This window comes from Streptomyces sp. NPDC101219 (assembly GCF_044767675.1).
Taxonomy (GTDB): domain Bacteria; phylum Actinomycetota; class Actinomycetes; order Streptomycetales; family Streptomycetaceae; genus Streptomyces.
The window spans coordinates 36298-93300 of the sequence record NZ_JBIWOK010000018.1 but is presented as its reverse complement, the minus strand read 5'-3'; the positions used below and the strand labels follow the sequence as shown (position 1 = coordinate 93300).

48 protein-coding genes, 1 tRNA gene, 2 pseudogenes and 1 riboswitch (1 of these 52 only partly in view) are annotated in these 57003 nt (G+C 74.5%); of the genes and pseudogenes, 28 read left to right on the top strand and 23 right to left on the bottom strand.

Annotated elements, in window-relative coordinates; genetic code table 11:
• Positions 1–282 carry the beginning of a MaoC/PaaZ C-terminal domain-containing protein gene (locus tag ACIRPP_RS28275; protein ID WP_403648455.1) on the bottom strand. Its footprint begins 603 nt before the window's first position, so the window shows 282 of its 885 coding nt (coding positions 1–282); it begins with the start codon at positions 280–282; its stop codon lies off the left edge, out of view.
• Between the two features lie 261 nt (positions 283–543).
• Here ACIRPP_RS28275 and ACIRPP_RS28270 point away from each other — a divergent pair.
• A pseudogene (locus ACIRPP_RS28270) lies at positions 544–963 on the top strand (response regulator); the annotation flags it as partial.
• A 294-nt stretch (positions 964–1257) separates the two neighbouring features.
• On the opposite strand, the gene ACIRPP_RS28265 reads toward ACIRPP_RS28270, so the two are convergent.
• The 3 genes from ACIRPP_RS28265 to ACIRPP_RS28255 form a co-directional block, all read right to left on the bottom strand.
• Complete coding sequence (locus ACIRPP_RS28265) at positions 1258–2025, bottom strand: SAM-dependent methyltransferase (RefSeq protein ID WP_403648453.1); 768 nt, start codon at positions 2023–2025, stop codon at positions 1258–1260.
• Between the two features lie 493 nt (positions 2026–2518).
• The gene (locus ACIRPP_RS28260; protein WP_403648450.1) at positions 2519–3958 is read right to left on the bottom strand and encodes an MFS transporter; all 1440 of its coding nucleotides are present in this window, start codon (positions 3956–3958) and stop codon (positions 2519–2521) included.
• A gap of 348 nt (positions 3959–4306) precedes the next feature.
• Positions 4307–5044 carry a hypothetical protein gene (locus ACIRPP_RS28255; RefSeq protein ID WP_403648447.1) on the bottom strand — a complete coding sequence of 246 codons (738 nt, stop codon included), beginning with the start codon at positions 5042–5044 and terminating at the stop codon, positions 4307–4309.
• Positions 5045–5451: 407 nt separating this feature from the next.
• Between ACIRPP_RS28255 and ACIRPP_RS28250 the strand changes: the two genes are divergently transcribed.
• The 4 genes from ACIRPP_RS28250 (at position 5452) to ACIRPP_RS28235 (ending at position 9454) form a co-directional block, all read left to right on the top strand.
• Complete coding sequence (locus tag ACIRPP_RS28250) at positions 5452–6102, top strand: class I SAM-dependent methyltransferase (RefSeq protein WP_403648445.1); 651 nt, start codon at positions 5452–5454, stop codon at positions 6100–6102.
• A gap of 226 nt (positions 6103–6328) precedes the next feature.
• Positions 6329–7318 (top strand): N-acetylmuramoyl-L-alanine amidase, encoded by a 990-nt coding sequence (locus ACIRPP_RS28245; protein ID WP_403648443.1) that lies wholly within the window; start codon positions 6329–6331, stop codon positions 7316–7318.
• Between the two features lie 158 nt (positions 7319–7476).
• On the top strand, positions 7477–8295 hold the full coding sequence (locus tag ACIRPP_RS28240; protein ID WP_403648576.1) for a hypothetical protein: 819 nt from the start codon (positions 7477–7479) through the stop codon (positions 8293–8295).
• 142 nt (positions 8296–8437) lie between these two features.
• Positions 8438–9454 (top strand): LLM class F420-dependent oxidoreductase, encoded by a 1017-nt coding sequence (locus ACIRPP_RS28235; RefSeq protein ID WP_403648439.1) that lies wholly within the window; start codon positions 8438–8440, stop codon positions 9452–9454.
• Between the two features lie 81 nt (positions 9455–9535).
• On the opposite strand, the gene ACIRPP_RS28230 is transcribed toward ACIRPP_RS28235, so the two are convergent.
• Genes ACIRPP_RS28230 through ACIRPP_RS28220 form a run of 3 tightly spaced genes read right to left on the bottom strand, consistent with a single transcriptional unit; the run spans position 9536 to position 14859 of the window.
• Positions 9536–12364 carry a multicopper oxidase domain-containing protein gene (locus ACIRPP_RS28230; RefSeq protein ID WP_403648437.1) on the bottom strand — a complete coding sequence of 943 codons (2829 nt, stop codon included), beginning with the start codon at positions 12362–12364 and terminating at the stop codon, positions 9536–9538.
• Positions 12365–12370: 6 nt separating this feature from the next.
• On the bottom strand, positions 12371–13597 hold the full coding sequence (locus ACIRPP_RS28225; RefSeq protein WP_403648434.1) for a hypothetical protein: 1227 nt from the start codon (positions 13595–13597) through the stop codon (positions 12371–12373).
• Entirely contained in the window at positions 13594–14859 is a 1266-nt protein-coding gene (locus ACIRPP_RS28220) for a helix-turn-helix transcriptional regulator (RefSeq protein WP_403648432.1), read from the bottom strand. The genes ACIRPP_RS28225 and ACIRPP_RS28220 overlap by 4 nt, the downstream gene beginning before the upstream one ends.
• Before the next feature lie 73 nt (positions 14860–14932).
• Here ACIRPP_RS28220 and ACIRPP_RS28215 point away from each other — a divergent pair, with 73 nt between their 5' ends.
• Positions 14933–15748 (top strand): DUF2249 domain-containing protein, encoded by an 816-nt coding sequence (locus ACIRPP_RS28215; RefSeq protein WP_403648429.1) that lies wholly within the window; start codon positions 14933–14935, stop codon positions 15746–15748.
• A 149-nt stretch (positions 15749–15897) separates the two neighbouring features.
• A complete protein-coding gene (locus ACIRPP_RS28210) occupies positions 15898–16191 on the top strand; it encodes a hypothetical protein (RefSeq protein ID WP_192232827.1) in 294 nt (97 codons plus the stop codon).
• 88 nt (positions 16192–16279) lie between these two features.
• On the opposite strand, the gene ACIRPP_RS28205 is transcribed toward ACIRPP_RS28210, so the two are convergent.
• The 3 genes from ACIRPP_RS28205 to ACIRPP_RS28195 are packed head-to-tail and all read right to left on the bottom strand — an operon-like array spanning position 16280 to position 19592.
• The gene (locus ACIRPP_RS28205) at positions 16280–17356 is read right to left on the bottom strand and encodes a prenyltransferase (protein WP_403648425.1); all 1077 of its coding nucleotides are present in this window, start codon (positions 17354–17356) and stop codon (positions 16280–16282) included.
• Positions 17353–18159, bottom strand: coding sequence for a methyltransferase domain-containing protein (locus ACIRPP_RS28200; protein ID WP_403648423.1), 807 nt, complete (start codon positions 18157–18159; stop codon positions 17353–17355). The genes ACIRPP_RS28205 and ACIRPP_RS28200 overlap by 4 nt, the downstream gene beginning before the upstream one ends.
• Positions 18153–19592 (bottom strand): glycosyltransferase family 4 protein, encoded by a 1440-nt coding sequence (locus tag ACIRPP_RS28195; protein WP_403648420.1) that lies wholly within the window; start codon positions 19590–19592, stop codon positions 18153–18155. The genes ACIRPP_RS28200 and ACIRPP_RS28195 overlap by 7 nt, the downstream gene beginning before the upstream one ends.
• A 207-nt stretch (positions 19593–19799) precedes the next feature.
• Here ACIRPP_RS28195 and ACIRPP_RS28190 point away from each other — a divergent pair, with 207 nt between their 5' ends.
• Complete coding sequence (locus tag ACIRPP_RS28190; protein ID WP_192232831.1) at positions 19800–20501, top strand: TetR family transcriptional regulator; 702 nt, start codon at positions 19800–19802, stop codon at positions 20499–20501.
• Positions 20502–20650: 149 nt separating this feature from the next.
• Here ACIRPP_RS28190 and ACIRPP_RS28185 read toward each other — a convergent pair whose 3' ends face one another.
• Positions 20651–20884, bottom strand: a complete 234-nt coding sequence (locus ACIRPP_RS28185; RefSeq protein WP_403648418.1) for a ferredoxin — start codon at positions 20882–20884, stop codon at positions 20651–20653.
• Between the two features lie 5 nt (positions 20885–20889).
• The gene (locus ACIRPP_RS28180; RefSeq protein ID WP_403648416.1) at positions 20890–22347 is read right to left on the bottom strand and encodes an aldehyde dehydrogenase; all 1458 of its coding nucleotides are present in this window, start codon (positions 22345–22347) and stop codon (positions 20890–20892) included.
• 318 nt (positions 22348–22665) lie between these two features.
• Here ACIRPP_RS28180 and ACIRPP_RS28175 point away from each other — a divergent pair, with 318 nt between their 5' ends.
• The 8 genes from ACIRPP_RS28175 (at position 22666) to ACIRPP_RS28140 (ending at position 32259) form a co-directional block, all read left to right on the top strand.
• Positions 22666–23697 carry an MBL fold metallo-hydrolase gene (locus ACIRPP_RS28175; protein ID WP_403648413.1) on the top strand — a complete coding sequence of 344 codons (1032 nt, stop codon included), beginning with the start codon at positions 22666–22668 and terminating at the stop codon, positions 23695–23697.
• A 227-nt stretch (positions 23698–23924) separates the two neighbouring features.
• Positions 23925–23997: riboswitch (cobalamin riboswitch) on the top strand.
• A 129-nt stretch (positions 23998–24126) separates the two neighbouring features.
• Entirely contained in the window at positions 24127–25365 is a 1239-nt protein-coding gene (locus tag ACIRPP_RS28170) for a prenyltransferase/squalene oxidase repeat-containing protein (protein ID WP_403648410.1), read from the top strand.
• Positions 25362–26075 (top strand): SCO2322 family protein, encoded by a 714-nt coding sequence (locus tag ACIRPP_RS28165; protein WP_403648407.1) that lies wholly within the window; start codon positions 25362–25364, stop codon positions 26073–26075. The genes ACIRPP_RS28170 and ACIRPP_RS28165 overlap by 4 nt, the downstream gene beginning before the upstream one ends.
• 79 nt (positions 26076–26154) lie before the next feature.
• Positions 26155–27276 (top strand): energy-coupling factor transporter transmembrane component T, encoded by a 1122-nt coding sequence (locus ACIRPP_RS28160; protein ID WP_403648573.1) that lies wholly within the window; start codon positions 26155–26157, stop codon positions 27274–27276.
• Positions 27273–28949 (top strand): ABC transporter ATP-binding protein, encoded by a 1677-nt coding sequence (locus ACIRPP_RS28155; RefSeq protein ID WP_403648405.1) that lies wholly within the window; start codon positions 27273–27275, stop codon positions 28947–28949. The genes ACIRPP_RS28160 and ACIRPP_RS28155 overlap by 4 nt, the downstream gene beginning before the upstream one ends.
• A complete protein-coding gene (locus tag ACIRPP_RS28150; protein WP_403648403.1) occupies positions 28946–29845 on the top strand; it encodes an ECF transporter S component in 900 nt (299 codons plus the stop codon). Before ACIRPP_RS28155 ends, ACIRPP_RS28150 begins: the two co-directional genes overlap by 4 nt.
• Before the next feature lie 278 nt (positions 29846–30123).
• Positions 30124–30540, top strand: coding sequence for a transglycosylase SLT domain-containing protein (locus tag ACIRPP_RS28145; protein ID WP_403648400.1), 417 nt, complete (start codon positions 30124–30126; stop codon positions 30538–30540).
• Between the two features lie 207 nt (positions 30541–30747).
• Positions 30748–32259, top strand: coding sequence for a DUF4246 domain-containing protein (locus ACIRPP_RS28140; protein WP_403648398.1), 1512 nt, complete (start codon positions 30748–30750; stop codon positions 32257–32259).
• A 34-nt stretch (positions 32260–32293) separates the two neighbouring features.
• Here the strand turns inward: ACIRPP_RS28140 and ACIRPP_RS28135 are convergent, their stop codons facing one another.
• Positions 32294–33532, bottom strand: coding sequence for a cytochrome P450 (locus ACIRPP_RS28135; protein ID WP_403648395.1), 1239 nt, complete (start codon positions 33530–33532; stop codon positions 32294–32296).
• Between the two features lie 272 nt (positions 33533–33804).
• Here ACIRPP_RS28135 and ACIRPP_RS28130 point away from each other — a divergent pair, with 272 nt between their 5' ends.
• Both ACIRPP_RS28130 and ACIRPP_RS28125 read left to right on the top strand, forming a co-directional pair.
• A complete protein-coding gene (locus tag ACIRPP_RS28130; RefSeq protein ID WP_403648393.1) occupies positions 33805–34974 on the top strand; it encodes a steroid 3-ketoacyl-CoA thiolase in 1170 nt (389 codons plus the stop codon).
• A gap of 154 nt (positions 34975–35128) precedes the next feature.
• Positions 35129–36766 carry a hypothetical protein gene (locus tag ACIRPP_RS28125; protein WP_403648390.1) on the top strand — a complete coding sequence of 546 codons (1638 nt, stop codon included), beginning with the start codon at positions 35129–35131 and terminating at the stop codon, positions 36764–36766.
• Here ACIRPP_RS28125 and ACIRPP_RS28120 read toward each other — a convergent pair.
• Positions 36720–38768, bottom strand: a complete 2049-nt coding sequence (locus ACIRPP_RS28120; protein WP_403648387.1) for a bifunctional glycosyltransferase 87/phosphatase PAP2 family protein — start codon at positions 38766–38768, stop codon at positions 36720–36722. The two genes, ACIRPP_RS28125 and ACIRPP_RS28120, sit on opposite strands and share 47 nt — an antisense overlap.
• Positions 38769–39150: 382 nt before the next feature.
• Here ACIRPP_RS28120 and ACIRPP_RS28115 point away from each other — a divergent pair, with 382 nt between their 5' ends.
• Positions 39151–39831: an O-methyltransferase gene (locus tag ACIRPP_RS28115; RefSeq protein ID WP_403648384.1), complete on the top strand. Its 681-nt coding sequence runs from the start codon at positions 39151–39153 to the stop codon at positions 39829–39831.
• Between the two features lie 57 nt (positions 39832–39888).
• Here ACIRPP_RS28115 and ACIRPP_RS28110 read toward each other — a convergent pair whose 3' ends face one another.
• The gene (locus tag ACIRPP_RS28110; protein ID WP_403648381.1) at positions 39889–40281 is read right to left on the bottom strand and encodes a hypothetical protein; all 393 of its coding nucleotides are present in this window, start codon (positions 40279–40281) and stop codon (positions 39889–39891) included.
• A 143-nt stretch (positions 40282–40424) separates the two neighbouring features.
• Here ACIRPP_RS28110 and ACIRPP_RS28105 point away from each other — a divergent pair, with 143 nt between their 5' ends.
• Complete coding sequence (locus ACIRPP_RS28105) at positions 40425–40847, top strand: DUF1992 domain-containing protein (RefSeq protein ID WP_403648379.1); 423 nt, start codon at positions 40425–40427, stop codon at positions 40845–40847.
• Here the strand turns inward: ACIRPP_RS28105 and ACIRPP_RS28100 are convergent.
• Positions 40836–41546, bottom strand: a complete 711-nt coding sequence (locus tag ACIRPP_RS28100; protein WP_403648377.1) for a hypothetical protein — start codon at positions 41544–41546, stop codon at positions 40836–40838. The genes ACIRPP_RS28105 and ACIRPP_RS28100 overlap by 12 nt on opposite strands.
• A gap of 3 nt (positions 41547–41549) precedes the next feature.
• Positions 41550–42221, bottom strand: a complete 672-nt coding sequence (locus tag ACIRPP_RS28095) for a hypothetical protein (protein ID WP_403648374.1) — start codon at positions 42219–42221, stop codon at positions 41550–41552.
• A 167-nt stretch (positions 42222–42388) separates the two neighbouring features.
• On the opposite strand from ACIRPP_RS28095, the pseudogene ACIRPP_RS28090 reads away from it, so the two are divergent.
• A pseudogene (locus ACIRPP_RS28090) lies at positions 42389–42886 on the top strand (GNAT family N-acetyltransferase).
• 33 nt (positions 42887–42919) lie between these two features.
• Here the strand turns inward: ACIRPP_RS28090 and ACIRPP_RS28085 are convergent.
• On the bottom strand, positions 42920–45115 hold the full coding sequence (locus ACIRPP_RS28085; protein ID WP_403648570.1) for a DHA2 family efflux MFS transporter permease subunit: 2196 nt from the start codon (positions 45113–45115) through the stop codon (positions 42920–42922).
• Between the two features lie 242 nt (positions 45116–45357).
• Between ACIRPP_RS28085 and ACIRPP_RS28080 the strand changes: the two genes are divergently transcribed.
• Positions 45358–46533 carry a peptidoglycan-binding protein gene (locus ACIRPP_RS28080; protein ID WP_403648372.1) on the top strand — a complete coding sequence of 392 codons (1176 nt, stop codon included), beginning with the start codon at positions 45358–45360 and terminating at the stop codon, positions 46531–46533.
• 557 nt (positions 46534–47090) lie between these two features.
• Here ACIRPP_RS28080 and ACIRPP_RS28075 read toward each other — a convergent pair.
• Both ACIRPP_RS28075 and ACIRPP_RS28070 read right to left on the bottom strand, forming a co-directional pair.
• The gene (locus ACIRPP_RS28075; protein ID WP_403648369.1) at positions 47091–47777 is read right to left on the bottom strand and encodes an HAD-IA family hydrolase; all 687 of its coding nucleotides are present in this window, start codon (positions 47775–47777) and stop codon (positions 47091–47093) included.
• Between the two features lie 246 nt (positions 47778–48023).
• The gene (locus ACIRPP_RS28070; RefSeq protein ID WP_164349698.1) at positions 48024–48605 is read right to left on the bottom strand and encodes a TMEM165/GDT1 family protein; all 582 of its coding nucleotides are present in this window, start codon (positions 48603–48605) and stop codon (positions 48024–48026) included.
• Positions 48606–49006: 401 nt separating this feature from the next.
• On the opposite strand from ACIRPP_RS28070, the gene ACIRPP_RS28065 reads away from it, so the two are divergent.
• The 3 genes from ACIRPP_RS28065 to ACIRPP_RS28055 all read left to right on the top strand — a co-directional run bounded on the left by ACIRPP_RS28065 (position 49007) and on the right by ACIRPP_RS28055 (position 52193).
• Positions 49007–49651, top strand: a complete 645-nt coding sequence (locus ACIRPP_RS28065) for an HNH endonuclease family protein (RefSeq protein ID WP_403648366.1) — start codon at positions 49007–49009, stop codon at positions 49649–49651.
• 69 nt (positions 49652–49720) lie between these two features.
• Entirely contained in the window at positions 49721–51367 is a 1647-nt protein-coding gene (locus tag ACIRPP_RS28060; RefSeq protein WP_403648364.1) for an alkaline phosphatase D family protein, read from the top strand.
• A gap of 223 nt (positions 51368–51590) precedes the next feature.
• On the top strand, positions 51591–52193 hold the full coding sequence (locus ACIRPP_RS28055; protein ID WP_403648361.1) for a DedA family protein: 603 nt from the start codon (positions 51591–51593) through the stop codon (positions 52191–52193).
• 81 nt (positions 52194–52274) lie between these two features.
• On the opposite strand, the gene ACIRPP_RS28050 is transcribed toward ACIRPP_RS28055, so the two are convergent.
• Both ACIRPP_RS28050 and ACIRPP_RS28045 read right to left on the bottom strand, forming a co-directional pair.
• A complete protein-coding gene (locus ACIRPP_RS28050; protein WP_403648358.1) occupies positions 52275–52508 on the bottom strand; it encodes a DUF2277 domain-containing protein in 234 nt (77 codons plus the stop codon).
• An 83-nt stretch (positions 52509–52591) separates the two neighbouring features.
• Positions 52592–53188, bottom strand: a complete 597-nt coding sequence (locus tag ACIRPP_RS28045; RefSeq protein ID WP_403648355.1) for a GNAT family N-acetyltransferase — start codon at positions 53186–53188, stop codon at positions 52592–52594.
• Positions 53189–53310: 122 nt separating this feature from the next.
• Here ACIRPP_RS28045 and ACIRPP_RS28040 point away from each other — a divergent pair, with 122 nt between their 5' ends.
• On the top strand, positions 53311–53673 hold the full coding sequence (locus tag ACIRPP_RS28040) for a hypothetical protein (protein WP_403648352.1): 363 nt from the start codon (positions 53311–53313) through the stop codon (positions 53671–53673).
• Between the two features lie 48 nt (positions 53674–53721).
• Here the strand turns inward: ACIRPP_RS28040 and ACIRPP_RS28035 are convergent.
• Positions 53722–53793: transfer RNA gene (locus ACIRPP_RS28035), tRNA-Val, on the bottom strand.
• Positions 53794–53979: 186 nt separating this feature from the next.
• On the opposite strand from ACIRPP_RS28035, the gene ACIRPP_RS28030 reads away from it, so the two are divergent.
• A complete protein-coding gene (locus ACIRPP_RS28030) occupies positions 53980–54816 on the top strand; it encodes a DUF4097 family beta strand repeat-containing protein (protein WP_403648349.1) in 837 nt (278 codons plus the stop codon).
• A gap of 221 nt (positions 54817–55037) precedes the next feature.
• A complete protein-coding gene (locus ACIRPP_RS28025; protein WP_403648346.1) occupies positions 55038–56339 on the top strand; it encodes a hypothetical protein in 1302 nt (433 codons plus the stop codon).
• The last annotated feature ends 664 nt before the right edge of the window (positions 56340–57003 follow it).

The window sequence follows — 57003 nt, the reverse complement described above, 5'->3', positions numbered from 1 at the left end:
CAGCGTCAGCGACTGCCCGCCGTGCAGCACCCGGGCGAGGTCGACCTCCACGCCCGGCATGGACAGCCCGCCGATCACGCCGGGCGAGCCGGCGCCCGCGACGGTGGCGAAGCTGGGCAGGACGTGCAGCCGGGATTCGAGGGTGTAGCGCAGTTCGCCGGGGTCGGTGGCGGGCACGCCCGCGCCGATGCCGAGGTGGTAGAGCAGTACGTCCTTGGCGCCCCAGGAGATCTCGCCGGTCCGGGGCTCGGCCGCGAGCGCCTTGGCTGCGTCGATGGGCATGGGACTCCTGATCGCCGGGTCGAAGACCCCGGTACGGCTGTCCGCACCGTCGGCCGCACCGGGGTCGTCACGGGCCGCGGAACCCGCCACTTCTAGAACGCGTTCCAGTGCGACGCTCCCCTGTATAGCCGAGCCTCCAGCACATGGGAAGTCTCCTGACGGAGCGTCAGCCGAGGGAGTGCTCCCGCCGTCCGGCAGTCCGCCCCCGGCCTCCCGGGGTCTCTCCGGCCGGTTGCGCTCTACGCTGCTGCCGTGGACGAGATGCCCCGGAATCACCGACCCGCGAAGTCCGTCCGGGTTCTGCTGGCGGAGGACCCGCGACGGGCGCGCGGGGCGCTCGCCTTACTGCTCGGCATGGAACCCGACATCGAGGTCGTGGCGCAGGTGGGCGCGGGCGACGGGATCGCGGACGCGGCGCTGGTCCACCGCCCGGACGTGGTCCTGCTCGACCTCGACCTGCCGGACGGCTCCTGCTGGACCGCCGCCGCCGAACTGCGCCGCCAGGTCCCCGACTGCCGGGTCCTCGTCCTCGCCACGTCCGGCCGCCCCGGACACCTGCGCCGCGCCCTGGACGCCGGTGCGGCCGGCTTCCTCGTCAAGGACGGCCCGGTGGACGACCTCACCTCGGCGATCCGCCGGGTCCTGACGGGCGAGACGGTGATCGACCCGGCGCTCGGGTCCGGCTAGGGCCTCTCGTTCGGATCACGCCGGGCTCGCGGGCCCCGGCACCGCCCCTCGCCGCGTTGTCGTCGGTTGTCAGGGCTCCGCCCTGCCGCCCTCCTCCGCCTTGCGACGCTCCCCACTGCCTGACGGCGTGGGAGGTACCCCCATCACCGGACCCCGCTCCCTGATCCGGCCTGATCCGAACGAAAGACCCCAGGGGCACGGGGACGGCCCTGACTGGGCGTGGGTGTGCCGGCTGTCGATACGGGGGCTTGCCCGCCGAGCCGGGCCGGCCGCGGCCCCGGCGCACCGTCAGTCCGCCCGCCGGAACAGGCCCGCCCACAGGAAGTCCTTGCCGAAGACCGGCGCGTCGTCGGGTTCTTCGCGCATCCGGCGCAGTTCGACCTCCGTGAGACCGGAGAAGACGCGGCGCAGCGACGTGTCCGTGTAGGCGAGCCCGCCCCGGAGACCGTCCCCGGTGTAGAAGGCCGCGTCGGGCAGCTCCGAGCCCATGCCTCCGGCGGCGAAGCAGGTGAGCGCGAACCGGCCGCCGGGCGCGAGGACCCGGTCCAGCAGCGTCAGGTAGGTGAGCCGGCGGTGCGGCGGCAGGTGGTGGAAGCAGCCGGAGTCGTACACGAGGTCGTAGGGGCCGGTCAGTGCGGCCGCGTCGCTCCCGGGACCGGTGGGGCGGACGCCGGTCAGGGTGAACGCGTCCCCGCGGTGGAAGCGGAGACGGCTCGTCCACCCGGATTGCTCCGCCCGTTCACGGGCCCAGGCGAGGGCTGTCGGGGAGAGGTCGACCGCGTCCACGTCGAAGCCGTGGGCCGCCAGGTACAGCGCGTTGCGGCCGGGTCCGCAGCCCAGCTCCAGCGCCCGGCCGCCGGGGAGAAGCCCTCGCTCGACATAGGACACGAGGTTCGCGTCGGGTTTCGCCGCGAAGAACGGCACCGGGCGGGAGCGGTCGGCGTAGAAGCCGTCCCACCAGTCGGCGCCCCGGTCCGTCCACCGGTCGGCCTCCGGTGCGAACAGTCCGTCCATCAGGTCCAGTACGTCGTCCACGGTGCGTATGCTCCGGTCCATCCGGCCCCCTTCCAGGCCCGGTAATCGTACCGTTTCACCGCGTAAATGGGCAGGTCAGAGGGGGTGTGGACGTCCGCCCCGGGGGGCGCGGGCGGGCTGCTGCGCGGCTGTCGGCGGGGCTCGCAGGCCCGTCCCCCGTCCCGGCGGGAAAACGCCTCCCGGGCACCCTGGAGAGCCGTCACCGGGCCTCTCACGGCGGACCGGGCCACGGTTTCCCGGGCGGCCCACGGTTTCCGGGCGGCCCACGGCTTCCCGGGCAGCCCATGGTTTCCGGCCGAACGGGACGCCCCAGGGTCTTTCGTCCGGATCAGGCCGGATCAGGCCGGATCAGGGAGCGGGGTCCGGTGAGGGGGGTACCTCCCACGCCGTTCGGGCAGTGGGGGAGCGTCGCAAGGCGGAGGAGGGCGGCAGGGCGGAGCCCTGACAACCGACGACAACGCGGCGAGGCGCGGTGCCGGGGCCCGCGAGCCCGGCATGAGCCGAACGGGAGACCCTAGTGCTGGTCCGCCGTCCTGCGCGGCAGCCACAGCCACATCAGCACGGCGCCGGCGACGAGGACCGCCGTGCCGGTGCGGAAGGCGAGGGCGTAGCCCTCCGTCAGGGCCTGCGGGCTGCTGCTGCCGCCCGTGCGGGACGCGGCGATCGTCGACATGACCGCCAGGCCCAGGGAACCGCCCATCGTGCGGGAGGTGTTGATCATCCCGGAGACCAGCCCGGCCTCCTCGGGGGCGGCACCGCCGGTGGCGACGGCGGCGAGCGGGGTCCCGGCGAGGCCCGCGCCCAGCATCATCAGGATGCCGGGGAACATGATCGCCGTGAGGTACGTCCCGTCGGCGGTCATCGTCGACTGCCAGGCGAAGCCCGCCACCGCCACGAGCGTGCCGAGCACGGCGACGTTGCGGGAGCCGAAGGAGTGCATCAGCCGGGGCGCCAGCTTGGAGCCGATGACCACCGCGAGGGAGCTGGGCACCAGGGCGAAGCCGGCCTCCAGCGGGGTGTAGCCGAGGACGTTCTGCGCGTACAGGGTCATGAAGAACCACATGCAGAACATCGCCGAACCGGACAGGAACATCCCCACGTTCGCCGACGACACCGAGCGCAGCCGCAGCAGCCCCAGCGGCATCAACGGCGCCCTGGTCCGTGCCTCCACCAGCAGGAAGAGGAGGATCAGCAGGACGCCGACGGTCAGCGGGACCAGGGTGGCCGTCGCGGACCACCCCTCGGCCTCGGTCTGCGAGATGCCGTAGGCCAGGGTGGCCAGGCCGCCGGTGACGAGGAGGGCCCCGGGCAGGTCGAGCCGGCGCCCGTCCCCGGCCCGGCTCTCCGCCAGCCACCCGACGGCACCGGCGAGCACCACCGCTCCGACCGGCACGTTGATCAGCAGGACCCAGCGCCAGGACAGCAGGTCCACCAGCACCCCGCCGACGAAACCGCCGGCCGCTCCGCCGCCGGCGCCGACGGCGGTCCAGGTGGCGATCGCCCGGGCCCGGGCGGCGCCCTCCGGTACGGCCTCGGTGACGATGGTCAGCGTGGACGGCGCGAGGACGGCCGCCCCGAGCCCCTGCACGGCCCGCGCCAGCAGCAGCTGCCAGCCCTCCTGGGCCAGCCCGCCGGCCAGCGAGGCCAGGGTGAACAGGCCGAGGCCGACCAGGAACATCCGCTTGCGTCCGAACAGGTCGCCCGCGCGTCCGCCGAGCAGCATGAACCCGGCGAAGGCGATGGCGTAGGCGTTGACGACCCACTGCAGGCCCTGCTCGCTCAGGCCGAGGCCGGTGCGCATCGACGGCAGGGCCACGTTCACGACGGAGACGTCGAGCACGACGAGGAACTGTCCCGCACACGCCAGCGCCACCACCATCCACGCGGGAGGGGCGGTACGGCGGCGGCGGGGAGTTCCGGCAGGGGCTTCCTGGGCATCGAGCATGAGGGCCATGGTCTCAAGGGACGGTTGCCCCGTGCATCGGGATTTCGCCGGGCGGGGACCTCAGGCTGTGGACGTAGGGCATCTTGTGGATCAGGCCGGGCTCGCGGGCCCCCGGCACCCGGTCCGGCCTGATCCGAACGGAAGACCCCGGGCAGGGCATCGGACCGGAGCGTCCGGCCGCCAGTCCGTCCTCGCCGACCGCCCGTGCCGTCCTCGCCGGCCGGCTGCGACTACCGGAGCACGGGCCCGGTCGCCCCTCGGCATCGGCCCCCGGGGGGGGCGGGTCCCGGCCCCGGAGGGGGGTGCGGCACACCGCCTCGGACCACGAGGCGGGGCTGCGTCGAATTCGGGAGCAGCTCAGACGTAGGGCTGCGAATAGGCGGTGTAGAGGGATTCGGGGCTGTCGGGAACGGGGATGTGAAGCGGTTCGTGGCGATGCGGTTCATGGCGATGCGGTTCGTGGCGATGCGGCTCGTGACGATGCGGCTCGTGGCGGCGGTGACGTCCGGCCTGCCCGGTGTCGTTCTGTGCCGCTTTCACGGTGAGGCGCCCTTCCGCGGCGAGCTGCTGAACACGCAGGAGGAGAGCGCGGGGGTCGAGGCCGAGTTCCGCGGCCACCGTGGCCAGGTCAAGACCGGACTGCCAGCTCCACTGCAGGACGGCGTCCATGGACGGGGTCCACGCGACCGTCTCCTGGGAGGCCACGCCCGCGGGAGGAGCTGTGTCGGTGCCCACGTGGAACTGCGGTGTCTCCGGACGAGGTGCCGGCACGGCGGTCGGGGGGGCGGTCGGAGGCGGGGGCGGGAGCGGGGGCTCGCTGTTCGGCTCAGGCGTGACCTCCTGCTGCGGGGCCACGACCGTGTGCTGGCTGAGGAGTTCATCGGCGACGGTACGCGCATGTTTCTTCCCGACCGTGCGGCGGGCGATGCGCACTTCGCGTTCGTTGAGCCCCATCAGGTTGGCGACGCCGCCGTCGCTGCCGACGGCCACCGCGAACGCCGCGAGGGTTCGCGTGCGGTCGGCCTGGGCCTGGTCCAGAATGCTCTGCGCATGGCGCACCCGATCATCGCTGGCACAGAACGCCTCAGCCAGCACGGTGTTTCGCTCCCAGAGATCACGTGGTTCCACGACCGGACAACGTCTCCCCGAATGCCCGGGCATGCACGCTGGGCGCACTATCACCCGATTGCTTCTCCCTTGGTCACTCGATTGCCGTCTTTCCGCTGGCCGAGCCATCCGGTCGGACTGAACAGCTCATCGTGTCACCGGACCGTCGCGTCGTCCCGTGAGCGCGACCGGGATGGTGTGTGTCACCCCTCAAGGCCACGATCCAGCTCTTCGGCGCCCGGGGGAGCGATGCGGACGGCGTGGCTCCGCAGGTCCGGGGCGGGGAGCCGCCCCCGGCTACCCGCCGGTACCCCCGTCGTCCGGGGCCGCCGCCCCGTAGGGCAGCATGGCGGCCGAAGACAGCGAGACCCGAGTGAGCACCCGAGAGGACGCCGATGGCGCCGGCACCCGAGCCCGAGATCCTGGCCGCGTTCGAGGCGGCGAAGGGCTTCATGCCCGTGGACGAGGGCCTGGCCCTGTACGCCGCGGCGGTGGAGGCCGGACGGCTGGGCCTGCCGCTCCTGGAGGTCGGCACCTACTGCGGGCGCTCCACGCTGCTCCTGGCGGACGCGGCCCGCGCGGCCGGGGTCACCGCGCTGACCGTCGACCACCACCGCGGCAGCGAGGAGCAGCAGCCCGGCTGGGACTACCACGACCCGGAGACCGTCGACCCGGAACTGGGCGTGATGGACACGCTGCCCGCCTTCCGCCGGACGCTGCGCCGGGCGGGCCTGGAGGAGCACGTGGTGGCCCTGGTGGGCCGCTCCCCGCAGATCGCGGCGCTCTGGAACACCCCGCTCGCCCTGGTGTTCGTCGACGGCGGCCACACCGACGAGCACGCCACCGCCGACTACGAGGGCTGGGCGCCCCACGTCGCCGAGGGCGGCCTCCTCGTCATCCACGACGTGTTCCCCGACCCCGCCGACGAGTTCACCGGCCAGGCCCCCTACCGGATCTACCTGCGCGCCCTCGCCTCCGGCGCGTTCACCGAGGTCTCGGCGACGGACTCCCTGCGGGTGCTGCGCCGTACCGGGCCGGGCATCTGACGCGGCCGGGACGTGAGGACACGGGCGGCCGTCCTGTCGCACGGCGGCCATCGCGCCGCCGGGTCGTCGCATCGCCGGGTCGTCGCGTCGCCGCATCGCCGGGTCGTCGCATCGCCGCGTCGCCGGGTCGTCGCATCGTCGGGTCGTCGCATCGTCGGGTCGTCGCATCGTCGGGTCGTCGGGTGATGAGCCCGTGGGGCCGTCCCGTGGCCGTTAGGGTGGCTCCGTGTCGTACACCGGTCCCGATTTCGATCCGCCCCAGCCTCCGAACTCCCGGCGGCGCCCCCTGACCGTGGCGGTCGCCGCGCTCGTGCCCGGGGCCCTGCTCGGGTGGGCCGTCTACGCGGCCGTGGGCGGTTCGGGCGACGACGGGGGCAACGGGGACGCCGCGGCCCGGTCGTCCGCGTCCGCTCCGGCGTCGTCGGGGGAGCCGTCCCCCTCCGGGTCCTCCGCGTCGGACTCCGAGGGTCCGGACGACGGGACGCCGAGCGCCTCCGCGACCGCCTCCTCTTCCGCCCCGGCGTCCGCACCGGCCGGGTCGGGGGCGCTGAAGGGGAAGGTCGTCGTCATCGACCCGGGGCACAACCCCGGCAACTTCCAGCACACGGCCGAGATCAACCGCCAGGTGGACATCGGGACGAACCGCAAGGAGTGCGACACCACCGGCACCGCCACCAACGACGGTTACGCCGAGGCGAAGTTCACCCTCGACCTGGCCCACCGGATGCGCGCGCTCCTCGAGGAGCAGGGCGCCGAGGTGAAGCTGACACAGGACGCCGACCGGCCGTTCGGGCCGTGTGTGGACGAGCGGGCCCGGATCGGCAACGAGGCGAAGGCCGACGCGGTCGTGTCGCTGCACGCGGACGGCGCGGGCGCCGGACAGCGCGGTTTCCACGTCATCCTGCCGGGCGCCGTCCGGGCCGGCGAGGCCGACACCCGCGCCATCGTGGGGCCTTCGCGGGAACTCGGGGAGCGCATCGCGGGCAACTTCGTCCGCGTCACGGGCAACGCCCCGTCCAACTACGTCGGCGACGGTACCGGTCTCGTCACGCGGAAGGACCTGGGCGGTCTCAATCTGTCAACGGTTCCCAAGGTGTTCGTCGAGTGCGGCAACATGCGCGATAGCAAGGACGCGGCGCTGCTGACCAGTGGCGCCTGGCGGCAGAAAGCGGCGCGGGGGATCTCTGAGGGAATCGTGAGTTTCCTGCGCGGGTAGAGGTCGGCGCGCCGATCCGGGCGGACAGCCCCAGCGCGCGGACGGTAGTGTCCTCCTACGATGAGGGGTCACCCCCGCGCTTCACACCGGAGCCTGAGGGCGACAAGGTGAACAGCGACGCCTCTTCCGACGACGAGACGACCTACGAAGGACCTGAAGTGAATATCCGCTCCCTCACTCGAGGCGACGGCGTGGTGATCGGAGCAGCGGTATTGCTGTTCATCGCGTCGTTCCTCGACACGTTCGGCGGCGACGGCGACGACATCCCCAACGCCTGGGACAACCTCGGCCTGGTGATGAGCATGTACATCGCCGGTATCGCCGGTGCGGCCCTCATCGTCGTGTCCCGCGCGCTGCCCCAGCCGCCCAAGGTCGCCGGTCTCGACCTCGGCCAGTTCGGTGTGGCCCTGACGATCTTCGCCGCGTGGACGTCCTTCTGGACGATCATCGACCCGATGGGGGCGTTCGACAACGTCTTCTCCGGTCTCGGCAGCCGGGAGCCGGACACCGGTTCCGGTCTCATCCTCGGTCTGATCGCGGCGCTGCTGCTGGCCGCCGCGGCGGTCGCCACCCCGCTGGTGCCCGCCCTGAAGGGTGCTCTCGTCCCGGCTGCGCGTCCCGCCGCCCCGCAGCCCTACGGTGCGCAGCCGCCCGGCGGTTACGGCTACCCGGGTGCCCCGCAGCAGGCATCCTTCGGTGGTCAGCCGCAGCCTGGCCAGCCCGGTCAGCAGCCCTTCCCGGGTCAGCCGCAGGGGCAGCCGGCCGCTCCGGCCGCCGGTGACTTCTCGCCGTTCTGGTTCGCCGTGCCGGTGGCCCGGCCGCTGTTCGCGGAGGACGGTTCGCCCTCCCCGATCGCCGAACTCGCGCCCGGCACCTGGTACCTCGCGGTCGAGCAGCGCGGTCAGGCGCTCGTCGCCCAGACGCAGGACGGCCGTCGCGGCGTCCTCCAGGACACCTCGGGGATCCAGCGCGGCTGACGGGCCCGCCCGCTCCTCGTCACGGCCCCTCGCCCTTCCGGGCGGGGGGCCGTTGCCGTACAGTCGACGCCCCGCTCAAGCCCGGCACGGCCCACCGGGCGACACCGGCCGACACGGGCTGACACAGCGTCAGGAGGCAGGCGTGCGGCTCGGTCTCGCGCTCGGCTACTGGGGCCGCGGCCCCTCCCCCGGTCACCTGCCGCTCGCCCGGGAGGCGGAGCGGCTCGGCTACGACAGCGTGTGGACGGCGGAGTCCTGGGGCTCGGACGCCTTCACCCCGCTCACCTGGATCGCCGCCCACACCTCACGGATCCGGCTCGGCACCGCCGTCGCGCAGATGGCGGCCCGTCCGCCGACCACCACCGCCATGCACGCTCTCACCCTGGACCACCTCTCCGGCGGGCGCGTCCTGCTGGGCCTCGGCCTGTCCGGCCCGCAGGTGGTGGAGGGCTGGTACGGCCGCCCGTTCCCCTCCTCGCCGCTGACCGCGACCCGCGAGTACGTCGACGTCGTCCGGCAGGTGCTGCGCCGGGCGGCGCCCGTGGAACTCGACGGCCGCTTCCACACCCACCCCTACCGCGGCCCGGGCGCCACCGGCCTCGGCAGGCCACTCAAGCCGATCACCCACCCGCTGCGCCCCGGCGGCCTGCCCGTCCTGCTCGGCGCGGAAGGGCCGAAGAACGTCGCCCAGACGACCCGGATCGCGGACGGCTGGCTGCCCCTGTACTGGTCCCCCACCCGTCCCGAGGTCTACGGCCCCGCCCTGGCCGGCGGCCTGCGCGACGGGTTCATGGTCGCGCCGCTGGTTCAGGTGCGGCTGTGCGACGACGTCGCCGAGGGGCTGCTCCCCGTCAAGACGATGCTCGGCTTCTACATCGGCGGCATGGGCCACGCGACCCGCAACTTCCACGCCGACCTCATGGCCCGCATGGGGTACGAGGAGGAGGCCCGGCGGATCCAGCACCTGTTCCTTCAGGGCCGCCGGGAGGAGGCGGTGCGGGCGGTGCCGGACGCCTTCGCCGACGAGATCTCCCTGGTCGGCCCCCGCGAGCGCATCGCGGAGCGGCTGGAGCTGTGGCGCGAGGGACCGGTGACGGACCTGCTCGCCCTGGCACCGGACGTGCCGACGCTGCGGGCCCTGGCGGAACTCAACTCCTGAGGCGGGGAAGGAACCCGGGAGGCCGGCGCCCGGAACGCCGGGTCCCGACCCCGCGCCCGGCGCCCTGCCCCGGCCGTCCGGTCAGCGCACGCGGAAGACGCCGTGCGCGCCGCGTTCCGCGTCCGTCATCACGTGGGTGACGAACGGGTACGTCCCCGCCTCGGGGAAGGTCAGCTCGACGAACCCTCCGGCGGCCGGCGGCAGGTCGAGGACCTGCGCGCCGCCGCGTTCGGCGCCTCCCGGGCGCAGGGCGTAGGCGCCCTCCCGGAAGACGGTGTCGAACTGCCCGCCCACGACGTGGAAGGCGCTGGGCCGGTCGGGCCCCGCGCTCAGCACCCACACCCGGACGCGTTCCCCGGCGCGGGCGGTCAGCGGGTCGTGGTCGTACTGGTTCGCGTACCCGTTGAAGGCGACCATGTCGGGCCGCCCGGCGCGGATCTTGTCCGGGTCGGCCGTGGCGTTCTGCGCGCCGAGGTAGAACTCGGACTGCACGAGGACGTATTCGCGGTCGGCGTCCGGCAGGCCGGGCGGGTCGATGATCACCGCGCCGAACATGCCGTTGGCGATGTGCAGCGACATCGGCATGGTGGCGCAGTGGTACATCCAGATGCCGCTGCGGGTCGCCGTGAAGCGGTACGTCAGCGACCGGCCCGGCTGGAGGGTGCGCATCGGCCGGTCCGGGGCCAGCGCTCCGGCGTGGAAGTCGACGGAGTGGCCGATGGTGCCGTCGTTGACGAGGGTGATCTCGAAGGTGTCGCCGACCCGGCCGCGCAGGACCGGGCCGGGCGCGGTGCCGCCGAAGGTCCACAGCTTCTGCCGTACGCCGGGGGCCACTTCGGTGACCGCCTCCGTGACGGTGAGGGTCCGCCGGTGCAGCCGGGGGCCGGACGGCGCGGTGACGGGCGGGAGGTGGGCGTCGCGGGCGGTGAAGCCGGGGGCGGGTTCGGCCATCGGGTCGAAGGCCTCCGCGGCGGAGCCGCCGTCGCGGGTCTCCCCGGAGTCGCCGTCGGTGGCCCCGGTGCCGGCTGCGGTGCCGTGGTCGTGCGCGGTGTCCCGTTCGGGACGCTCGCCCGTGACGCGGATCGCGAGCACCATACCCATCTGGCGGTGGCCGACGACCGAGCACCAGCCGGAGACGTCACGGCCGACGACCCCGGCGTCCAGGGTGTCCCGCCCCCCGGGGCGGAGCCGGTCGGTGCGCGCTCCGGTCTCCAGCACCAGGTCGTGGGTGTCGGTGCCGGTGTTGTGCAGCCGGATCACCAGGCGGTCCCCGGCGGGCACGTCGATCGTGGCGGGTGAGAACCGCATGCCGCGCACGGTCACGTCGGCCGTGGTGGTGCGGCCGGTGGGCCGCACCTCGCCGGTGCCGTCGGCCGTCGTGGCGGCCGACCCGGCCACCACCGGCAGCGACCGCACGTCCATCGCGCCGCCTCCCGCGACCGCCAGCATCACCACCGCGAGCCCGGTCGCGACGCCGCCGAGCACCCGGTGAGGAGCGCCGGGAGCGCCGGAAGGGCCGGGAGGGCCGGGAGGCACCTGGCCGATGGTCTGCCCGGCAGCCTGCCCGGCGGTCTGCCCCGCGGTCTGCCCGGCGGCCTGCCCCGCGGTCTGCCCGGCGGCCTGCCCCGCGGTCTGTCCGGCGGCCGGGGCGGTGCGCCGGGCTCGCAGGGCACGGGCGACGGTGTGGACGAGCAGGACGAGGAAGTGCAGCAGCACGAGCAGCAGCAGGGACGAGCAGACCACCCGGACCATGGACGGCACCGGCAGGACGCAGAGCAGCAGCGCCGTGTTGGTGACGGTCAGCCGGGCCGGCCAGGCCCGTTCGAGTCCGGCGGTGGCGGCGCGTACGGCGGCCGGACCGCCGCCCAGGACGACCGGGACGAGGAAGCTGAGCGCGCCGAGCAGCACCTGGGCGATCCAGCCGGCCGCGAGGGGCGCGGTGAGCTGGGAGACGCGGGCGGCGGCGGTCGCCCACGAGGTGGTGGACAGCAGGATGCCGGTCAGGGCCACCAGGGACCCGGTCAGCCAGAGCACGCCCGCGGCCACCGACCAGGCCGCGAAGGAGCGGGGCGGCTTCGTGCGGGCCTCGCGCAGCCAGGGCGTGCCCGCGATCACGAGTCCGCCGGTGTGGACGGCCACACCGGCGGCGGCCAGTGGCGGCGGTGCGAGCAGGGCGGCGGCCACGGCCAGGAGGAGGCCGGCGACCAGGACGGGGAGGGCACGCCGGGCCGCGCGTTCGGCGCCCTCGGCGACCCGGGTGCGCAGCATGGTCGGCCACAGGGTGATGAGCGTCCCGGCCACGGTGAGGCCGATCCAGCCGAGCAGGTTGACCATCTCGTGGGCGAGCAGGGCCCGTTCGGGGAGATCCCCGGCGAGGTCACCGCGCGCCATGACGATCCCGAGCGAGGCGCCGACCGGCAGCAGGGCCGCGGCGGCGACGTAGTAGCGCACCGTCATGGTGAAGCGGCCCGGCAGGGCCCGCCGCAACAGCCGGACCAGCCAGGCGGCGTGGGCGGTGACCGCGCCCGCGACCAGGCTCCCGCCGGCGAGGACGACGGGCCAGCGTCCCGCGAGCAGCCCGGCGATCACGCCCACGGCACCGGCGTTCAGGCAGGCCAGCCGCAGTGCGGCGGGCGCGCCCCGGTTGGCCTCGGGCAGCCGCAGGACGCTGGCGGCGAAGTGCCCGGACCAGATCACGACGGCGTTGCTGACGGCCCCGAGCAGCAGCAGGTGGACGAGCAGCCAGCGGGCGTGCGGCACGAAGTGGTGGGCGGCTCCCACCACGGCGAACAGGATGAGCCACCCGACGACGATCGCGTTCACCCCGAGGTGCCAGAGGGCGCGCGGGGACCGTCCGGGCGGCTGCGGCGCCGGACCGTCCGGCCGGGACGGGGACAGGCTGATGGTCACGTCACGTCACGCCCTCGGCCGGTCGGAACCGGTGTCGGCCGGGGAGCGGGGCCTGGTCGGCGGCGTCCCGGCGGCCCTCCGGGCGGCGGTCACCGATGCCGCGGCGGCGGTCACGACGAACAGCAGGACCGCGGCGATGTTGAGCACGCCGCCCGCCCGCCAGGCCGCCTCGTTGTCGCGGAGGTCGCCGACGCACACCCGCAGGACCAGGGAGAGGTGCAGCAGCCAGGCGGCCACCGCCATGCCGGGGCGGTACGGCAGGGGGCGGCGCAGGACCGCGGGCAGGATCGTCGGCGCGTGCGCCATGATCATCGACATCACGAAGCCGAGGAACACGGCGTGCACCACGGCGTCGTAGCGGGTGCCGTCGGTGACCGGCCCCGTGACCAGCCACAGGCCGCCGGCGAGCCCCAGCCAGCCGTACCCGGCCAGCAGGCACCCGGCGGTGAAGCGGGGCAGTCCGGTGGAGCGCAGGAGCCGACGCGCCACGTCGTGCACGAGGAGCCACCCGACGAGGACGAGGAGGGCGGCGCCGAGCACCAGGGTGCCCGCGAGGGGCCACATGAGGGTGGTGACGACCCCGACGGCCACCGTCGCGACGCAGGCGAGGAAGGCCGGTTCGGCGGACGGGGCGAGGGTGGCGACGCGGGCGAGTTCGAGTCGCTCCCCGGCGATGGTCAGCACGAGGAAGGCGACCAGCCAAGGCAGCAGGCGCGGCACGTCCAGGCCGCCCAGCCACAGCAGGGCCCCGCCCAGCGCGCAGACGGCGCCGGCGGCCTGCGCGAGCAGGGCCGCGCTCGGCTGACGGCGCCAGAAGCGCACGTACAGCACGGTCAGCGCCGCGCATCCGGCGACGAGCAGCAGCCGGGGCAGGGCCGGGTCGGCGGGTGTGAGCAGCAGCAGGCCGCCCGCGCCGAGGAGGGCGGGGGCCGCGTAGGGCCACCGGCCACCCAGGGCGACGGCGCGTTCCAGCGCCACCAGGGTGCCGGCGAAGCCGAGGACGAGCAGGACGCCGTGGACCCGCGGCAGCCGCTCCCCGGTCACCGGGGCGGGCAGTCCGAGCAGGATCAGGGCGCAGTCGAGACCGGCGAACAGGCAGATCCCGGCGGCCAGCAGCAGCGGCACCCTGCGGGCCCCGGTGCGCCGGGCCGCGCGGTCGGGAGCCCGGCCCGGGGGCCGGCCGGGGGCGGGGCCGGGGATTCCGTGGCCGGCGGCGCCGGGGGCCGGCGTCACCGGGGCTCCCCGGGTGCGTGGGGCGCCTCCGGGTCGCCGGGCGCGGAGGCGCCGCCGGGCGCGGAGGCGCCGCCGGGCGCGGAGGCGCCGCCGGGCGCGGAGGCGCCGCCGGGGGCGGTGGAACTGCGCGGCGCGGTCGAACCACGCGATGCGGTCGAACCGCCCGGCTCCCTGGAGCCGCCGGTCACCGCGGAAGCAGCCGAGCCGCCGGCCCCCATGGAACCGCCGGACGCCGGGGATCCTCCGGAAGCGGTAGTACCGCCTGGTGCCCTCGAGCCGCCGGACCCCGCAGCGCCGCTGGATCCCGGGGAGCCGCTGGATCCCCTGGAGCCGCTGGATCCCGGGGAGCCGCTGGATCCCCTGGAGCCGCCCGGCTCCCTGGAGCCGCCGGTCACCGCGGAAGCAGCCGAGCCGCCGGCCCCCATGGAACCGTCGGCCCCCGCAGCACCGCCGTCCCTCGTAGCACCGCCGGACCCCGTGGAGCCGCCCGAGGCCCCGAGGCCCATGTCCGACGCCCCGAGGCCGATGTCCGACGCCCCGGGATCGTCGTCCGCCGGGCGGGGCTGCGGCGGGCGTCGCGGGCCCGGCCGGCCGCCGGCCAGGTGCAGGAGGCAGGCGTCGGGTTCGGCGAAGGGGAGGAGGTCGACGTCCTGGGGCTCCGGGCCCAGCGCGGCCAGGGCGGCCCGGGTCAGTCCCTCGTGGACGCCGCAGACGACCCCGGGGTGTTCACGGGCCGTCTCGACGAAGGGGCAGCGCGGCAGCCGCACCTGGCGGGCCTCGTCGTCCGCATCGGGCGCGAAGCCGATCTCCGCCAGCAGGCCGAGCACCCGCCGCCGGGCCTCCACAGGATCCGCGCTCGGCTCCTGCCCGGCGGTCAGGACGCGCCCCCAGTCCTCGCCCGCCGCGAGGGCGTCCGCGCGCGGGTCGGCGGCGGACCGGGCGATCCGGGCGGCCAGGACGGCGGCGAGTCCGGCGTACTCCCGGGCGGGGGACGCCTGCGGCGACCGCGCCCGGTAGAGCTGGGCGGGTCGGCCCCGGCCGGCCGGGGCCGACCGCTCGCGGACGACGAGACCGTCGTCCACCAGGGCGTCCAGGTGCTCCCGGACGGTGTTGACGTGCAGCGCGCAGACCTGCGCGAGGGCGGTGGCCGTCACCGGGCCGGACTGTCCGCGCAGGTACTGCAGGACACCACGGCGTTGCCGGGACAGCGGCAGCCGGTCCGCGCCACTGCCGGGAAGCGGTCCATTATTTTCCACGGCCATGTCCGTACTATATTGCAGACATCGACCCGCACCGACCGGGACGGGTCGTCCACCGCCGGAAGGACGCGCCGTCATGAGCACCCTGACCATCGCATCGGACCCCCAGGACGCGGCGGCCGCCGAGGCCGTCGAGGCCCATCACGAGCAGCTGGCGGGCGAGCTGGCCGGGCGGGTGACGATGCTGCTCGCGGCGGCGGAGGGCGACCCGGCCGAGGCGGAGACCGTGCGTTCGGCGCTGGTCGGCTTCTGCGACCGGGACCTCCTGCCGCACGCGGCCGCCGAGGAGCGGACCCTCTACCCGGCCGCCCGCGACCTGCCCGAGGCGCGGCTGCTGATCGACGGCATGCTGGCCGAGCACCGCAGGCTGACCGCTCTCGTCGACGCCCTGCGCGCCACCGGCTCCCCGGTGCGGACCGCGGCCGACGCCCGGGCGCTCCAGGTGATGTTCGAGGAGCACCTGGAGAAGGAGAACACGCTGGTCCTGCCCCTGCTGGCCGCCTCGTCGGACATCTCGCTGGCCGGGCTCCTCGCGGGCATGCACGAACTCCTCGGCCACGAGCACGGCCACTCCCACGGCCACGAGCACGGCGCGGAGGGCGAGGAGACCGGGTCCTCCGGCGGCGGCTGCGGCGGGAGCTGTGCCTGCGGCGGCTCGGACGACGTCGACGCACCCGAGCTCGACGTGCGGGAGGTCCCGCACGCGATCCGTCACGCGACGGTCTTCGGGGCGCTGTCCGCCGTGCCCGCGGGCCGGGCGCTGGTGCTGGTGGCGCCGCACGACCCGCTGCCGCTGCTGCGGCAGATCGAGAGCCGGCACCCCGACACGTTCACGGTGGAGTACCTGGAGCGGGGCCCCGAGGCGTGGCGCCTGCTGCTCAGCCACCACTGAGCGAGGGCACGCACACAGGGGGCACCGCCTGCCGCCGCCCGGACCGCCCCGGGCGGCGGCGCCGACTCACGCCCGCCGTGCCCCCGAACTCCCCGGGGCGCCCGGGAGGTTCCGGGTTTCAACCGGGGTTCCGGGGCCAGACGGAAAGCATGTCCCCTCGCTATCGCACTGGTTCCACCTCGGCAGGGACGGTCGTCGCGGTGATCGCGGACATCATGGCCGTCATCCTGATCCTGTGGATTCTGATGTACCTGCTGGACGCCAACCGGGCCAACGCCCTGGTGCAGTTCGTCCACGACGCGGCCAACTGGCTGGCCGGCTGGTCGCGTGACCTGTTCACCTTCGACGAGGCCTGGGCACGGGTCGTCGCGGGCTACGGACTGGCCGCGGTGGTCTACCTGTTCATCGGCCACGCCATCGCCAACCGCCTGCACCGCCGCTGAACCGCACCACAGCTGACCCGCACCACAGCTGACCCGCACCACAGCTGCGCCCCGCCCTCAGCGCGGGGCGCAGCGGCCGGGAGGCGGCTCAGCGCAGGGCGCAGCAGTCCGGGTCCAGGCCCCTGGGCAGGTGCTCGCCGCTGAAGACCGCGCAGGTGGCCTCGTGACCGCCGAGTGCGGCGACGGCCAGCAGCAGGGCGCCCGCCGTCCAGGTGGTCAGCTCCCGCGGCCAGATCGCCCGGTCGTCGAAGACGTAGCCCGTCCAGTACAGGCCCGTCTCCGGGTCCCGCAGGTGCTGGATCGACTGGAGCACCTCCAGCGCGCGGTCGGACTCGCCCATCGCCCACAGCGCCAGGGCGAGTTCGGCCGACTCGCCGCCCGTCACCCACGGGTTGGGGATCACGCAGCGCACCCCGAGTCCGGGGACGACGAAGCGGTCCCAGCCCTCTTCGATGCGGGCCTTGGCCTCCTCGTCGGTGAGGGCGCCGCCCAGGACGGGGTAGTACCAGTCCATGGAGTAGCGGTCCTTGTCCAGGAACCGCTCGGGGTGGTGCCGGATCGCGTGCCGGAGCGCGCCCGCCGCCAGCTCCCAGTCGGGCTGCGGTTCGTCCCGCTGATCGGCGATGGCGAGCGCACAGCGCAGCGCGTGGTGGATCGAGGACGAGCCGGTGAGCAGGGCGTCCGCGGTGGCCGTGCCGTCGTCGTCGCGCCGCCAGCCGATCTGCCCGCCGGGCTGCTGCAGCCGCAGCACGAACTCCACGGCCGCGTACACGCAGGGCCACATGCGGTCCAGGAAGGCGTCGTCGCCGGTGGACAGGTAGTGGTGCCACACGCCCACGGCGACGTAGGCGACGAAGTTGGTCTCCCGGCCGCGGTCGGTGACGTCGCGGTGGTCGCCGTCGGCGTAGGCGGCGTACCAGGAGCCGTCCTCGTTCTGGTGCCGGGCCAGCCACAGGTACGCCCGCTCGGCGGCCTCGTGGGCGCCCGCCGCGTCCAGGGCCATCGCGGCCTCGACGTGGTCCCAGGGGTCCAGGTGGTGGCCGCGGAACCAGGGGATCGCGCCGTCGGGCCGCTGCCCGGCGAGGATGCCGGCGACGGTCTCGGCGGCCTGACCCGCGGTGAGGACCCCGGTCAGGACCAGGTGTTCCGTCCGGGGAGTGGTCACTTCGCCGCCGCCTCCGACCCGGCTCCGGAGGGGGATGCGGTTCGGGCGTCCGTCCCGGCGTCGTCCCCGGCCCCGGCCTCGGTGCGCGGCAGGTGCGGCTTGGTCGCGTAGGCCACGAAGCTCTTGCCGATCAGCGGGTTCAGCGCCCGCTCGGCGACCCGGGTGGCCAGCGGCTTCTTCATGATGTCCCAGACCAGCAGCTTGTGGTACGCCCGCACCGGCAGCGCCTGGTCGTTGTCCACGCCGAAGGCGCACTTCAGCCACCAGTACGGCGAGTGCAGGGCGTGCGCGTGGTGCGTGCCGTACGGCTTGAGGCCCGCCTCGCGGATCCTGCCCAGCAGTTCGTCCGCGCGGTAGATGCGGATGTGGCCGCCCTCCACCTCGTGGTAGGCGTCGGACAGCGTCCAGCAGACCTTCTCGGGCCCGTAGCGCGGCACGGTGATCGCGATGCGGCCACCGGGCTTGAGGACCCGGACCATCTCGGCGAGGACGCCCTTGTCGTCCGGGATGTGCTCCATCACCTCGGAGATGATCACGACGTCGAAGGACTCGTCGGGGAAGGGCAGGGCGAGGGCGTCGCCCTCCATGGCGGTGGCGGTGGCGCCCGCGGGGGCCTCGCCGGCCTCCTTCATCGCCGCGAACCAGGTGGCGACCTCGCGGATCTCCTCGGCGTTCCGGTCCAGCGCCACGACCTGCGCCCCGCGCCGGTAACACTCGAACGCGTGCCGTCCGGCACCGCATCCGAGGTCCAGAACACGGTCGCCCGGGGCGAGCGGGAACCGGGAGAAGTCGACGGTCAGCACGTGGCCCTGCTTTCGGGAGAGTTGACGCCTTCAACATCGTGGGAAGGAACGGTGGCCGCGGGAGCCGCGGCGGCCGGCGGGGCGGTGACCCGCGTCCCGCGCGGCCGGGCGGGCGCCGGGACGGCGGCGCGGTCCATCGCCTCGCGGTAGCGGGCCACGGTCCCCTCCGCCGCGCGCGCCCAGGTGAAGTGCCGCAGCACGCGTTCCCGGCCGGCCGCGCCGAGCCGGGCGCGCAGACCGGGATCGCCCAGCAGCCGGGTCAGGCCGGCGGCCAGGGCACCGGCGTCACCCGGCGGCACCGCCAGGCAGGTCTCGCCGTCGCGGCCGGCCACCTCGGGGATGGCGCCGCCGGTGGTGGCGAGCAGCGGGGTGCCGGTGGCCATGGCCTCGGCGGCGGGCAGGGAGAAGCCTTCGTACAGCGACGGCACGCACGCGACCTGCGCCGAGCGCACCAGGTCGACGAGTTCGGCGTCCGTGATGCCCTTGACGAACTCCACGGCGCCTTCGAGGCCGTAGCGTTCCATCGCCTGGGCGACGGGCCCCTTCTCGGGGCGCTTGCCGACGACGACGAGGTGGGCGTCCGGCTGTTCGACGCGGACCTTGGCGAGTGCCTCGACGAGGAAGACCAGGCCCTTGAGCGGCACGTCGGCGCTGGAGGTGGTCACGATCCGGCCGGGCACGACGGGCACCGAGGGGTCCGGCGCGAACAGGTCGGTGTCGGCGCCGATGTGGACGACGTGGATGCGGTCCTGGCGCACGCCGAGGTGGTCGGTGATCTCGTCGCGGGAGGTGCCGGAGACGGTGAGCACGGAGGGCAGGCGGCGGGCGACGCGCTTCTGCATCCGGGTGAACGCGTACCAGCGGCGCACCGCGTACCGGCGCCTGCGGCTGTCGGCCGCGTCGAGTTCGAGCTGCCGGTCGACGGTGATGGGGTGATGGATCGTGGTCACCAGGGGCGCGCCGATGTCGCCGAGCAGGCCGTAGCCGAGCGTCTGGTTGTCGTGCACGACGTCGAAGTCGCCGCGCCGGGCGCGCAGATGGCGGCGGGCCCGCAGGGAGAACGTCAGCGGCTCGGGGAAGCCGCCGGTCCACATGGTGGCGACCTCCAGGGCGTCGATCCAGTCGCGGTACTCGCCCCGGCCGGGGGTGCGGAAGGGGTCGGGCTGCCGGTACAGGTCGAGGCTGGGCAGCTCGGTCAGGGCCGGCCCGTCCCGGCCCGGCCCGAGGACGTCGAGCACGGGGTAGGGCTGGGCGCCGATGACCTCGACCCGGTGGCCGAGCCGGGCGAGTTCGCGCGAGAGGTGGCGCACGTAGACGCCCTGCCCGCCGCAGAACGGGTTTCCCTTGTAGGTGAGGAGTGCGATGCGGAGCGGTCGCAAGCCGTCGGCTGCGGGGCCCTGCGAGGGCCCGGCCTGACTGGCCTCAGCGGTCACTCTGGGCCCCCTTCTCCCTGCACTGTCCCGCGAGGTTACGCCGGGACGCTAATCTAGAACAAGTTACAGAGTTGATCGTTCGGAGGCTTCGAATCTACCGGCAGGTAGGAGCGCTGGGCGCAGTGGATCAGGTGATTCACGCCACGGCCGACGGCGTGCCATGCTGTCCGATCATCCATCCTCACCGATTGTCACGGAACGGGACCCATGCCCGCGGAAGCCAACCCAGACAAGGCGACCAAGGCGGCCAGGCCGGCCAAGGCGGACAGGACGGCGACGGCCGGAACCGGAGCCGGCGGCGCACGGCCCCCCTCCCCGGCGTCCCCGCTCACCGAGCGGCAGGAGGCCCGTCGGCGCCGCATCCTGCACGCGAGCGCCCAACTGGCCAGCCGGGGCGGGTTCGACGCGGTCCAGATGCGTGAGGTCGCGGAGTCCTCGCAGGTGGCCCTGGGCACGCTGTACCGCTACTTCCCGTCCAAGATCCACCTGCTGGTCGCGACGATGCAGGACCAGCTGGAGCACATGCACGGCACGCTCCGGAAGAAGCCCCCGGCCGGGGAGAGGGCGGCCGAGCGGGTGGCGGAGACCCTGATGCGGGCCTTCCGCGCGCTCCAGCGGGAGCCGCACCTGGCCGACGCCATGGTGCGCGCCCTGACCTTCGCGGACCGCAGCGTGAGCCCTGAGGTCGACCAGGTGTCGCGCCAGACCACGGCGATCATCCTGGACGCCATGGGCCTGGAGGACCCCACCGCCGACCAGTTGTCCGCGGTGCGGGTCATCGAGCACACCTGGCACTCGGCCCTGATCACCTGGCTGTCGGGGCGGGCCTCCATCGCCCAGGTGAAGATCGACATCGAGACGGTGTGCCGGCTGATCGATGTGACGGCCCCGGAGGCGGGCGGCTCCTGACGGGACCGGCCGACGCCACCACGGACACGTGACACCACGGACCACCACGGACACGTGACACCACGGACACGTGGCACCACCCGCACCCGTGCCTCCACCCGCGCACCCGCACCACCGCCGGGCGGCGGCGGTACCGGCCGGCGGCCCGTCTACTCGTCCGGCGGGAACACCGTCTCCCCGCTGCCCGGCAGGGTGATCGTGATGGCCTCGACGGGGCAGTTCTCGGCCGCCGCGAGGACGTCCTCGTCGGCGTCGGTGTCCGGCTCCACCGCGTGCGACTGGCGGGCGGAGTCCAGCCGGAAGGCGTCCGGCGCCCGGTGCACACAGGTGCCGGAGCCGATGCACAGGGAACGGTCGACCTCGACGTGCCAGCGGTCGCCCATCCCGCTCAGCCCTCCCGTCCGGCCGGCAGGTGGATCATCTTGTGCTCCAGGTACGCGCCGTAGCCCTCGGGCCCGAACTCCCGCCCGATGCCGGAGTTCTTGTAGCCGCCGAAGGGCCCCAGCATGTCGAGGCTGAAGGTGTTGACCGAGTAGGTCCCGGTGCGGACCTGGCGGGCCACGTCGATGCCGTGCTCCACGTCGGACGTCCACACGCTGCCGCTCAGCCCGTACTCGGAGTCGTTGGCGATCTTCACCGCGTCGGCCTCGTCGTCGTAGGGGAGCAGGCAGATCACCGGGCCGAAGATCTCCTCCCGGGCGATCCGCATCGCGTTGTCGACGTCCCCGAACAGGGTCGGCTCCACGTACCAGCCCCTCTCCAGGCCCGCCGGACGCCCGCCGCCGGCCAGGATCTTGGCGCCCTCCTCCTGTCCGAGGCGGATGTAGTCGAGGCTGCGCCGCCGCTGGCGCTCGGCGACCAGCGGGCCGACCTGGGTGGCCGGGTCCAGCGGGTCGCCGACGACCAGGTCGCCCGCCGCGGCCGCCAGGGCGTCGGCGAACTCGTCGTAGCGGGAGCGGGGCAGCAGGATGCGGGTCTGGGCCACGCACGCCTGGCCGTTGTTCATCCAGGCGGACGGCACGATCCCGGCGACGGTCGTGACGAGGTCCGCGTCCGGCAGCACCACGGCCGCCGACTTGCCGCCCAGTTCCAGCGTGACCCGGGTGAGGTTGCGCGCGGCCACCTCCATCACCCGCCGCCCGGCCGGCACCGACCCGGTGAACGCCACCTTGTCGACCCCGGGGTGTCCGACCAGGTACTCGCTGACCTCGCGGTCGGCCGGGAGGATGGACAGCACGCCCTCGGGCAGTCCCGCCTCCCGCGCGATGTCGCCCAGCAGATACGCGTCGAGGGGCGACTCGGGGGACGGTTTCAGCACCACCGTGCAGCCGGCCAGCAGCGCGGGCCCCAGCTTGGCGGCGGCGACGAACTGCGGGACGTTCCAGGGGACGACGGCCGCGACCACCCCGACGGGTTCGCGCCGCACGAGGATCCGCCCGAGGACCCCGTCCCGCGCCTCCTCGGGCGCGACGCCCCGCGCGACGGTGATCGCCGCGTCCCACACCATGACCGCGCCGAACGCCTGCGCCGGCACACTCCAGGAGTACGGGGAGCCGTTCTGGGCGGAGATCACGCGGGCGATCTCGTCGTGCCGGGCGGCGAGGCCGTCCTTGATCCGGGCGACGACCGCGATCCGCTCCTCCAGGGACGTGCGGGGCCACGGCCCCTCGTCGAAGGCGCGCCGGGCGACGGCGACGGCCCGGTCCACGTCCGCGGTGGAGGCGTGCGGGACGCGGCCGATGACCTCCTCGGTGTGCGGGGAGACCACGTCGATGACGTCCGTGCCCAGCGGGTCGGTCAACTCCCCGCCGATGAACAGCTGTCCGTGTTCCACGAGCTCGGTCATGGCCGACTGCCTCCCCGGGAGCCTCGTCACCGGACGCCGGACTGCACGTCGTCCCGAGCCCTCGGCCCGGGACCCCCGGATCCGGACTCGGATCCCGGATCCCGGATCCGGCATCTCCCTGACGCTCCATCAGATTCTGGTACCGGAACAGATACCAGCTCCCCGCCGGACAGTCCACGGGCGCGGCACCCCCCAAGTTGAGGGCCGGCCCCTCCGGGAGATGAGGGCCGGCCCCTCCGGGCCGGAAGTTGTCCCGGGCCCCCATCGAAACGCGTTCTAGTTATAGTGGTCGGGGACGCGGGCGGCGACGGGGGAACCATGACGCAGACGCGAGTGCACGACCACGGCGGCGGCGTCCGCTCCCTGGAGGTGCCGATCCCGGACAACCCCCTCGGCCACACCCTGGTGTACGTCGTCGACACCGACGCCGGACCCGTGCTGATCGACACCGGCTGGGACGACCCGGCCTCCTGGGCCACCCTCACCGAGGGACTGAACGCCTGCGGCACCGCGGTCTCCGAGATCCACGGCGTCGTCGTCACCCACCACCACCCCGACCACCACGGCCTGTCCGGCGCCGTGCGCGAGGCGTCCGGCGCCTGGATCGCGATGCACGCGGCGGACGCGGCCGTCGTCCGCCGCACCCATGAGGCGCCGCCCGCCCGCTGGTTCGCCTACATGACCGCCAAACTCGTCGCGGCCGGCGCCCCCGAGGACCACGTGGCACCCCTGCGCCACGCCCGCGGACGCTCCCTGCCCGGCCTCTCCCCCGCCGTACCGGACCGCGAGATCGTCCCCGGCGAACTCCTCGACCTGCCGGGCCGCCGGCTGCGCGCCGTCTGGACCCCCGGGCACACCCCCGGCCACGTCTGCCTGCACCTGGAGGAGGAGCACCCCGCACGGCTCCCCGGCCACGGGCGGCTGTTCTCCGGCGACCACCTGCTGCCCGGCATCACCCCCCACATCGGCCTCTACGAGGACCCCGACGACACCACCGTGACCGACCCGCTCGGCGACTACCTGGACTCCCTCGAACGCGTCGGCCGCCTGGCTCCCGCCGAGGTCCTCCCGGCCCACCAGCACGCCTTCACCGACCCCGGCGCCCGCGTCGCCGAACTCCTCGCCCACCACGAGACCCGGCTCACCGGCCTGCTCGCCCTCCTCACCGACCCGCTCACGCCCTGGCAGCTCGCGGAGCGCATGGAGTGGAACCGCCCCTGGGCCGAGATCCCGTACGGGTCCCGCACCATCGCCGTCTCCGAGGCGGAGTCCCACCTGCGCCGCCTGGTGAAACTGGGCCGCGCCGAGGCGGTCCCCGGCAGCGACCCGGCGACGTACGTCGCGGTCTGAGCCACCGGACGGCACCCCGCCCCGCCCACTCGCCTCCGTCCCCGGCGTGCGCCCTCCCTCCCGGCCGCACCCGCGCGCCCCTTCCGGACGCGACCGCGCCGGTCCGGCCGGAACCCCGCCCGCCCCGTCACACCCCCCACGTGACCTCGGCCACCTCCCGCCCACCGGCCCCGGTCGCCTGTTCGGGGGGCGGGTAGAGTGGCCGCGTCGTCATCACACCCGTACGGGGGGAAGCCGGTGCGAATCCGGCGCTGACCCGCAGCCGTGAGCCGTCCCAGCGGACGGCGAGCCGGAATGCCCCGCACGGACCGTGACCGGCTCACGTGCCCGGCAGTCCGCCGGAGCACGGCACCGTCGAGGTATACGGAGCCGAGCCGCCGGGGTGTCCCGTGCTGCCCGACTCCCCTCAGGGAGAGGCACCCGCCCATCATGAACCTCCGCCGTAGCGCCGCGGTCCTGGCCGCCGTCGCCGTGATCGGCGCCGCCGCGCCGGCCGCAGCCGACTCGTCCCCGTCGCCGTCGCCGTCCGCGAAACTGCCCGCCGCCCTCTTCGGCGACGGCGACCCGCAGTACGACGGCGTCTGGCGCCAGTCGCTCGCCCTGCTCGCCCAGGACACCGCCGGGGTCCGGCCCGCCGCGTCGGCCGTCGACTGGCTGACCGGGCAGCAGTGCGCCGACGGATCCTTCGGCCCGTACCGTGCCGACACCTCCAAGGCGTGCGACGCCAAGACCATGGTGGACACCAACCAGACCGCCGCCGCCGTGCAGGCGCTCACCGCGCTCGGCGGCCACGACGAGGTCACCGGCAAGGCCGTCGACTGGCTGAAGTCGGTGCAGAACAAGGACGGCGGCTGGGGCTACACCGCGGGCGGTGCCAGCGACACCAACTCCACCTCCGTCGTCGTCGGCGCACTGGCCGCCGCCGGGGAGAAGCCCGGCGAGGTGACGAAGGACGGCAGGTCCCCCTACGACGCGCTGCGGAAGCTGGCACTGCCCTGCGACGACAAGGAGGGCCCGGGGGCCTTCGCCTTCCAGCCCGACAAGAAGGGCGCCCTGGTCCCCAACGCGGACGCCACCGCCGCCGGTGTGCTCGGCTCCCTCGGCGCCGGCCTGGTCGTCGAGCCCGGCAAGGGCGACGGGACGGCGGCCGACGGCTGTGCGAAGGCCGACACCCCCGAGCAGGCCGCGGCCAACGGCGCCGCGTACCTCACCGAGGCCCTGGCCGAGGACGGCCACCTCGTCTCCTCCCTCCCCGGCGCCGAGGACCAGCCCGACTACGGCAACACCGCCGACGCGGTCGTGGCGCTGTCCGCGCAGGGCGCGACGGCGCCCGCGAAGAAGTCGCTGGCCTGGCTGGAGAAGAACGCCGCCGACTGGGCCGCCCAGAGCGGCCCCGCCGCCTACGCCCAGCTGATCCTGGCCGCCCACGCCACCGGCGCCGACCCCCGCGCCTTCGGCGGCACCGACCTCGTCGAGAAGCTCGGCGCGACCGGCCCGGCCCCGGCCGCGGACCGGGCGGCGGCGAAGACCGGCGCGTCCGACGCGGACGAGAAGAAGGACGAGTCGGACTCCGGCTTCGGCATCTGGTGGTTCGTCGGCGTCTGCCTGGTCGCCGGTATCGGCGTCGGCTTCCTGGTCAGCGGCCGCAACAAGCGGCAGCAGTCGTGATCCGCCGGCTCACCGTCCTGCTCCTGACCGCGCTCGTGCCCCTGTCCGCCGTGCTGGCGGGCGCGGGCCAGGCGCAGGCGGCCGGCTACCGCTACTGGTCCTTCTGGGAGCGCGACGGCGGACAGTGGACGTACGCCACCGAGGGCCCCTCCACAGCCCGCCCCGCCGACGGCGACGTCCAGGGCTTCCGCTTCTCCGTCAGCGAGGACTCCGGCGACGCCGCCAAACCCCGCGGCGCGGCCGGCTTCGACTCCATCTGTGCCGGCACCCCGGCGCAGGACGGCCGCAAGCGGGTCGCGCTGGTCCTCGACTTCGGCACCGCCGCCGACGCCCCGTCCGGCGAGACCCCGCCCGAGGGGCGCACGGTCTGCGCCCGGGTCGCCGAGAACGCGACGACCGCGCAGGCCCTGGCCGCCGTGGCCAAGCCGCTGCGCTACAACACCAACGCCCTGCTGTGCGCCATCGAGGGCTACCCGGAGTCGGGCTGCGGGGAACAGGTCTCGGGCACGGCACCGGGCGGCGAGACCTCCGGGAAGGACTCCTCGGCGACCGGAGGGGACGCGTCGGAGTCGTCGGACTCCGCGCGTTCCGCGGACTCCTCGGCCTCCTCGGACGGTGACGGCGGGCCGTCGCTGGGACTCGTCGCCGGGATCGCCGTCGTGGTGTTCCTGGGCGCGGCCGCCATCTGGCAGGTACGCCGTCGTGGCTGAGCCCCGGCCCCGCCGGACCGGCGGCCGGCCGGCGTCCCGCGACGCCGGCCGGCCGCCCCGGGACGGCTCGCGCGCCGGGGTGCATGAGCGCCCCGGGCGGGCCGTCGCCTCCGGGCACCGGTCCGGGCCGTCGCTCCACCCGGGCGCCTGGTGGCTGTGGGCGCTCGGGCTCGGCACCGCCGCCACCCGCACCACCAACCCGCTGCTGCTGTGCCTCCTGGTGAGCGTCTCCGCGTACGTCGTGGCGACGCGCCGCCCGAACGCGCCCTGGGCCCGCTCCTACAGCGCGTTCGTCAAGCTGGCGCTCGCCGTGCTGGTGATCCGGCTGCTCTTCGCGATCGTCCTCGGCTCGCCCATCCCCGGCAGCCACGTGGTCGTGTCCCTCCCCGAAGTCCCGCTGCCCGACTGGGCGCAGGGCATCCGGCTCGGCGGCGAGGTCACCGCCGAAGCCCTCACCTTCGCCCTGTACGACGGCCTGAAGCTGGCCACGCTGCTCATCTGCGTCGGCGCCGCGAACGCCCTCGCCAACCCCTCCCGTCTGCTGAAGTCCCTGCCGGGCGCCCTGTACGAGATGGGCGTGGCGGTCGTCGTGGCGCTGACCTTCGCCCCGAACCTGATCGCCGACGTGCAGCGGCTGCGGGCCGCCCGGCGGCTGCGGGGCCGTCCCGACAAGGGCGTGCGGGGTCTGCTGCAGGTCGGACTGCCGGTGCTGGAGGGCGCGTTGGAGCGGTCGGTCGCGCTGGCCGCCGCGATGGACGCCCGCGGCTACGGCCGCAGCGCCGAGGTCCCGCCCGCCGTCCGCCGGACCACCGCCGCGCTCACCCTCGGCGGTCTGCTCGGGGTGTGCGCCGGGACGTACGGGCTGCTCACCGCGGAGGGCGGCCGGTACGGTCTGCCGGTCCTCCTCGCCGGTCTGGCCACCGCGCTGGCGGGCCTGTGGCTCGGCGGCCGGAGGTCCCTGCGCACCCGCTACCGGCCGGACCGCTGGGACGTGCGGGCCTGGCTGGTCGCCGGTTCCGGCGCGGCCGTGGCCGCCGCGCTGTTCGTGGCCGCCGCCCGTGACCCGGCGGCCCTGCACCCCGGCGTGGTGCCGCTGGTGGCACCGACGTTCCCCCTGTGGCCCGCGGCGGCCGTCCTGGCCGGTCTGCTGCCCGCCTTCGTCACGCCCGCGCCCGAGGACAACCGCAAGGAGCTGCCGTGATCCGCTTCGAGAACGTCTCGGTGACGTACGACGGCGCGGACGAACCCTCCGTCCGGGGCGTCGACTTCGAGGCCCCCGAGGGAGAACTCGTCCTGCTCGTCGGCCCGTCGGGGGTCGGCAAGTCGACGGTGCTGGGCGCGGTCAGCGGCCTGGTGCCGCACTTCACCGGCGGCACCCTGCGCGGCCGGGTCACGGTCGCCGGCCGGGACACCCGCACCCACAAGCCGCGCGAACTGGCCGACGTGGTCGGCACCGTCGGCCAGGACCCGCTGTCCCACTTCGTCACCGACACCGTCGAGGACGAGCTCGCCTACGGCATGGAGTCGCTGGGGCTCGCCCCCGACGTGATGCGCCGCCGCGTCGAGGAGACCCTCGACCTGCTCGGCCTCGCCGACCTGCGCGACCGTTCCATCTCCACCCTGTCGGGCGGGCAGCAGCAGCGCGTCGCCATCGGCTCCGTCCTCACCCCGCACCCCCGGGTGCTGGTGCTGGACGAGCCGACCTCCGCGCTGGACCCGGCGGCGGCCGAGGAGGTCCTCGCGGTCCTGCAGCGGCTGGTGCACGACCTCGGCACGACGGTCCTGATGGCCGAGCACCGCCTGGAACGCGTCATCCAGTACGCCGACCAGGTCGTCCTGCTGCCCGGCCCGGGCGAGGCCCCGCGGCTGGGCACGCCCGCCGAGGTCATGGCGGTCTCCCCGGTGTTCCCGCCGGTGGTGGACCTGGGCCGGCTGGCGGGCTGGAGCCCGCTGCCGCTGACCGTCCGTGACGCGCGCCGCCGGGCCGCTCCCCTGCGGCAGCGTCTGGCGGACGCCGCGGCGGCCCGGCCCGAGACCGCATCCGAGGAACCCCGGAACCCGGCCCCCTCCCCCGCGCGCAGGCGGCTGTTCAAGCGGCCCGGCGGCGACACCCCGGCCCCGCCCACCGTGGCGGAGGTCCGGGACCTGGCCGTCCGACGTGACCGCGTCCAGGCGCTGCGCCGGATCGACCTCACCGTCACGCCCGGCGAGACCATCGCGCTGATGGGCCGCAACGGCGCCGGGAAGTCGACGCTGCTCAGCGCGCTGGTGGGGCTGGTGGAGCCGTCCGGCGGCTCGGTCCGCGCGGGCGACGCGGTCCCCCACCGCACCCGCCCCCGCGACCTGATCCGCCGCGTCGGCCTCGTCCCGCAGGAACCCCGCGACCTGCTCTACGCGGACACCGTCGCCGGGGAGTGCGCCGCCGCCGACCAGGACGCGGACGCCGAGCCGGGCACCTGCCGGGCCCTGCTGTCCGAGCTGCTGCCCGGCATCCCGGACGACACCCACCCCCGCGACCTGTCCGAGGGCCAGCGCCTCACGCTCGCCCTGGCGGTGGTCCTCACCGCCCGCCCGCCGCTGCTCCTGCTGGACGAGCCGACCCGCGGCCTGGACTACGGCGCGAAGGCCCGCCTGGTGACCCTGCTGCGCGCGCTGGCCGCCGAGGGGCACGCCATCGTGATGGCCACCCACGACGTCGAACTGGCGGCGGACCTCGCCCACCGGGTCGTGCTGCTCGCCGAGGGCGAGGTCATCGCCGACGGGCCCGCCGCGGAGGTCGTCGTCGCGTCCCCGTCCTTCGCGCCGCAGGTCGCCAAGATCCTCGCCCCCCAGCACTGGCTCACGGTGCCCCAGGTCCGCGAGGCGCTGTCATGACGCCCCAGGAGCCCCAGGGCGCGCCCCGGCCGGAACAGGGCCCGGAGCGCAGCCCGGGGGCCGTGGACCGGCAGGCGCGGGCCATCCGGCTGGGCCCCCGGTCCCTGGCCGCGCTGGCCCTGGTCAGCGCGGTGGGCGTGGCCGGTTTCGGCTGGCCGTTCCTCGCCCCGCCCGCCTCCACCCTGAACGCCCACGCCCAGGACGCGCCCTGGCTGTTCGCGGGCCTGCTGGTCCTGCTGGTCGCGGTCGTGGCGGCGACGATCTCGGAATCGGGGCTCGGGCCGAAGGCCGTGGCCATGCTGGGCGTGCTGGCGGCGACGGGGGCGGCGCTGCGCCCCATCGGCGCGGGCACGGCCGGCCTGGAACCCATGTTCTTCCTGATGGTGCTCAGCGGCCGGGTCCTCGGCCCGGGCTTCGGCTTCGTCCTCGGCTCGGTCACCATGTTCGCGTCCGCCCTGCTCACCGGCGGGGTCGGCCCGTGGCTGCCGTTCCAGATGCTGGCGATGGGCTGGTTCACCATGACCGCCGGTCTCCTGCCCGGCCCGGACCGTCTGCGGGGCCGCACCGAGGTGGTGATGCTCGCGGTCTACGGCTTCCTCGCCGCGTTCGCCTACGGCACGGTGATGAACATGTCGGGCTGGCCCTTCATGTCCGCCCTGGCCTCGAACATCTCCTTCGACCCGGACGCGTCCGTCCCCGCCAACCTGGCCCGCTTCCTCGCGTACTGCCTGGCGACGTCCCTCGGCTGGGACCTGGGCCGCGCCCTGCTGACCCTCGTCCTCACGCTGACGCTCGGCGTGCCCGTGCTCAAGGCGCTGCGCAGAGCCACCCGCCGGGCGGCCTTCGAGGCGCCGGTCACCTTCGGCGACGCCACGGACGTGAAGCACCCCACATGACGTGGATCACCTACGAAGCGGGGCCGTAGGCGGCAGCCCGCGGCCCCGCTCGCGTGACCAGCGCAAAGCCCGTCCGTCCGGGCCGCCGGGCACCCCCCACCTGGCCGCCCGAACTAGTAAAAACGGTCTTTGCGGACATCTGTCCGGCCTGTTTCTCTGGACGACGTCGCCAGGCGCCGACGTGCCCCACGGGGCCGCGGCGCCGCCGTATGCCCCGCGGAGTGCCCGCGGCTCCCGCACACGGCGGCGACCCACCGCTCCCGACCGAAAGGCCGCCCGTGTCCGCCGCTTCCCTCCTCCGCTCCCTCGCCACCCCGAAGAAGGCCGTCGCCGGTGCCGCCCTGGCCGCCGCGGCCTGCGGCACGCTGATCGCCGCCGCACCCGCCCAGGCCGCCCCGTCGGAGGCCGCCTCGGCACAGGCGACCGCGAAGAAGATGATCGGCAACTCGGCCCAGTACGAGTGCTTCTCCAGGATCGTCCAGCACGAGAGCAACTGGGACGTCGGCGCCACGAACGCCTCCAGCGGCGCCTACGGCCTGGTCCAGGCCCTGCCCGGCAACAAGATGGCCTCGGCCGGCTCCGACTGGAGGACCAACCCCGAGACCCAGATCGAGTGGGGCCTTGACTACATGAAGGACCGTTACGGCAGCGCCTGCGGCGCCTGGGACTTCTGGCAGTCCAACGGCTGGTACTGACCCCGGCCGGCCCGCACCCCGCGGACATCCCCCCATACCGAAGGCGGCGCCCCCTGATCCCCGGGGCGTCGCCTTCGCCCGTTCCGGGACGCCCGGGCCCCGCGAGCGGACACCGACGGGTTCCGGCCGGTTCGGACCGCGGCGGCGGTGTCAGTCCCCTGTCGTATCGTTCCCGCCATCGCACACCGACCTGGAGGTCCCCCAGACGTGACCGGCCTGTCCGCTTTCCCGTTGCCCTTCGCCTCGTCCTCGCGTTCCCCTTCGCTCTCGGCTCCCCGCACCCTGCGGGAGCTCGAGATGATGGCGTGCAGCGCGCACATACGGGAGAAGCCGGAGTGGTTCACCAAGATGAACGACGCCGACGTCGTCGCCCGGTGGACCCGGGAGGCTCTCGCGCAGGGGCTGACCGAGGCACAGACGCGGTACGTGCTGGACGAGTTGCGGCACTACGCGGCGCTGCGTGATCCGCGCACCGGGATCGAGGTGTCCGGGGTCGACGGGGTGTGGCAGTCGGACAGCCTGATCGACGACGCCCTCGGCGCGCGCCTCCGGGAGGCGGCCCGGGTGCTGGAAAACGTGCCCGAGGAGGAGCTGGACTGGCATCCCGGGTCCGGCGGCCAGGTGCTGGACCTGGTGCACCCGTCCCTGTTCTGCCTGGTGCGCGGGGTGAGCGGGGGGCCGGAGCGGGCGTGGGAGAACCGGGCGGGCCAGTACGCGAAGTACGAGTTCTCGGAGAAGTTCCAGTGGCTGCCCACGGACGCCGACGTCGGCGCGGACGGAGACGTCGTCTTCCGTTCGTACGTCAACAACGTCCACCCGGAGGCGCATGCCGGACTGGCTGCCGTGCTGCCGGAGCTGTTCGCCCGGTTCCGCCCGCTGTTCGAGAACGTGCTGACCGATCTGCGCCATCCGCGGCCGCTGCGGGTCGAGGCCGATCCCTACGCGTGGTACGACTCCGAGCCCGAGTACCCGGACCGGTCCTCCTTCAGCGACGACGCGGCCCACGCCGAAGCCCTGGAGGCGTGGGAGCAGGCCCAGGACGACTGGTGGGAGAACCGCCGGCCGGTCGTGCCGGACGCCCCGGACTTCACCCCGCCGGAGGTGCCCGACGCGTCCGCCCGGGTCGACCTGCGCGGGCGCCGTCTGCAGGTCATCGTCAAGCTGGCCACCATCCGGCTCACCCCGGACCAGCCCGAGTACGCGGGCGGTTCCTGGCACGTCGAGGGGATGCTGAACGAGCGGATCGTCTCGACCGGCATCCACTACTGGGACAGCGAGAACATCACCGAGAGCCGGCTGAACTTCCGCGCGGCGCTCGACGACCCGGAGTACGAGCAGAACGACGACAACGGTCTGCGGGAGGTCTACGGCCTGGAGAACGAGGACGCGCTGAACCAGGTGCTGGGCTCGGCGTCGACCCCGGCGGGCCGCTGCCTCGCCTTCCCGAACGTGCTGCAGCACCGCGTCGGAGCGTTCCGCCTCGCGGACCCCACCCGCCCGGGGCACCGCAAGATCCTCGCGTTCTTCCTGGTCGACCCGTCGGAGAAGATCGTCTCGACGTCGGACGTGCCGCCGCAGCAGCCGTGGTCCGGGACGTCGACGATGTCACTGGAGCAGGCCAAGGAGTACCGCGAAGAGCTCATGCAGGAGCGGAAGTTCTTCGTCGACGAGCACAACGAGCAGCTCTACGAGCGGGAGTTCTCCCTCTGCGAGCACTGATCCGGCGCCGCGCGGCGGCGGGTGGCGGCCCGCGTCAGCCGGCCGTCACCCGCAACTCCTTCACGCCGTTGATCCACGCGGAACGCAGCCGGCGCGGAGGCGCGACCAGCCGCAGCCCGGGCATCGCGTCGGCCAGCGCATGGAAGATGAGGTCGATCTCCAGGACGGCCAGGGACTTGCCCAGGCAGTAGTGCGGACCGCCGCCGCCGAAACCGAGGTGGGGGTTGGGGTCGCGGGTGATGTCGAAGGAGCCGGGGTCGGTGAAGACATCGGGGTCGTGGTTGGCGGAGGAGTAGAAGAGGCCGACGCGGTCGCCCTTCCTGATCCGCCGGCCGCCGAGTTCGGTGTCCTGGGTGGCGGTGCGCTGGAAGGCGACCACGGGGGTGGCCCAGCGGACGATCTCCTCCGCCGCCGTCGCCGGGCGCCGCTCCTTGTAGAGGTCCCACTGGCCGGGGTGGGTGAGCAGGGCGTGCATGCCGTGGGTGATGGCGTTGCGGGTGGTCTCGTTGCCCGCGACGGCGAGCATCAGCACGAAGAAGCCGAACTCGTCGCTGCTGAGGTTGCCCTCGTCCTCGGCGGCGACCAGTTGCGACACGATGTCCTGCGCGGGGCACCGTTTCCGGTCGGCGGCCATGTTCATCGCGTAGGCGAGGATCTCGGTGGCGGACTCGGCGCCGACCTCGGCGGTGACGGCGTACTCGGGGTCGTCGTAGGCGATCATGCGGTTGGACCAGTCGAAGATCCTGCCGCGGTCCTCCTGCGGGACGCCGATCAGTTCGGCGATGGCCTGGAGGGGCAGTTCGCAGGCGATCTCGGTGACGAAGTCGAAGGGGCCCGTGTGGGCCGCGCGGGCCCCGGCGACGATGGCGCGGGCCCTGGAGCGCAGGCGGTCCTCCAGGGCGCGGATCGCGCGGGGGGTGAAGCCGCGCTGGACGATCTGCCGGACCCGGGTGTGCTCCGGCGGGTCCATGTTGAGCAGGATGAAGCGCTGGGCGTCGATCGCGTCACGTTCGATGTGCTCGTTGAAGCGGATGATCGCCGTGTTGAGGGTCGACGAGAACAACTCGGGGTGTGTGGAGACGTACTTGACGTCCGCGTGCCGGGTGACGGCCCAGTAGCCCCGGTCCTGGAACCCGGCGACCCCTTCGGGCTGGCCGATCCAGTGGACCGGTGCGGTCCGGCGCAGCTCGGCGAACTCCGGGAGCGGCACGCGGTGGTGCAGCACGTCCGGGTCGGTGAAGTCGAACCCCTCGGGGAGCGCTGGACAGTGCATGGGCTACTCCAGCCGTTTGCCGATGATCTGACGGTCCATCAGACAGAGCTGAGGGGACCGTAGTAACGGGTTCCACAAGTCGCAAGGCATGTGTTCGGGCCGATTCCGGGCCGATTCGGCGCCGACCACCCCTTCTGCGCTGCACGACCCTTGCGGCACCCGACGCCGGGTCAGCAGACTGCGGGGAGAACTAGAACGCGTACTAGTTCTGCGTGGCGGGTCGGGCCGGGACGCCCCGCGCCGCGCGGGTACCCGAGGAGAGGACACCCCCCATGGCCGCGGAGCCCGTGATCGTCGAAGCCGTGCGCACCCCCGTCGGCCGCCGCGGCGGCTCGCTCGCGAACCTCCACCCCGCCTACCTCCTGGGCGAGACCTACCGCGAACTCCTGGGCCGCACCGGCATTCCCGCCGACTGCGTCGAGCAGATCGTCAGCGGCACGGTCACCCACGCCGGCGAGCAGTCCATGAACCCCGCGCGCACCGCCTGGCTCACCATGGGCCTGCCCTACGAGACGGCCGCGACCACCGTCGACTGCCAGTGCGGCTCCTCCCAGCAGGCCGCGCACCTGACCGCCAACATGATCGCGGCGGGCGTCATCGACGTCGGCCTGTCCTGCGGGGTGGAGTCGATGTCCCGGGTGCCGCTGGGCTCGGCGTCCAGGCACGGGCCGGGCAAGCCCTTCCCGGACGAGTGGAACGTGGACCTGCCCAACCAGTTCGAGGCGGCCGAACGCATCGCGCGGCACCGCGGCATCACGCGCGAGGACGTGGACCGGCTGGGGCTGCTCTCCCAGGAGCGGGCCGCGGCGGCCTGGGCGGAGGAGCGTTTCAAGCGGGAGACCTTCGCCGTGCAGGTGCCCACCACCGAGGACGAGCAGCGGGCCGGCCAGGGCATGTGGCGTCTGATGGACCGCGACGAGGGGCTGCGCGACACGTCGATGGAGGCGCTCGGCGCCCTGAAGCCGGTGATGCCCCGGGCCGTGCACACGGCGGGCAACTCCTCCCAGATCTCCGACGGCGCGGCAGCGATCCTGTGGGCGTCCAAGCGGATGGCACGGGCGCTGAAGCTGAAGCCGCGGGCACGGATCGTCGCGCAGGCACTGGTCGGCGCCGACCCGCACTTCCACCTCGACGGTCCCGTCGACGCGACCCACGCGGTGCTCGGCAAGGCGGGCATGACGCTGCGGGACATCGACCTCGTGGAGATCAACGAGGCGTTCGCCTCCGTGGTGCTGAGCTGGGCGCGGGTCTTCGAACAGGACCTGGACAAGGTGAACGTCAACGGCGGCGCGATCGCCCTCGGCCACCCGGTGGGCGCGACGGGCGCCCGGCTCATCACCACCGCGCTGCACGAACTGGAGCGCACGGACAGGGAGTTCGCGCTCATCACGATGTGTGCGGGCGGCGGCCTCGCCACGGGGACGATCATCCAGCGCCTGTGAGCCGCGCGCCCCGCGCCGGCCCGCCGACGGCCGCGCGCCCCCCACCCGCCGAGCACCGCCGAGCCCCGCCCGGCATCGCACGCTCCTCTCGTCCGGACCGGCGAAGGCAGCACCCCGACTGAACTCCCCCACCCCGTTCCACGTCTTCCTTGACGTGGCCCCTACAGATCTCGCCCTGCCCCGGCAGCCCCGGCGAGCAGGCCCGCACCCACGGCGGAACCAACCCCTCCGCCCGCTGTACGCACGGCACCGCGTCCCCCTGCTCGCCACCCTCCCCGTCCTGCCCCTGTACGTCCTGTGGACGCTGGTCCTCGCGACCGGCGGCGGCGACCTGGCCGCGCAGGACGCCTGGGCCGGGTTCGTGACCCGGCACGGGAGTTCCGCGTACAACCTGTTCTGGTACGGCGGGATGCACACCGCCAACTACAGCCTCGTCTCCCCGTATCTGATGGCCGGGCTCGGGGTGCGGACGGTGACCGTGCTGGCGGGGGTCGCCGGCACCTGGCTGGCGGCTCTCCTGGTGGTGCGGGCCCGGCTGCCGAGGCCGCTGCCCGTCGCGCTCCTCGCCTCCCTCGCCCTGTGGTGCAACGTGGCCTCGGGGCGCACCACCTTCGCCCTCGGGGTCGCCTTCGGGCTCGCCGCCTGCGTGATGCTGAGCCGCGGCGACCGGTACGTCCTGGCGGCCGCGCACGCCGGCCTCGCCACCATGGCGTCCCCGGTGGCGGGGCTGTTCCTGGCGGTCGTCGGCGCGGGGTTCCTGCTCGCCCGGCAGCCCGCCCGGGCCGTCGCCCTGCTCGTCCCGCCCGCCGTGGTCGTCGGGGCGACCACGCTGCTGTTCCCCTTCTCCGGCGAGCAGTTGATGCCCGCGCCCCGCATCTGGCCGCCCGTGCTGCTCGGGCTGGCGGTCACCGTCCTCGCCCCGCGCGGCTGGCGTGTGGCCCGGTGGAGCGGGGCCGTGTACGCCGCCGGGACCGTCCTGACGTATCTGATCCCCTCCCCCGTCGGCACGAACGTGGAGCGGCTCGCCGAGTACGCGGCCCCCGTCGTGCTGCTGGCGGCGCTGCTCGCCCGGCCGGGCCTGCGGGCCGTGCGGCGCACCCTGCTGATCGGCGTGCTGGTGCTCGCGACGGCCTGGACGGGCCAGAAGACCGTCGACGACCTGAAGGTGTCGACGGCCGTGCCGGCCTGGGCCGCGCACACCGAGGGCGTCGTCCGCGCGCTGAAGGGGCTCGGCGCCGACCGCACCCGCGTCGAGGTGGTGCCCGCCCGCAACCACCGCGAGGCCGTCGCGCTCGCGCCGCACGTGCACCTGGCGCGCGGCTGGAACCGTCAGCTCGACGTGGAGCGCGGCCGGCTCTTCTACGACGGGACGTTCTCCGCCGCGGCCTACCGGGAGTGGCTGGACCGCTGGGCGGTCGGCTTCGTCGTGCTGCCCCTGGGCACGCCCGACGGGTTCGCCGAGGAGGAGGCGCGGCTGGTCCGGGACGCCCGGCCCGACTGGCTGCTGCCCGTGTGGCGGGACGCCCACTGGCAGGTGTTCCGGGTGCGGGACGCGGTGCCCCTGGTGTCCCCGCCGGGCACCGTGCTGCGCACCTCCGGCGCGGAGATCGTCGTCCGGGTGTCCGCGCCGGGGCCGGTGACGGTGCGGGTGGCGTACTCGCCGTGGCTGCGGTCCGACGGCGGCTGCCTGAGCCGGCAGGGCGAGGTCACCCGGCTCACCGTGCCGGCGCCGGGCGTGTACCGGATCAGCTCGGAGTACGGTCCTTCTCCGGCACCGTCGGCGCGCTGCTGACGGCGACGGCGGTGACCGTCCGGGCGCGGGGCCCCTGGAGCGCGTAGGTCAGTCCGAAACCGGCGGCGACGACGACGGCGCCGCCCACCGCGTCCAGGATCCAGTGGTTGCCGGTGGCCACGATCGCGGCGGCCGTGAAGAGGGGGTGCAGCAGGCCGAGGAGTTTCATCCAGGCTCTGGGCGCGATGACCGCGATGACCACCCCGCACCACAGGGACCAGCCGAAGTGCAGCGAGGGCATCGCCGCGTACTGGTTGGTGAGGGCGGTGAGGGTGCCGTAGTCGGGCTGGGCGAAGTCCTGCACGCCGTGCACGGTGTCGATGATGCCGAGGTGCGGCATCAGGCGCGGCGGGGCCAGCGGGTACAGCCAGAAGCCGACGAGGGCGAGCAGGGTGGTGAAGCCGAGGGCGGAGCGGGCCCAGCGGTAGTCGACGGGGCGCCGCCAGTACAGCAGTCCGAGGACGGTGAGCGGGACGACGAAGTGGAACGACGTGTAGTAGAAGTCGAAGAAGTTCCGCAGCCAGTCGATCTTCACCACGGCGTGGTTGACCGCGTGCTCGATGTCCAGGTGGAGCAGGCGTTCGAGGTCGAGGATCTGCTGCCCGTGCTCCTCCGCGCGCGCCCGGCCCGCGGAGTTGCTGCCGCCGGTCGCCGCCAGCCGCACCTGGGAGTAGGCGGCGTAGGTGACGCGGATCAGCAGCAGTTCCAGCAGGAGGTTGGGCCGGGTGAGGACCCGGCGCAGGAACGGCAGCAGCGGGACGTGCCGGAAGCGGCTGGGCACCGGCGCCGCGTACCGGGTCGGCACGGGCTCCTCGAAGCAGGGGGAGGTGCGGGACAGGAAGGGGACCACGGTGGCGGCGGCCAGCGCGGCCAGCAGCACGATGTTGTCCCGCACCGGGTACAGCACCGCCATGTTCGGCAGGATCATCGTGGCCGGCAACGTCATCACCAGCACGACGGCGACGGGCCACACCGGCCGGTCGGAGGCGCGCCGGCCGACCCGGCCGACGACGGCGAGCAGCAGCCACAGGAGCTGGTGCTGCCAGGCGGCCGGGGAGACGACGATGGCGACGCAGCCGGTGACGGCGACCGCGAGGAGGAGCTGGCCGTCGCGGGCGTAGCGGACGGCGCGGCGCAGGCCGAGGACGACGACGGCCGCGCCGAGCAGCAGGAACAGGCCGATCTCCAGCGGGCCCTCCAGACCGAGCCGGAGCAGGGCGCCGTGCAGGGACTGGTTGGCGAGGGCGTCGGCGGGGCCGCCGAGGCCGACGCCGGACACGTGGTGGACCCAGTAGGTGTAGGAGTCCTGCGGCATCGCGGCCCAGGCGAGGGCGGTGCTGAAGGCGAAGGTGACGCCGGAGGCGACGGCGGCCCGGCGGCGGTCGGTGAACCACAGCAGCGGGGCGAACAGCAGCAGGGTGGGCTGGAGCGCCGCCGCGAGCCCGACGAGGACACCGCTGGTGCGGGAGCCGCGGGCGGCGAAGCAGCCGAGGAGGACCAGCAGGACGGGGAGGATGCTGGTCTGGCCGAGCCAGAGGGCGTTGCGGACCGGCAGGGACAGCACGAGCAGGCTGACGGCGACCGGCGCGGCGAGCAGCGCGGTGCGGCGGCCGACCGGCTGGGGCAGGGCGCGCACCGCGACCAGGCCGAGGGCGACGACCAGCAACAGTGTGCCGAAGGTCCACCCCCAGCCGAGCGCTTCTTCAGCCGATCGGGTGAAGGGTTTGAGGACCAGCCCGTTGAAGGGGGTGCCGGTGAAGCTGCTGGAGTCGTAGAGGGATCCGCTGACCCGCAGCACGCCGTCGGGGCCCACCCAGGTCTCCAGGTCGGTGAGGCGTTCGCCGCGGGGGGTGGTCAGGACGACGGCGACCTGGCGTGCGGCGAGGAGGGCGGCGACCAGCCACAGTCCGAGGCGCAGCGTGGTCAGCCGTGCCGGGGTTCCGGCGACGGCCGCCGCCTCCAGCGCCTTCGCCGCTCGCCCCCTGTGCTCCGCATTCGCCACGCCTCGTCGGCCTCCCGCCCCGTCGTCGCGCGCTCCCGCGCGCGGGAATCCCTCCGTGAACCCTATGAGAGAGACGCTGTCCGCCCCCGGTCGACCTGACGTCTCTTCCGCTTTTGTCCGGAAGAGACTAGACGGCGGTCCGCCGGGCCGCCTCCCGGCAGGCGCGAGCACCCCGCTGCGCGGACCCGTCCCCCGCTACGGCTCGCTCTCGGCCGGCTTCGACGTGTCCGTGTCCCTGTTCGGCGGGCGGGGCCGCACGCCGTGCCCGGGGCGGGCGGAACACACCGCGTGAATCCCTGACGGGCGCGGGGCGCCCGGCGTATCTTCCTTAGCGATCCTAGTTAGTGAAGCTAATCACCTGATTCCGGGAAGGTACGGATCCTTGAGCGATTCCCCGCAGCAGTGGCACGAGGTGGACGACTACTTCACCGGCCGTCTCCTCACCAACGCCCCCGACGACGCCCTGGAGGCCGCGCTGCGCGACAGCGCGGCCGCCGGGCTCCCGCCCATCGCCGTCGCCCCCACCCACGGCAAGCTCCTGCACCTCCTCGCCGCGGTACAGGGCGCCCGCCGGATCCTGGAGATCGGCACGCTCGGCGGCTACAGCACCATCTGGCTGGGCCGCGCCCTGCCCGCCGACGGGCGGCTGATCACCCTGGAGTACGACCCGAAGCACGCCGAGGTCGCCACCCGCAACATCGCCCGCGCCGGTCTCGCCGAGCGGGTCGAGGTGCGGGTGGGCGCGGCCCTGGACTCCCTGGCCCGGCTCGCCGAGGAGGAGGTGCCGCCCTTCGACCTGGTGTTCATCGACGCCGACAAGGTCAACAACCCGCACTACGTGGAGTGGGCGCTGAAGCTGACCTCCGCGGGCGCGCTGATCATCGTGGACAACGTGGTCCGGGGCGGCCGCGTCGCCGACCCGGACGACGACGCCCCCGACGTGGTCGGCACCCGCGCCGCCCTCGACCTCATCGGCAGCCACCCGCGGCTGGACGGCACCGCGCTCCAGACCGTCGGCGTCAAGGGCTACGACGGCTTCGCCCTGGCGCGCGTGGTGGCGTGAGCGGTGCCCGGGGGCCGCGCAGGCGACGACGGCCCGCGTGGCCGGCCCGCCCGGCTCTCACCCCTCGTGGTAGAAGCCCACGTTGACGCTGCGCGGGGCGGCGCGGTCCTGGACGACGACCTCGCCGCTGCCGCCCCGGGGCAGGGCGACGGTGCCGCCGTAGGGGACGGGCTGGGTGTACTCCCCCACGGTCAGCCGGACCTCGGAGGACGGCTCCGGCAGGGAGCCGCGCAGCCAGGTCAGGTGCCAGCCGCCGTCCGGTCCGCACCGGAACTCCAGGTGCACCCGGGAGACGAACAGCCAGTCGTCCGGCGTCGACAGCCGGCACACCGCCTTGTCGCGGCCCACCCGCAGCACGGCGCCCGGCTCGCTGGGCGCGTCGGCCATGAGCATCCCGGCCGTGGCGCCCTCTTCGGCCGCGGACACGGCGGCCATGGTGAGTTCGAGCACGTGCGCTCCTCCTGAGCAGTCCTGGCGGGCCGGAGGGGCCCGGCCCGACGGTGGCCGCAACGGCCCGGTACGGCGGCCGGTACGGCTCGCTGCCGCCGCATGATAAAACGCCCGGCCGCACGGCGTCCGGCACAATGGGTCTCATGACCGAGCGGAAGCCACCCGGCGTCGACTTCGGCACCTGGGTGGACCACCAGATCCGGGACGCCGAGCGCCGGGGGGAGTTCGCACGGCTGCCGGGCGCGGGCCGGCCGCTGCCGCCCGAGATGGAGACGGCCTACGACGAACTGTGGTGGGTGAAACGGAAGATGGCCCGCGAGGGCATCTCCGTCCTGCCGCCCGCGCTGGCCCTGCGCAAGGAGGCCGAGGACGCGCTGGAGGCGGCCCTCGCGGCGCCGTCGGAGCGGATCGTCCGGAAGATCCTCACGGAGATCAACGCCCGCATCCGCGAGATGATGTACAAGCCGCCGCCCGGCCCCCCGCTGGGCAGGAAGCCGTACGACGTCGAGGACGTCGTACGGCAGTGGCGGGAGCGCCGGGCGGACGCGGGCGGGTCAGACGTGTAGCAGCCGCTCCGCCAGCTCGCGGTAGTCCCGCAGGGCGAGGCGCAGCTGCTCGGTGTCGGTCGCCGCGGCGGCCGTGTCCGGGGCGCCGTCCGTGGTCTGCCAGGACCGGCGCAGGGTGCGCCGGCGTTCGGTCACCGCCTCCGTGAAGCGGGCGGTGAGGTCCTGCAGGACCTGGTCGGCCTCCTCGACGGCCTCCCTGGGCGCGTCGACGAACCCGGTCACGGCGTGCTGCAACTGCGCGGTGAGCGCGTCGAGGTCGCCGTGCGGCAGGAGAGGGCCGCCGGAACCGTGGTGCGGGTCGGCGGTGTGCCCGTGCCCCGCACCGGAACCGGAGCCGGAGCTCATACCGGTGCGGCCGTCGTCGAACGGGGCGGTGCCGGTGTCCGTCCGGGTGTCCGGGGCGGCGTGGCCGGGGGCCCGCCCGGTGCCGGACATCGGGTCGCCGCCGCTGGTGGCCAGCGGACCGCGGGCGTCGTCACGGAGGCCGGTGGCAGTGCCGGTGCCGGTGGCGGTGCCGTCGCCACGGAAACCGTCGCGGTCGCCGCGGAGACCGTCGTCGCGGAAACCGTCGCGGTCACCGGGGACGCCGGCCGGGTCGCCGTGGACGGGCTCGGTGCCCGGGGCGGCGGACCGCTCGCTCCGGAGGTCGTTGCCGTGCCCGGGGAATTCGTCCAGGGGCCGGCGGGTGGTGTCGGACATCGGTCAGCTCTCCTTCGCCTGGCGCCGGTGCAGCAGCGACGGCATCCGGGAGCCGCGTGCCGCCGGGGCCCGGTGTTCGCCGTCGTGGGCGGCACGGTGACGTCCGCCGTCGTGCCGGGAGGTGCGCACCAGCTCGTCGAACAGCGCGCGGGCGTCGACCATGGCCTCGCGCAGTTCCTCGGTGCCGGCGCCGCCGTCGTGCGCGCCGTGGGCGCGGGCCTGCGCCACCCGGTGCACGCGCCGGTAGCCCTCGACGTGGTGGGCGTGGTGCACGGACAGCGCGGCGAGCTGCTCCTCGTACTGGCCGCCGTCCGGGAAGCCCCGGGCCCCGGCGAGTTCGGCGAGCAGCCGGTCCGCCTCGGCCACCGCGTCGCCCGGCGAGTCGACGAACCGCTCCTGCGCGGCCGTCCAACGCGCCTCGTACTGCTCCCGCTCGGCGGGTTCGAGCGGCCGTGCCCGCAGATCGCCGTGGCGCTCCACGCGCCCGGCCAGTTCCCGCTCGGCCGCCTTCGTGTCCCCGTCGTGCCGGGCCACCGCCCGGTCGTACTCCGGGCCGAAGCGCCGCTTCAGGCCGACACCGTGCCGGGATCCGCGGGAGCGCTGCATCAGCAGGGCCGCGGCGACGGCGACGACCGCAACAATCACGATCAACGCAATGATCAGGCCAGTGGACATGAATGCCTTCCGGGTTTGCCGTCCCAACCGGCACTCCTCGCGAGCCGGTTCTCACTGCGGGTGTCCCGAAGGTCCGCCCACAAACCGGGCCGCGGTGCGGGACGCGGGCGGCGGGGTCGCCCGCTATTCGCTTGCGCGCCCCGGCGCGTCACTCCGACGATGCGGGGATGAGCTGGACCGTCGCACCCGAACCGCACGACTCCCCGGACGCCCTCGCCCTCTGGCGGGCGTACTACACCGAGGTCAGCGACCGCTGGTACCTGCTGCACGAGGGACGCCGCACCGATCCCGGGGAGTTGGAGCGGGAGATCGCCGCCGTGCCGGGCACCGATCTCGCCCCGCCGCGGGGACGGCTGCTGGTCGGCCGGTACGCGGGCGAGGCGGCCGGCAGCGCCGGCTTCCGCCTGCTCGGGGACGGCTCGACCGCCGAACTCACCCGGGTGTTCGTGCGCGGGCACCGGCGCGGCACCGGCGGGGCCGTGCTGCTGGTGCGGGCCGCCGAGGAGGCGGCGCGGGCGGCCGGCGCCGTGCGGATGGTGCTGGACCACCCGGGGCGATCTCGTCGAGGCCCGCGCGCTGTACGCGCGCCTCGGGGTACGCGGAGACCGCGCCGCACAACGCCGAAGCCCACCGCCGACCACTGGTTCGCGAAGACGCTCGGCTGACGGCCGGACACCGCCCCGCCGCCGCCCGGGCCGTCACGGCGTCCGCGTCACCGCCCGTTCGTCGTGCGGGCGTTCGTCGGTGGAACCGCACAGCTCGTCGGTGAGTTCGTGCACCAGCTGCACCAGGTCGGTCGGGCGGTCGGGCCCCCACCAGTCACCGAGGAGCTCGGCGAGGGACTCCTCGCGGGCCCGGGCCAGCCGCTCGGCGGCCTGCCGTCCCTCGTCGGTGAGGACGAGACCGAGGCCCCGGCGGACGGCGAGGCGCCGCACCTCAGCCTGGCGGGCGGCCTCGATGACCACGTCGAGGGGGACGGGGCTGCGTTCGGCGAGCAGGGCCGGTTCCACCTCGCCGTGCCGGCGGATCCGCAGCAGCAGCCAGCTCGTCGCGGGCAGCAGGTCGTAGCCCGCGCGGTCGGTGATGCTGCGGTAGATCTCGCGCCGCCCCTCCCGGGTGCCGAGCAGGGACAGCGAGCGGTACACCTCGTCGTACGACGACCGGTGCACGGGGTTGCTGGCCAGCGTCTCGGTGCCGTCGGGGGCGGTGACCGAGGCGCGCAGCCGGTCCTCCTTGAGGAACCAGGCGAGGACGAAGCCGACGAGGGCGACCGGGGCCGCGTACAGGAAGACGTCGGTGATGGCGGTGCTGTAGGCGTCCACCGCGGCGGGCCGCAGGGCGGCGGGAAGGGTCTCGATGCCGCGCGGGTCGGCCTCCAGCCCCTCCGCCGTGACCCCGGGCGGCAGACTGACGCCCCGGAAGGCGTCGAGCAGCTTGTCGTCGAGGCGCCCGGCGAAGATCGTGCCGAAGATGGCGACGCCGAACGAGGCGCCGATGGAGCGGAAGAAGGTCGCGCCGGAGGTGGCGACCCCGAGGTCCTGGTAGGAGACGGCGTTCTGCACGATCAGCACCAGGACCTGCATCACCAGGCCGAGTCCGATGCCGAAGACGAAGAAGAAGGAGCTCATCACGGCGGTGCTGCTGTCCGGGCGCAGCTGGTGGAGCAACAGCAGTCCGAGCGTGGTGACGGCGGTGCCGGCGAGGGGGAAGACCTTCCAGCGGCCGGTACGGCTGACGATCTGACCGGAGCCGGTGGAGGCCAGCAGCATGCCCGCCACCATCGGCAGCATGTACACGCCGGAGGTGGTAGGGCTGACGCCCTTGACCACCTGGAGGAACGTCGGCAGGTAGGTCATCGCGCCGAACATGGCGAAGCCGATGATGAAGCTGATGACGGCGGCGAGCGTGAAGGTGCGGATGCCGAACAGCTTCAGCGGCAGCACCGGTTCCACGGCCCGGCGTTCCACGGCCACGAAGGCGACGGCGAGGCCGACGCCCAGCACGGCCAGGCCGATGATCTGCGGCGAGCCCCAGCCCCAGGTGGTGCCGCCGAGGGAGGCGACGAGGACGAGGCAGGTGGCGACGGAGGCGATGAGGAAGGTGCCGAGGTAGTCGATGACGTGCCGGGAGGACCTGCCGGGCAGGTGCAGCACCGTCGCGATGACGGCGAGGGCGACGATCCCGACCGGCACATTGACGTAGAACACCCAGCGCCAGCTCAGGTGTTCGGTGAGCAGTCCGCCGAGCAGCGGGCCGAGCACGCTGGTGGTGCCGAAGACCGCGCCGAACAGGCCCTGGTAGCGCCCGCGTTCGCGGGGCGGGACGAGGTCGCCGACGATCGCCATGGACAGCACGATCAGCCCGCCGCCGCCCAGTCCCTGGAGAGCGCGGTAGCCGATCAGCTGCGCCATGTCCTGGGCCGCACCGCACAGCACGGAGCCCATCAGGAAGATCACGATGGCGATCTGGAACAGCTTCTTGCGCCCGTACTGGTCGCCCAGCTTGCCCCACAGGGGGGTCGCGGCGGTCGAGGCCAGCAGATAGGCGGTGACGACCCAGGACAGGTGCTCCAGGCCGCCCAGGTCGCTGACGATGGTGGGCAGCGCGGTGGCGACGATGGTCTGATCGAGTGCGGCGAGCAGCAGGCCGAGGAGCAGGGCGCCGATCGGCAGGACGATGCTGCCGGACACGCGTTCGGGTGCCTCGGCGTTCCCCGGGGGCGCTCCCCCGGGCACGCGCGGTGGGGACCCGGCGCCCGCGCCGGAGTCCGCCGGCGGACCACCGGCCGTGGCCGTCGACCAAGGCCCGGCGGCGGCACCCGGCGCCCGCCCGGCGCCGGGTGCGGGCTGCGCGCGGCCCGCGTCGTGGGTCGATCCGTGCGCGTCCCCGGCCATGCAGCCCTCCACAGATTCCGGCTCTTCCTCCCCCATCGTGATCGGTATGGCCCGTTATGGCCTGTTGAGTCCTGCCGGAAGCCTGCATTCCGGGGGCTTGGGGTCGGGAGTGTGGAGATGATCTGCATAATCTCTGGAGTTCGTGAGGGGAGGGCTGACGCGTGGACCGACCGACGGGAACCCCGTGCCCGGAGTGCGGAGCGCCCAGGAACCGGGACAACACTCCTTCCTGCGTCTGCACCGTGCGCGCCGCCGACGCCCTGCGCGACGCCCGGACGGCCGAGGCCGCGGCGGCCGAGGACTTCGACCCGCTGCGCATCCGGCCGTACGTCGAACTGGACGGCACGGCCGGTGAGGTGACGCCGGACGAGGCGGCGGGTCGGGCGGCGGGCGAGGACACGACGGGGCCGGCGGACGCGACGATGACTCTGCGCGCCGTCACCCCGGAGGCCGCCGCCGCGGGCCGGACGCCCGGCCGGGCGGGCCCGCCCGGGCCACCCGACCCGTCCGGGGCACCCGGTCCGTCCGGGACACCCGGTCCATCCGGGACACCCGGTCCATCCGGGACACCCGGTCCGTCCGGGACACCCGGTCCGTCCGGGGCACCCGGTCCGGCGGGGGCCTCTGACGCCACGTCCGTGCTCCCCACTCCGCTCGCCCCGCCCACGTCCGAGCCGAGCGCCACCGACCTGCACCTGTTCGAGGGACCGCACCCGGCCGACGGGACGGACGGCGCCCCCGCCCCGGCCGCGGCGGACGGTGCCCCCGCCGCCACCGCCGGGCCGGGCAGGCGCCGCCGCACGGCACTGCTCTCGGCCGCCGGGGCGGTGGTGCTGGTGATCGGCGCGGCCGGCTGGGCCAGCGGTCTGTTCGCCTACGAGACGCCGTCCCGGGACGGGGCGCTGCCGGACGACGTCCGGGCGAGCGTGCCGGACGCCACCCCCTCCTCGCCGCCCTCGTCGGCGCCGGCGGCCGGTCCGTCCACGGCACCGTCGGCGAGCGCCTCGTCCTCCGCCTCCCCGTCCGACAGCGCGAGCCCCTCGGCCTCGCCGTCCCCCTCGGAATCGGCGTCCGCCGACGCGTCGGCGAGCCCGTCCCCGCCGGAGACGGAACCGTCCGCGAGCCCGTCGGCCGCCACCCCGGGGGAGGCCGCGCCCGGAGATGGGGACGGAGACGGGGACGGAGGCGACGTCACCGCCCCGGTGCTGCGACGCGGCGACCGGGGCCCCGAGGTGGTGGAACTCCAGCTGCGGCTGCGGCAGTTGTTCCTGTACAACGACGAGATCCACGGCCAGTTCAACCGCCGCGTCGAGGACGCCCTGCGCACCTACCAGTGGGCCCGCGGCCTCCGCGGCGAGATGGGCACGTACGGCCCGCAGACGCGCACCCGGCTGGAGTCGGAGACGCGGCAGCCGTAACGCCGGGAGCGGCGGCCGCCAGAGCGGAGAGCGGCAGCCGTAACGCCGGAGAGCGACAGCCGGAGCGCGGGCGGCCGGAGCGCCTGAACCGCGGGCGGTCGGGCGCGGACGCGACGGACCCGGCGGCCGGAACGCGGAGCCGTGACGGCGCACCGGAGAGCGGCGGGCCTATGGCCGGAGCGACTGAACCGCGGGCGGTCGGGCGCGGACGCGACGGACCCGGCCATCGGGACGCGGCGCGTGTGACGGCCGGATCCTTGCGTGGCGCCGTGCTGGCCGGATCCACGCCTCGCCGTGGTCACGGCCGTCGCCGTCGGCGGGGAGGCCCCGGCCGGGCCCCGAGGGGGTCAGCCGGCGGGGCGGCCCCACCACCGGAGAGCAGGCGGCCGGAGCGCCGGGACCGCGGGCGGTCGGGCGCGGACGCGACAGACCCGGCCGTCGTCGGTGGGATCCGCTGGTGCTGTCAGGACGCGGCGCCGTGACGGTCCGGATCCACGCCTCGCCGTGGTCACGGCCGTCGCCGTCGGTGGGGAGGCCCCGGCCGGGCCCCGAGGGGGTCAGCCGGCGGTGTCCGTCCGGCCGGTGGGCGCGACGTGCAGCGAGAGGGTGCCGTCAGCGGCCGCCTCCACCCGTACGCCGGTGAGGTCGCGCACCGCGACGTCCGGGTCGAGGAGGGCGGCCCGGGAGCCGACGCCCACGACCCGCATCCCGGCGGCGCGGCCGGCGGCGATGCCCGCGGCGGAGTCCTCGAAGACGACGCAGTCGGCGGGGTCGACGCCCAGTTCCGCCGCGCCCTTGAGGAAGCCCTCGGGGTGCGGCTTGCTCGCGCCGACGGACTCCGCGGTCACCCGGACGTCGGGCAGGGCGAGCCCGGCGGCCGCCATCCGGGCGGTGGACAGGGGGACGTCGGCGGAGGTCACCAGGGCGTGCGGAAGGCCGGACAGGGAGGCGAGGAAGGCGCCCGCGCCGGGGACCTCGACGACGCCCTCGGTGTCGGCGGTCTCCTCGGCGAGCATGCGCGCATTGTCGGCGTGGTTCTGCGCCATGGGCCTGCCGGGGAGCAGCAGCGCCATGGAGGCGTAGCCCTGGCGGCCGTGGACGACCTTCATGACCTCGTCCCCGTCGAGTCCGTGCCGTCCGGCCCAGCGCCGCCAGACGCGCTCCACCGAGGCGTCGGAGTTGACCAGGGTGCCGTCCATGTCGAGCAGGAGGGCGCGGGCGGTGAGCACGAGGGGGGCCGTCATCGGCAGCTCCAGAGGAACGCGGGCCGGACTCCGGGCGGGGACGGACCGGGCCCCGGCGAGGGCTGGGGAACAAGGCGGCCCCGCCCGCCGGTCAGGGAAAACGGGCGGGAGCCACTTTGTTTATCCACGGTACAAAATAATCGGTGCGCCTGCCACCGGCTTCACCGTCCGTTCCCCGGACGTTCACCTCGGGCCCGGCGCACCCGCCCCCGAGGGTCAGGGCGCCGGTCACCCCCGTGAGCCGGCTCACGCCGTCGCCGCCTCCCACAGGCTCCACACGCCGAGGCCCAGCATCAGCAGGGCCGCGATCCTGGTGATCAGCCGCAGCGGCACCCGCTTCATCAGCGCCTTGCCGCCGAGGATGCCCAGTCCGGCCACGGACCACAGGGCCAGCACGGCACCGAGGCCGACGGACAGCGGGTCGTCGTAGCGGGCGGCGAGGTTGGCGGTCATGATCTGGGTGAGGTCGCCGAACTCGGCGACCAGGATCAGCATGAAGCCCGCGCCGGACACCTTCCAGAAGGACTGGTCCTCCGGCTTGCGGACCTCCTCCTCGTCGTCGTCCTTGCGGAAGGTGAGCACCGCCGCGCCGCCCAGGAAGAGCAGGCCCGTGATCACCTGCACGAGCTGCTGCGGCAGCAGCGTGAGCACGCTGCCGGCGGCCACCGCGAGCACCACGTGCAGCGCGAAGGCGGCGGCGACACCGGCGAAGACGTAGGAGGCGCGGTAGCGGGTGCCGAGGACGAGTCCGGCGAGCGCCGTCTTGTCGGGCAGCTCGGCGAGGAAGACGACGCCGAAGACGACGGCCGTCACGGTCAGGCTGATCAACGGTTCCTCAATCGGTCGGGACTGCCCCGCCGAGAGTGCTGTGCGTTTCCACGGGACACCTCGGCACGGCAGTACACACGGCACCCGTGCCGTGCGGCACGGGTATGCACTGCATGCCGAAGGTCTCGCCGGCCGACCGCGCGGTCACGCGGTCCGCCTCCGGGCGCCGGCTCAGCGGGCTGAGCAGTATGTCGACGGTCCGGCGTAGGGCTACTCCCCTTCTGCGCCTCCCAGCGTACGCCACGCCCCGTCCGGACATCGACGCGGAAGTTTCACGTCTCAACCATAGACATGTCATGAGCGCGTCATTAGCTTCTCACCGGGCCCACTCCTCCGCGCAACCCGGCGTCGCGAGCATTCCCCTGCTCGCTTCAACGCTCGCACCCCACAAGGGAGTTCGCATGTCCCAGGTCTACGCGCGTCGACGGCTCGGCACCGTCGCGGCGCTCACCGCGCTCATAGCCTCGGCCGGACTGTTCAACGGCCCGGTCGCCTCCGCCGCCGTCCCCACCCCGGTCAGCGCCGCCACCGCCCGCGGCTACCTCTCCTCCCTGAAGGTCACCCCCGAGGACCGCACCGGCTACAACCGCGACCTCTTCCCGCACTGGATCACGATCAGCGGCACCTGCAACACCCGCGAGACGGTCCTCAAGCGCGACGGCACCAACGTCGTCACCAACTCCTCGTGCGCCGCGACCAGCGGCCGCTGGTACTCCCCCTACGACGGCGCGACCTGGTCCGCCGCCTCCGACGTCGACATCGACCACGTGGTGCCGCTCGCCGAGGCGTGGGACTCCGGCGCCGACGCGTGGTCCACCTCCCGGCGCCAGTCCTTCGCCAACGACCTGACCCGCCCGCAGCTGATCGCCGTCACCGACAACGTCAACCAGTCCAAGGGCGACCAGGACCCGGCCACCTGGATGCCCTCCCGCACCGCCTACCGCTGCACCTACGCGCGCGCCTGGGTCCAGGTGAAGTACTACTACGGCCTGTCCGTCGACTCCGCCGAGAAGTCCGCCCTCCAGGGACACCTCGCGAACTGCTGACCGCCGGGTTCTCGCCGCCGGCCTCCGTCGCTGCGTACCGTACGGGGCGACGGAGGAAGGGGTCACCACATGGCCGGACTGCGGCTCGGACCACTGCTGCGCCACGTCGACGGCTCGTCCGCGACCGTCTGGGCCGAGACGAGCCGCCCGGGCACCGCCGAGGTGCGCTGCGCGGACGGGTCCGGCGGCCGGGCGGGCACCTTTCAGATCGCCGGTCACCACTACGCCCTCGTCGAGGTGACGGGGCTGACCCCGGGCACGGTCACGCCGTACGAGGTGTATCTCGACGGCACCCGCGTCTGGCCGCTGCCCGACGCCCCCTTCGACACCCTGCCGCCCTCGGTGATCGCCACCCCCGGGCCGGCCGACGACACGCGCGTCGCCTTCGGCTCCTGCCGCTGGGCCTCCCCGCCCACCGGCGAACACGACCCCGTCGGCCCCGACGCGCTGGACGCCCTCGCCGCCCGCATCGCGGCCGACCCGGGCGGCGAACGGCCCGACGTGCTGCTCCTGCTGGGCGACCAGGTGTACGCCGACGAGACCTCCGAGGCCACCCGCGCCTGGCTCGCCGCCCGCCGCGACCTGAGCGAGGCCCCGGGCAGCCAGGTGGCGGACTACGAGGAGTACACCCACCTCTACTACGAGTCCTGGCTCGACCCGAAGGTGCGCTGGCTGCTGTCCACCGTCCCCACCTGCATGATCTTCGACGACCACGACGTGATCGACGACTGGAACACCTCGGCCGCCTGGGTCGAGGACATGCGCGCCACGTCGTGGTGGCGGGAGCGGGTGCTCAGCGGCCTGATGTCGTACTGGGTGTACCAGCACCTGGGCAACCTCTCGCCGCGCGAGCTGGCCGCCGACCCCGTCTACGCGGCCGTGCGGGAGAACCCGGACGGCACCGACGTGCTCCGCGCCTTCGCCTCCGACGCCGAGGCCGACGCGACGACCGTCCGCTGGAGCTACCGGCGCGACCTCGGACGGGTCCGGCTGCTGATGGTGGACAGCCGCGCGGCCCGGGTCCTGGCGGAGGACGAGCGGTCGATGCTCGACCCGGGCGAGGCCGCCTGGCTGCGCGAGCAGGCCCTCGACGACCGGGGATCCTGCGACCACCTGCTCATCGGCACGTCCCTGCCCTGGCTGCTGCCGCACCTGGTGCACGACGTGGAGGCGTGGAACTCCGTGCTGTGCCGGGGCGACAAGGGGCCGCGCTGGGCACGGCTCGGGGAGAAGCTGCGGCGGGCGGCGGACCTGGAGCACTGGGCGGCGTTCCCGGAGTCCTTCGCCGGCCTCGGCGAGCTGATCGCGGAGGCGGGCAGCGGCCCGGACGCGCCCGCCACGGTGTGTGTGCTGTCCGGGGACGTCCACCACGCCTACGTCGCCGAGCCCGCCTGGCGCGGACGGCGCGCCCCGGACGCGCACGTGGTGCAGCTGACCTGCTCCCCGGTCCACAACTCCGTCCCGCTGTCGATCAAGCTCGGCTTCCGCTTCGGCTGGAGCCGCACGGCCCGGCTGTTGGGCCGGCTCTTCGCCCGGCACGGCGGCTGCGGACGCCCGCCGGTGTCCTGGCGCCGCACGGGCGGCCCCTGGTTCGGCAACCAGCTCATGACCCTGACGGCCCGGGGACGCGCGGCGACCCTGCGCCTGGAACACGCCCGCACCTCGGAGGCGGGCCCCCGCCTCGGGACGATCATGGAGACGGACCTCGGCCGCTGACTGCTCCACCGCACCGGCACACGGGGGCACACGGGGCGGGCACACGGGCACACGGGGCGGGCACACCGGCGCTACCGAACGGCGGAACCCCCCGTGACCTTCCCGTCACCCGCCCGGCGTACGCTGTATGGCTGTCTGTCATCGGCCACTCCTGCCACTCCTGCCGCTCCCACCGCGACAGCGCGGCACGGGCTGGCCCCACGGGGGAGCCACGGGAGTTCGGGTGGAGAGTTTCGGGTCGCTGATCGGCAGCCCATGGATCTACGCGGTGGTGGCTCTGTCGGTACTGCTCGACGTGTTCCTGCCGGTGCTGCCCAGCGGGGTCCTGGTGATCACGGCGGCCACGGCAGCGGCGGCGGGCACCGCGACCGACGTGCCCGACATCCTGGCGCTGACCCTCTGCGCGGCGACCGCCTCCGTCCTGGGCGACCTGGTCGCCTACCGCCTCGCCTGGCGCGGCGGCGCCCGGTTCGACCGGGCCATCGCCCGGTCCCGGCGGCTCACCGGCGCGCAGGAACGTCTCGGCGCGGCGCTGGCCCGGGGCGGCGGCGCGCTCGTCATCCTGGCCCGCTTCGCCCCGGCGGGCCGCTCCCTCGTCTCGCTCGGGGCGGGCGCCGCCCGCCGCAGGGCACGGGAGTTCCTCCCCTGGTCGGCCCTGGCCGGGCTGTTCTGGGCCGGGTACAGCGTGGCGCTCGGCTACTTCGGCGCCCAGTGGCTGGGGGCCACCTGGCTGGCGACGGCGGTGTCCGTGGGCGCGCTGTTCGCGGCGGGCGCGGGCGCCGGCTACCTGATGCGCAGGCGTCCGCGGGTGACGGAGGTCTCCTAGCGGGCCACGGAGGCTTTCCAGCGGACGGCGGGCGTCTCCCAGCGGACGACTGAGGTCTCCTGGAGCGTCGGCCGGGAGACCCTAGCTCGCGGCCTGCCGGGCGGGCGCGCCGCGCACCTCCAGGTTGTCCAGCAGGTCGGCGGTGGCCGCGGCGACGGCCTCCACGGCGCGGTCGAACACCTCACGGTTGTGGGCGGCGGGCGCCCGGAAGCCGGACACCTTCCGTACGTACTGCAGGGCGGCGGCGCGGATCTCCTCCTCCGTGGCCTCCTCGGGCTGGGCGGGCGGACGCAGGGTCTTGATACTCCGGCACATGTCCCCAGTCTCGCCCCGCGCCCCCGCCCCGCACCAGCGCCCGCCGGGCGCCGCCCTCCGCTCGTCACTCGCCGCTCGCCGGGTCATTCCTCGTCGGGGTCCGCCTCCAGGTCCACCCGCCAGTCGTTGGAGACGACCGGGTGTCCCTTCGGGTACTCGAAGGCGACCTCGCCGAGCAGGGTGAAGCCCGCCTTGCGGCACACCGCGTTCGACGCCTGGTGGGAGGTCTTGGGGAAGGCGTGCAGGTAGCGGTGGCGGCCGGCGGCGCGGGCGGCGCCGATCACCGCGCGGGCGGCCCGCGAGGCCAGGCCCCGGCCCTGGAACTCGGGCAGGACGGCCCAGCCGGTCTCCCAGACCGCCTCGCCCCTCCACTCCCGCTCCCAGAAACCGATGGTGCCGACGGTCTGCCCGTCGCCCTCCAGCGTGACCCGGTACATCCGTCCCGACTCCAGGCCGAGGTACCTCCGGTGCCGGGCGAGCAGCTTCTCCTCGCTCTCCGGCCCGCCCAGGTGCGCGGTCATCTCGGGAGTGTTGTTGCGCCGCAGCAGCCAGAGGTCGTCCTCCGCCCACGGCACCAGCAGCACCGCCACTCCCCCGGTGCCGGCCCCCGCGGCCGTCGTGCCGGCCGACCCGTCCCGCCCCTCGTTCCCGCCCCTGGCGTCCCCACCCACGATGTCCATGACGATCACCGTACGACCGGGTGCGCGCAAAGGCTCGGGCGGGCTGCTCACGATCGGGTGAACCTCGCGGTGGAACCTCCGGTAACACGCCCCCCAAAATCGAACAGGAGTATCATTGGGCTGTGGCTGCGACCTATGATTTCCCCAGTGACCTCCTCGCCGGTCAGGAGGAACTGCATCAGGTCCGGGCCGAGTTGTCGGCCCTGCTGAAGCGCCTCCCCTGGTCGGTCGAGCCCCTCGACGGCTTCAGCGACGACACCGGCTGGCGCCAGGTCGAACGCCCCGCCTCGCCCGGCTGGAGCGAGGACGAACAGGCCGAGGTGGAGAAGCTGCGGCGACGCGAACACGAGCTCGCGGTCTTCGTCAGCACCCACCGGTACTGGGCCGGACTCACCGGCGCCGACCGTGTGCGCGCCCGCTCGGAGCTGAAGCACGCGGACCCGCGGGGCGGCGGCACGGCCGGCGCTGACCCCGGCACGTCATGACGACGGCGGGGCCCCGGAGATCGCTCCGGGGCCCCGCCGTCGTACCGGTGGGCGCGGACGGTTTCGAACCGCCGACATCCTGCTTGTAAGGCAGGCGCTCTACCCCTGAGCTACGCACCCGTGACCAGGGGCATGACCCCGGTCGAGTCGACAGCCTACATGGCCCGGCACGCGCCCCGGCAAACCCCGTACGGGGGTTCTCCCCACCCCCGATACGGGAGCGGCCCGCATCCCCCGGGAGGCCGACGATCCCTACGGTCGTAGTGCGCCGAGGAGCGCCACCGTCCGTCCCAGGGGGAGACCGTCATGACCCGCCCGACCCGCCCGATCCGCCCGCGCCCCGCCGGCACCACCGGCACCGCTCCCCGCCCGGTGCGCCGCGCCGCGCGAACCCGGACCGCTGCGGTCGCCGGGGCCGTCGCGGTGCTCGTCGCGGGACTGAGCGGCTGCGGGGCGTCGGCCGCCGACGACCGGCATCCCGAACGCCGGTCCTTCGCCCTGGCGGGCTCCACGCTCACCGTGGACACCGACGACACCGCCCTGGAGATCGTCGCCGCCGACAGCCATGCGTCGGGGAAGATCCGGGTCACCCGGTGGTTCCAGGGGCGGGTCGCGATCGGCTCGGACCCCGAGGTCACCTGGTCCATGAAGGACGACCGCCTGATGCTGCGCCTGAAGTGCTCCGGCATCGTGGCCGACTGCGCCGCCCGGCACCGCGTCGAGGTGCCCCGCGGCATCGCCGTGAAGGTCGACAACGACACCGGCAGCGTGCGCGCCAGCGGCTTCCGGCACCCCCTGACCATCCGCTCCGGGGACGGTTCGGTACGCGTCACCGACACCTCCGGGCCGGTGGACCTGCGCACCGGCGACGGTTCGCTGCGGGCCGAGGTCGCCTCCCGCACGGTGCGCACCCGCTCCGGCGACGGCTCCGTCCACCTCACGCTGAGCGCCGTGCCCGACCGGGTGGAGTCCCGCAGCGGCGACGGCTCCGTGACCATCGAACTGCCCCGCGCCGCCTACCGGGTGGACACCAGGACCGGCGACGGCGCCGAGCGGGTGTCCGTGCCGCGCGACGACGCCAGCGCGCATGTGGTGACCGCCCGCACCGGCGACGGAAGTCTCACCGTGCGCACAGTGAACTGACCGGCCCGTGTGTTCGTCCTTCACCGGTGGGACAATGACACCGGGCCGGGCGAACGACGATACGGGAGAGGGATGTGACGGCGACATCAGCGCAGCCGCACTCGCCGTCGATGCCATGCGTGCCGGGCACGCGTGGCGCCGTACCTCCTCCCCCACCGGCGGTGCCGCCCGCTCCGCGGGCCCGTGCGCGCCGGTCCGGCGGCCCGCTCGGGGACGTGCTCATGCTGGCGGCGCTGCCGCTGGTCGCCGTGCTGACCCTGCCCGCCGCCTTCACGGGCGGCGGCACCCGGCGCTGGTTCGGCGGGCGGGCGGAGAGCCAGCGGGCCGAGGCCCAGGCCGCCAAGGACGCCGCGGCCGCCGCCTTCTACGACCTCGACACCGCCCAGCGCGACCTGCGGATCTCCATCGAGACGATCGTCGCGGTCGACTCCTCCCCCGCGGCCCGCAAGGCCGTCGCCGACTTCGAGGCGATCGGCCGCCGCATCGACGAGGCCAGTCACCACTACATCGCGGCCGTCGACGCCCACGACCTCGACCGCGACGACCTGGAGGCGTCCGCGGCCTCCCGCGCCCGCACCGAACTGACCGCCGCCAAGGACGAACTGGGCCGGGTCAAGCACGAGCTGGACCGATTCACCGCGGGCCTCGGCCCGCTGCTCGACAAGGCGGAGACCCAGCTGGCCCGCCTCGCGCCGGCCGTGGAGCGCGCCCGGCAAGCCCTGCTCGCCGCCTCCCAGGCCCTCGACGCCACCCGCGGCACCGGGCTGAAGGCCGACGACCTCGCGGCCCGGCTCGCCGCCCTGTCCCCGGAGCTGACCGCGCTGAACCAGGGCGCCGGGCAGCACGGGGTGCCGCAGACCCTGGAGCGCGCCGCACGCGTCACCCGGGAGGCGGAGGCCGTCCGCGCCGAGGCGGAGCGGCTGCCGGAGCGGGCCGCCGAGATCGACCGCCGGCTGGTCTCCCTGCGCACCCGCGCCCAGGCCCTCACCACCCGCTCCGAACAGGTCGACCCCGTGCTCAGCGAGCTGCGCCGCCGCTTCACCGTCGCCTGCTGGCAGGACCTCCAGCGGGTCCCCGAGATCGCCACGGAGAACGTCCGGCAGGCCGAGGCCAAGCTGGCCGAGGCCCGCACCGCCCGGCAGGAACAGCGCTGGGCGGACGCCACGGCCCTGCTGTCGACGGTGCGGGCCCTGCTGAACACCACCGACGAGGCCGTGTCCGCCGCCGGCGACCGGCTGCAGCAGCTGAACGCGGTGCAGAAGGACCCCGAGCAGGAGATCGAACGCACCCGCTTCGCCATCCGCGACGCCCAGCGGCTCGCGATGGCCGGCCGCCAGACCCCCGACCCTCGGCACGCCCGCCCCCTCGACGACGCGGTCGCCCGCCTGGAACGCGCGATCGGCACCCTGGAGGGCCGGCATCCCGACTACTGGCACTTCCTGACGGAGACGGACGCCGTCCGGCAGACGGTGGCCCGGGTGGTGTCCCACATCCGCGAGGAACGCGGCGCCGGCGCGACGTGACGGCGGGTCCCCCGCCGGCTCTGTGACGGGCCCGAACCCCACCGGCCGGGCGGAGGCGCCCCCTCCGCCCGTCGTGCGACGTCCCGCCCCGCCGGCCCGCGGCGCTCCACGCCACCACCGGCCCCGCGACGACCTGCGCCGCCGCCGGGCACCTGACGACCTGCGCGTTGTGCCGCCTGGCACCTGACGGGGTGTGCCGGCACCGGCCCGGTGACGCGTCCGCGCTCCGCCGGGGACCTGACGGGCTGTGCCACCGCCGGCCCCGTGAACAGTCCGTGGCCCCGCCCCACATTCGGCGCGGCGCGCCGCTGCACCCGGCACAGGACGGCCCGCTTCTCCGTCCCGCGCAGGACGGCCCGCACCACCGCCGGCCCGGTGACGCGTCCGCGCCACGCCGGTCACCTGGCGGCCTGTGCCCCGACCGGCCACGCGACAAGTCCATGCCCCCTCCGGGAACCCGACCCCGCGGGCCCCCGCCGCCCAGGCGCGCCGCCCCGGTGGCGGGCCGGCCCGTAGCCGTGCGGACGCGCGCCTCCGCCCCGCTGCACCCGGCACAGGACCGCCCGTTTCTCCGTCCCGCGCAGGACGGCCCGCACCACCGCCGGCCCGGTGACGCGTCCGCGCCACGCCGGTCACCTGGCGGCCTGTGCCCCGACCGGCCACG

Excerpts from the sequence above, each read along its gene's own strand:
- ACIRPP_RS28265 (WP_403648453.1), bottom strand. The coding sequence starts at position 2,025 with ATGGACCGGAGCATACGCACCGTGGACGACGTACTGGACCTGATGGAC.
- ACIRPP_RS28060 (WP_403648364.1), top strand. The coding sequence starts at position 49,721 with ATGGCCGGACTGCGGCTCGGACCACTGCTGCGCCACGTCGACGGCTCG.
- ACIRPP_RS28260 (WP_403648450.1), bottom strand. The coding sequence starts at position 3,958 with ATGGCCCTCATGCTCGATGCCCAGGAAGCCCCTGCCGGAACTCCCCGC.
- ACIRPP_RS28050 (WP_403648358.1), bottom strand. The coding sequence starts at position 52,508 with ATGTGCCGGAGTATCAAGACCCTGCGTCCGCCCGCCCAGCCCGAGGAG.
- ACIRPP_RS28095 (WP_403648374.1), bottom strand. The coding sequence starts at position 42,221 with ATGTCCACTGGCCTGATCATTGCGTTGATCGTGATTGTTGCGGTCGTC.
- ACIRPP_RS28100 (WP_403648377.1), bottom strand. The coding sequence starts at position 41,546 with ATGTCCGACACCACCCGCCGGCCCCTGGACGAATTCCCCGGGCACGGC.
- ACIRPP_RS28085 (WP_403648570.1), bottom strand. The coding sequence starts at position 45,115 with ATGGCCGGGGACGCGCACGGATCGACCCACGACGCGGGCCGCGCGCAG.
- ACIRPP_RS28220 (WP_403648432.1), bottom strand. The coding sequence starts at position 14,859 with ATGGCCGTGGAAAATAATGGACCGCTTCCCGGCAGTGGCGCGGACCGG.
- ACIRPP_RS28130 (WP_403648393.1), top strand. The coding sequence starts at position 33,805 with ATGGCCGCGGAGCCCGTGATCGTCGAAGCCGTGCGCACCCCCGTCGGC.
- ACIRPP_RS28135 (WP_403648395.1), bottom strand. The coding sequence starts at position 33,532 with ATGCACTGTCCAGCGCTCCCCGAGGGGTTCGACTTCACCGACCCGGAC.
- ACIRPP_RS28075 (WP_403648369.1), bottom strand. The coding sequence starts at position 47,777 with ATGACGGCCCCCCTCGTGCTCACCGCCCGCGCCCTCCTGCTCGACATG.
- ACIRPP_RS28150 (WP_403648403.1), top strand. The coding sequence starts at position 28,946 with ATGACGCCCCAGGAGCCCCAGGGCGCGCCCCGGCCGGAACAGGGCCCG.
- ACIRPP_RS28105 (WP_403648379.1), top strand. The coding sequence starts at position 40,425 with ATGACCGAGCGGAAGCCACCCGGCGTCGACTTCGGCACCTGGGTGGAC.
- ACIRPP_RS28250 (WP_403648445.1), top strand. The coding sequence starts at position 5,452 with ATGGCGCCGGCACCCGAGCCCGAGATCCTGGCCGCGTTCGAGGCGGCG.
- ACIRPP_RS28170 (WP_403648410.1), top strand. The coding sequence starts at position 24,127 with ATGAACCTCCGCCGTAGCGCCGCGGTCCTGGCCGCCGTCGCCGTGATC.
- ACIRPP_RS28215 (WP_403648429.1), top strand. The coding sequence starts at position 14,933 with ATGAGCACCCTGACCATCGCATCGGACCCCCAGGACGCGGCGGCCGCC.
- ACIRPP_RS28065 (WP_403648366.1), top strand. The coding sequence starts at position 49,007 with ATGTCCCAGGTCTACGCGCGTCGACGGCTCGGCACCGTCGCGGCGCTC.
- ACIRPP_RS28025 (WP_403648346.1), top strand. The coding sequence starts at position 55,038 with ATGCTGGCGGCGCTGCCGCTGGTCGCCGTGCTGACCCTGCCCGCCGCC.
- ACIRPP_RS28190 (WP_192232831.1), top strand. The coding sequence starts at position 19,800 with ATGCCCGCGGAAGCCAACCCAGACAAGGCGACCAAGGCGGCCAGGCCG.
- ACIRPP_RS28175 (WP_403648413.1), top strand. The coding sequence starts at position 22,666 with ATGACGCAGACGCGAGTGCACGACCACGGCGGCGGCGTCCGCTCCCTG.
- ACIRPP_RS28210 (WP_192232827.1), top strand. The coding sequence starts at position 15,898 with ATGTCCCCTCGCTATCGCACTGGTTCCACCTCGGCAGGGACGGTCGTC.
- ACIRPP_RS28045 (WP_403648355.1), bottom strand. The coding sequence starts at position 53,188 with ATGGACATCGTGGGTGGGGACGCCAGGGGCGGGAACGAGGGGCGGGAC.
- ACIRPP_RS28180 (WP_403648416.1), bottom strand. The coding sequence starts at position 22,347 with ATGACCGAGCTCGTGGAACACGGACAGCTGTTCATCGGCGGGGAGTTG.
- ACIRPP_RS28185 (WP_403648418.1), bottom strand. The coding sequence starts at position 20,884 with ATGGGCGACCGCTGGCACGTCGAGGTCGACCGTTCCCTGTGCATCGGC.
- ACIRPP_RS28030 (WP_403648349.1), top strand. The coding sequence starts at position 53,980 with ATGACCCGCCCGACCCGCCCGATCCGCCCGCGCCCCGCCGGCACCACC.